Source organism: Neoactinobaculum massilliense (assembly GCF_900604955.1).
Classification (GTDB): Bacteria; Actinomycetota; Actinomycetes; order Actinomycetales; family Actinomycetaceae; genus Neoactinobaculum; species Neoactinobaculum massilliense.
Map to the genome: position 1 here is coordinate 115,343 of NZ_UWPE01000002.1, position 57,671 is coordinate 173,013.

Annotated in this window: 48 protein-coding genes, 3 tRNA genes and 1 pseudogene (1 of these 52 cut by a window edge); 26 read left to right on the plus strand and 26 right to left on the minus strand. The window is 61.9% G+C overall.

Features of this window, described 5'->3' with window-relative positions:
• Positions 1-497: 497 nt before the first annotated feature.
• Together EIH27_RS06855 and mtnN are read left to right on the plus strand one after the other, a co-directional pair.
• Positions 498-953: pseudogene (locus tag EIH27_RS06855) on the plus strand (S-ribosylhomocysteine lyase); the annotation flags it as partial.
• 159 nt (positions 954-1,112) lie between these two features.
• Positions 1,113-2,549: a 5'-methylthioadenosine/S-adenosylhomocysteine nucleosidase gene (mtnN, locus tag EIH27_RS06860; protein ID WP_124040259.1), complete on the plus strand. Its 1,437-nt coding sequence runs from the start codon at positions 1,113-1,115 to the stop codon at positions 2,547-2,549.
• 229 nt (positions 2,550-2,778) lie between these two features.
• Here mtnN and EIH27_RS06865 read toward each other — a convergent pair whose 3' ends face one another.
• A complete protein-coding gene (locus EIH27_RS06865; protein ID WP_124040260.1) occupies positions 2,779-5,172 on the minus strand; it encodes a S9 family peptidase in 2,394 nt (797 codons plus the stop codon).
• 345 nt (positions 5,173-5,517) lie between these two features.
• Positions 5,518-6,465, minus strand: a complete 948-nt coding sequence (locus EIH27_RS06870) for a ribonuclease H family protein (RefSeq protein WP_124040261.1) — start codon at positions 6,463-6,465, stop codon at positions 5,518-5,520.
• Positions 6,466-6,719: 254 nt separating this feature from the next.
• On the opposite strand from EIH27_RS06870, the gene EIH27_RS06875 reads away from it, so the two are divergent.
• Entirely contained in the window at positions 6,720-8,465 is a 1,746-nt protein-coding gene (locus EIH27_RS06875; protein WP_164461636.1) for an HNH endonuclease signature motif containing protein, read from the plus strand.
• Between the two features lie 178 nt (positions 8,466-8,643).
• On the opposite strand, the gene EIH27_RS06880 is transcribed toward EIH27_RS06875, so the two are convergent.
• The 4 genes from EIH27_RS06880 to EIH27_RS06895 all read right to left on the minus strand — a co-directional run bounded on the left by EIH27_RS06880 (position 8,644) and on the right by EIH27_RS06895 (position 12,658).
• Positions 8,644-10,482, minus strand: a complete 1,839-nt coding sequence (locus EIH27_RS06880; RefSeq protein ID WP_124040263.1) for an ABC transporter ATP-binding protein — start codon at positions 10,480-10,482, stop codon at positions 8,644-8,646.
• Positions 10,479-11,066, minus strand: coding sequence for an ATP-binding cassette domain-containing protein (locus EIH27_RS06885; RefSeq protein WP_206424912.1), 588 nt, complete (start codon positions 11,064-11,066; stop codon positions 10,479-10,481). Before EIH27_RS06885 ends, EIH27_RS06880 begins: the two co-directional genes overlap by 4 nt.
• Positions 11,056-12,429: an ABC transporter transmembrane domain-containing protein gene (locus EIH27_RS06890; protein WP_124040265.1), complete on the minus strand. Its 1,374-nt coding sequence runs from the start codon at positions 12,427-12,429 to the stop codon at positions 11,056-11,058. The genes EIH27_RS06885 and EIH27_RS06890 overlap by 11 nt, the downstream gene beginning before the upstream one ends.
• Positions 12,430-12,568: 139 nt before the next feature.
• Positions 12,569-12,658: transfer RNA gene (locus EIH27_RS06895), tRNA-Leu, on the minus strand.
• A 248-nt stretch (positions 12,659-12,906) separates the two neighbouring features.
• Here EIH27_RS06895 and EIH27_RS06900 point away from each other — a divergent pair.
• Genes EIH27_RS06900 through pknB form a run of 6 tightly spaced genes read left to right on the plus strand, consistent with a single transcriptional unit; the run spans position 12,907 to position 20,493 of the window.
• Positions 12,907-13,602 carry an FhaA domain-containing protein gene (locus tag EIH27_RS06900; protein ID WP_124040266.1) on the plus strand — a complete coding sequence of 232 codons (696 nt, stop codon included), beginning with the start codon at positions 12,907-12,909 and terminating at the stop codon, positions 13,600-13,602.
• Positions 13,599-14,243 carry an FHA domain-containing protein FhaB/FipA gene (locus EIH27_RS06905; RefSeq protein WP_241153017.1) on the plus strand — a complete coding sequence of 215 codons (645 nt, stop codon included), beginning with the start codon at positions 13,599-13,601 and terminating at the stop codon, positions 14,241-14,243. The genes EIH27_RS06900 and EIH27_RS06905 overlap by 4 nt, the downstream gene beginning before the upstream one ends.
• Positions 14,240-15,622 (plus strand): PP2C family protein-serine/threonine phosphatase, encoded by a 1,383-nt coding sequence (locus EIH27_RS06910; RefSeq protein ID WP_124040267.1) that lies wholly within the window; start codon positions 14,240-14,242, stop codon positions 15,620-15,622. Before EIH27_RS06905 ends, EIH27_RS06910 begins: the two co-directional genes overlap by 4 nt.
• Complete coding sequence (locus tag EIH27_RS06915; RefSeq protein ID WP_241153018.1) at positions 15,619-17,133, plus strand: FtsW/RodA/SpoVE family cell cycle protein; 1,515 nt, start codon at positions 15,619-15,621, stop codon at positions 17,131-17,133. The genes EIH27_RS06910 and EIH27_RS06915 overlap by 4 nt, the downstream gene beginning before the upstream one ends.
• Positions 17,130-18,590 carry a peptidoglycan D,D-transpeptidase FtsI family protein gene (locus EIH27_RS06920; protein WP_124040268.1) on the plus strand — a complete coding sequence of 487 codons (1,461 nt, stop codon included), beginning with the start codon at positions 17,130-17,132 and terminating at the stop codon, positions 18,588-18,590. Before EIH27_RS06915 ends, EIH27_RS06920 begins: the two co-directional genes overlap by 4 nt.
• A gap of 28 nt (positions 18,591-18,618) precedes the next feature.
• Complete coding sequence (gene pknB, locus EIH27_RS06925; protein ID WP_124040269.1) at positions 18,619-20,493, plus strand: Stk1 family PASTA domain-containing Ser/Thr kinase; 1,875 nt, start codon at positions 18,619-18,621, stop codon at positions 20,491-20,493.
• Positions 20,494-20,651: 158 nt separating this feature from the next.
• On the opposite strand, the gene EIH27_RS07855 is transcribed toward pknB, so the two are convergent.
• Positions 20,652-20,828 carry a hypothetical protein gene (locus EIH27_RS07855; RefSeq protein WP_164461637.1) on the minus strand — a complete coding sequence of 59 codons (177 nt, stop codon included), beginning with the start codon at positions 20,826-20,828 and terminating at the stop codon, positions 20,652-20,654.
• A gap of 398 nt (positions 20,829-21,226) precedes the next feature.
• A complete protein-coding gene (locus tag EIH27_RS06930; protein ID WP_124040270.1) occupies positions 21,227-22,075 on the minus strand; it encodes a class E sortase in 849 nt (282 codons plus the stop codon).
• 234 nt (positions 22,076-22,309) lie between these two features.
• Between EIH27_RS06930 and EIH27_RS06935 the strand changes: the two genes are divergently transcribed.
• Positions 22,310-22,711 carry a cell division protein CrgA gene (locus tag EIH27_RS06935; RefSeq protein WP_124040271.1) on the plus strand — a complete coding sequence of 134 codons (402 nt, stop codon included), beginning with the start codon at positions 22,310-22,312 and terminating at the stop codon, positions 22,709-22,711.
• A complete protein-coding gene (locus EIH27_RS06940) occupies positions 22,712-23,836 on the plus strand; it encodes a 6-phosphofructokinase (protein ID WP_124040272.1) in 1,125 nt (374 codons plus the stop codon).
• Between the two features lie 118 nt (positions 23,837-23,954).
• Here the strand turns inward: EIH27_RS06940 and EIH27_RS06945 are convergent, their stop codons facing one another.
• Together EIH27_RS06945 and EIH27_RS06950 are read right to left on the minus strand one after the other, a co-directional pair.
• Positions 23,955-24,656 (minus strand): rhomboid family intramembrane serine protease, encoded by a 702-nt coding sequence (locus tag EIH27_RS06945; protein ID WP_124040273.1) that lies wholly within the window; start codon positions 24,654-24,656, stop codon positions 23,955-23,957.
• 5 nt (positions 24,657-24,661) lie between these two features.
• Positions 24,662-25,183: a peptidylprolyl isomerase gene (locus tag EIH27_RS06950; protein WP_124040274.1), complete on the minus strand. Its 522-nt coding sequence runs from the start codon at positions 25,181-25,183 to the stop codon at positions 24,662-24,664.
• Between the two features lie 279 nt (positions 25,184-25,462).
• Between EIH27_RS06950 and EIH27_RS06955 the strand changes: the two genes are divergently transcribed.
• Together EIH27_RS06955 and EIH27_RS06960 are read left to right on the plus strand one after the other, a co-directional pair.
• Positions 25,463-26,413, plus strand: a complete 951-nt coding sequence (locus tag EIH27_RS06955; RefSeq protein ID WP_124040275.1) for a hypothetical protein — start codon at positions 25,463-25,465, stop codon at positions 26,411-26,413.
• Positions 26,376-26,990 (plus strand): methylated-DNA--[protein]-cysteine S-methyltransferase, encoded by a 615-nt coding sequence (locus tag EIH27_RS06960; protein WP_164461638.1) that lies wholly within the window; start codon positions 26,376-26,378, stop codon positions 26,988-26,990. Before EIH27_RS06955 ends, EIH27_RS06960 begins: the two co-directional genes overlap by 38 nt.
• Before the next feature lie 70 nt (positions 26,991-27,060).
• Here EIH27_RS06960 and EIH27_RS06965 read toward each other — a convergent pair whose 3' ends face one another.
• Both EIH27_RS06965 and EIH27_RS06970 read right to left on the minus strand, forming a co-directional pair.
• Positions 27,061-28,131 (minus strand): LLM class flavin-dependent oxidoreductase, encoded by a 1,071-nt coding sequence (locus EIH27_RS06965; protein WP_124040277.1) that lies wholly within the window; start codon positions 28,129-28,131, stop codon positions 27,061-27,063.
• A gap of 365 nt (positions 28,132-28,496) precedes the next feature.
• Positions 28,497-29,093, minus strand: coding sequence for a VIT1/CCC1 transporter family protein (locus EIH27_RS06970; RefSeq protein ID WP_124040278.1), 597 nt, complete (start codon positions 29,091-29,093; stop codon positions 28,497-28,499).
• A gap of 283 nt (positions 29,094-29,376) precedes the next feature.
• On the opposite strand from EIH27_RS06970, the gene EIH27_RS06975 reads away from it, so the two are divergent.
• On the plus strand, positions 29,377-30,051 hold the full coding sequence (locus EIH27_RS06975) for an NADPH-dependent F420 reductase (RefSeq protein ID WP_124040279.1): 675 nt from the start codon (positions 29,377-29,379) through the stop codon (positions 30,049-30,051).
• Here the strand turns inward: EIH27_RS06975 and EIH27_RS06980 are convergent.
• Positions 30,048-30,803 (minus strand): hypothetical protein, encoded by a 756-nt coding sequence (locus EIH27_RS06980; RefSeq protein ID WP_124040280.1) that lies wholly within the window; start codon positions 30,801-30,803, stop codon positions 30,048-30,050. The genes EIH27_RS06975 and EIH27_RS06980 overlap by 4 nt on opposite strands.
• 208 nt (positions 30,804-31,011) lie before the next feature.
• Between EIH27_RS06980 and EIH27_RS06985 the strand changes: the two genes are divergently transcribed.
• Complete coding sequence (locus EIH27_RS06985; protein ID WP_124040281.1) at positions 31,012-32,226, plus strand: amidohydrolase; 1,215 nt, start codon at positions 31,012-31,014, stop codon at positions 32,224-32,226.
• Positions 32,227-32,258: 32 nt separating this feature from the next.
• On the opposite strand, the gene EIH27_RS06990 is transcribed toward EIH27_RS06985, so the two are convergent.
• Positions 32,259-32,786 carry a YbhB/YbcL family Raf kinase inhibitor-like protein gene (locus EIH27_RS06990; RefSeq protein ID WP_124040282.1) on the minus strand — a complete coding sequence of 176 codons (528 nt, stop codon included), beginning with the start codon at positions 32,784-32,786 and terminating at the stop codon, positions 32,259-32,261.
• Positions 32,787-32,870: 84 nt separating this feature from the next.
• On the opposite strand from EIH27_RS06990, the gene EIH27_RS06995 reads away from it, so the two are divergent.
• Both EIH27_RS06995 and EIH27_RS07000 read left to right on the plus strand, forming a co-directional pair.
• The gene (locus tag EIH27_RS06995) at positions 32,871-33,806 is read left to right on the plus strand and encodes a VOC family protein (protein ID WP_124040283.1); all 936 of its coding nucleotides are present in this window, start codon (positions 32,871-32,873) and stop codon (positions 33,804-33,806) included.
• A 29-nt stretch (positions 33,807-33,835) separates the two neighbouring features.
• Complete coding sequence (locus tag EIH27_RS07000) at positions 33,836-34,240, plus strand: arsenate-mycothiol transferase ArsC (RefSeq protein WP_241153019.1); 405 nt, start codon at positions 33,836-33,838, stop codon at positions 34,238-34,240.
• Between the two features lie 28 nt (positions 34,241-34,268).
• Here the strand turns inward: EIH27_RS07000 and EIH27_RS07005 are convergent, their stop codons facing one another.
• From EIH27_RS07005 to EIH27_RS07015, 3 genes are all read right to left on the minus strand, one after another.
• Complete coding sequence (locus tag EIH27_RS07005; protein ID WP_124040424.1) at positions 34,269-35,669, minus strand: class II fumarate hydratase; 1,401 nt, start codon at positions 35,667-35,669, stop codon at positions 34,269-34,271.
• Positions 35,670-35,814: 145 nt separating this feature from the next.
• Positions 35,815-35,887 (minus strand) — tRNA-Ala (locus EIH27_RS07010).
• A gap of 156 nt (positions 35,888-36,043) precedes the next feature.
• Positions 36,044-36,117 (minus strand) — tRNA-Ile (locus EIH27_RS07015).
• A gap of 241 nt (positions 36,118-36,358) precedes the next feature.
• On the opposite strand from EIH27_RS07015, the gene EIH27_RS07020 reads away from it, so the two are divergent.
• Complete coding sequence (locus EIH27_RS07020; RefSeq protein WP_124040284.1) at positions 36,359-37,267, plus strand: 3-hydroxyacyl-CoA dehydrogenase family protein; 909 nt, start codon at positions 36,359-36,361, stop codon at positions 37,265-37,267.
• 109 nt (positions 37,268-37,376) lie between these two features.
• Here EIH27_RS07020 and EIH27_RS07025 read toward each other — a convergent pair whose 3' ends face one another.
• The 7 genes from EIH27_RS07025 to dnaA all read right to left on the minus strand — a co-directional run bounded on the left by EIH27_RS07025 (position 37,377) and on the right by dnaA (position 48,933).
• Positions 37,377-37,826, minus strand: a complete 450-nt coding sequence (locus EIH27_RS07025) for a DUF3566 domain-containing protein (RefSeq protein ID WP_241153020.1) — start codon at positions 37,824-37,826, stop codon at positions 37,377-37,379.
• A 180-nt stretch (positions 37,827-38,006) separates the two neighbouring features.
• Positions 38,007-40,625: a DNA gyrase subunit A gene (gyrA, locus tag EIH27_RS07030; RefSeq protein WP_124040285.1), complete on the minus strand. Its 2,619-nt coding sequence runs from the start codon at positions 40,623-40,625 to the stop codon at positions 38,007-38,009.
• 158 nt (positions 40,626-40,783) lie between these two features.
• Entirely contained in the window at positions 40,784-42,811 is a 2,028-nt protein-coding gene (gene gyrB / locus EIH27_RS07035; RefSeq protein ID WP_124040426.1) for a DNA topoisomerase (ATP-hydrolyzing) subunit B, read from the minus strand.
• A 309-nt stretch (positions 42,812-43,120) separates the two neighbouring features.
• Positions 43,121-43,723 (minus strand): DciA family protein, encoded by a 603-nt coding sequence (locus EIH27_RS07040; protein ID WP_124040286.1) that lies wholly within the window; start codon positions 43,721-43,723, stop codon positions 43,121-43,123.
• Positions 43,716-45,008, minus strand: a complete 1,293-nt coding sequence (gene recF, locus EIH27_RS07045; RefSeq protein WP_124040287.1) for a DNA replication/repair protein RecF — start codon at positions 45,006-45,008, stop codon at positions 43,716-43,718. Before recF ends, EIH27_RS07040 begins: the two co-directional genes overlap by 8 nt.
• Positions 45,009-45,010: 2 nt before the next feature.
• Positions 45,011-46,141, minus strand: coding sequence for a DNA polymerase III subunit beta (dnaN, locus tag EIH27_RS07050; protein ID WP_124040288.1), 1,131 nt, complete (start codon positions 46,139-46,141; stop codon positions 45,011-45,013).
• Between the two features lie 791 nt (positions 46,142-46,932).
• Positions 46,933-48,933: a chromosomal replication initiator protein DnaA gene (gene dnaA, locus EIH27_RS07055; RefSeq protein WP_124040289.1), complete on the minus strand. Its 2,001-nt coding sequence runs from the start codon at positions 48,931-48,933 to the stop codon at positions 46,933-46,935.
• Between the two features lie 429 nt (positions 48,934-49,362).
• Here dnaA and rpmH point away from each other — a divergent pair, with 429 nt between their 5' ends.
• The 8 genes from rpmH to EIH27_RS07095 all read left to right on the plus strand — a co-directional run bounded on the left by rpmH (position 49,363) and on the right by EIH27_RS07095 (position 55,730).
• Positions 49,363-49,500, plus strand: coding sequence for a 50S ribosomal protein L34 (gene rpmH / locus EIH27_RS07060; protein WP_124040290.1), 138 nt, complete (start codon positions 49,363-49,365; stop codon positions 49,498-49,500).
• Positions 49,500-50,000 (plus strand): ribonuclease P protein component, encoded by a 501-nt coding sequence (rnpA, locus tag EIH27_RS07065; RefSeq protein WP_124040291.1) that lies wholly within the window; start codon positions 49,500-49,502, stop codon positions 49,998-50,000. The genes rpmH and rnpA overlap by 1 nt, the downstream gene beginning before the upstream one ends.
• Entirely contained in the window at positions 50,001-50,315 is a 315-nt protein-coding gene (yidD, locus tag EIH27_RS07070; RefSeq protein ID WP_124040292.1) for a membrane protein insertion efficiency factor YidD, read from the plus strand.
• Between the two features lie 3 nt (positions 50,316-50,318).
• Positions 50,319-51,449 carry a membrane protein insertase YidC gene (yidC, locus tag EIH27_RS07075; RefSeq protein ID WP_124040293.1) on the plus strand — a complete coding sequence of 377 codons (1,131 nt, stop codon included), beginning with the start codon at positions 50,319-50,321 and terminating at the stop codon, positions 51,447-51,449.
• A 12-nt stretch (positions 51,450-51,461) separates the two neighbouring features.
• Entirely contained in the window at positions 51,462-52,094 is a 633-nt protein-coding gene (locus EIH27_RS07080) for a Jag family protein (protein ID WP_241153021.1), read from the plus strand.
• 6 nt (positions 52,095-52,100) lie between these two features.
• A complete protein-coding gene (gene rsmG / locus EIH27_RS07085; RefSeq protein ID WP_241153022.1) occupies positions 52,101-52,733 on the plus strand; it encodes a 16S rRNA (guanine(527)-N(7))-methyltransferase RsmG in 633 nt (210 codons plus the stop codon).
• A gap of 638 nt (positions 52,734-53,371) precedes the next feature.
• Positions 53,372-54,289 carry a ParA family protein gene (locus tag EIH27_RS07090; RefSeq protein ID WP_124040429.1) on the plus strand — a complete coding sequence of 306 codons (918 nt, stop codon included), beginning with the start codon at positions 53,372-53,374 and terminating at the stop codon, positions 54,287-54,289.
• Positions 54,290-54,293: 4 nt separating this feature from the next.
• Positions 54,294-55,730, plus strand: a complete 1,437-nt coding sequence (locus EIH27_RS07095; protein WP_124040294.1) for a ParB/RepB/Spo0J family partition protein — start codon at positions 54,294-54,296, stop codon at positions 55,728-55,730.
• Positions 55,731-55,944: 214 nt separating this feature from the next.
• Here EIH27_RS07095 and EIH27_RS07100 read toward each other — a convergent pair whose 3' ends face one another.
• Together EIH27_RS07100 and EIH27_RS07105 are read right to left on the minus strand one after the other, a co-directional pair.
• Positions 55,945-56,919 carry a D-alanine--D-alanine ligase family protein gene (locus EIH27_RS07100; RefSeq protein WP_124040295.1) on the minus strand — a complete coding sequence of 325 codons (975 nt, stop codon included), beginning with the start codon at positions 56,917-56,919 and terminating at the stop codon, positions 55,945-55,947.
• A 247-nt stretch (positions 56,920-57,166) separates the two neighbouring features.
• Positions 57,167-57,671, minus strand: partial view of an aminotransferase-like domain-containing protein gene (locus tag EIH27_RS07105; RefSeq protein WP_124040296.1) — the end only. 785 nt of this gene lie beyond the right edge of the window; only the last 505 of its 1,290 coding nucleotides appear in the window; the start codon falls outside the window, past its right edge; the stop codon is at positions 57,167-57,169.

A 57,671-nucleotide genomic window follows, 5' to 3' on the forward strand; every position in this document is an offset into this window, starting at 1 on the left:
TGCGCACGGAACTCTATTCCCTCATCGGAGCCTTCTCCCACACACAAAGCACGACGTGAAACCACGCGTATAAAACACGTACGAAACCCCCGCATATAAAAAGGGTGGCCAGGGATCCACGCTTCCCTGGCCACCCACCGCCTTGCGACCACCCGAAGGAAGACCGCAAGGCGGCTATAGGAGGCAATCCATCACTCGGCGGGCCGGGTCCACGCTCCCAGTTAGCCCCGCTGACAACAGATATATAACCCGATCCTCCTGTGTAATCCACGGCTGTACCCTTGGAATACCGTGGGAATTGATTGCGGTCTGGTACCACCAATCTGTCCCATATTCGCCCAGCATGACGCCCTGTTGTAGCATTCATGCCAGGTATATCGTGCGCGAGCATACGGCGTCGCACCCGCACGCCGGCCCGTCCGGTGCGTGGGGCGGCGCCGGTTGCGAATCGTAACCCCGGGGTTATGACGCGAACGACATCGTTGAAAAGGATAAAAATGGCACGAATGAACGTGGAATCGTTCAATCTTGACCACCGTAAAGTGGTAGCTCCTTACGTTCGTATTGCAGACGTCAAGCATCTGCCCCACGGGGACACGCTCACCAAATATGACGTCCGTTTCACCCAGCCGAACCAGGCTCACCTGGACATGGCTGCCGTGCATTCGATCGAGCATTCGTTTGCCGAGCATGCGCGCAATCACTCGGACGCAGTAGTTGATTTTTCACCTATAGGCTGCCAGACCGGCTTCTACCTCATCCTCGCCGAGGAGCCAAACCCCGAGAGCACGATGGAGCTTGTCGAGCAGACGTTCCGCGACATTCTGGCCGAAACCGAGGTGCCCGCCGCTAATGAAATCCAGTGCGGCTGGGGTGCGCACCACTCGCTCGAGGGCGCACAAGCCGCGGTGCGGGAGATGCTCGCACATCGCGCGGAGTGGGCGCAGGTTATGCGCGACGACGCCGAGGTCGGCTCAAGCACCGGTCACGTGAGTATGAAAGCCCGGGGTAACGTCGAAGGTGACACGGCCGTCGGAACTCGCCAGGCCACGAACAACGGCGAGGCGACGCCGTCCAACGCAAGCCCCGATACGAACGGAAGCGAGGAGTAGATGGCGCGCCTGAAGATCGCCGCCGTTGTCATTGCCGCAATGCCGGAGGAGGCCGCACCGGTGGTGGCCGAACTTGAGCGCGTCTCCGGCGCTACAGCCGAACTTTTCGACGCACCCGTTCCGGCCGCCTGGACCATTACTCCGAGGGGTACGGGCGTCGGGACCACGGGCGTCGACACCGCTGTAATCGGGGCCGCTGGCATCCGGACCACGGCCACCCGGACCGCGGATGCCACCGCCACACCCTCTACCGCCCTCCTTCCCGGCACCATCCTTGTGATGCAGACCGGGATCGGACTGGCGGGAACGGCGGCGGCCCTCGGATGGCTGTTCGCGCGTACAAAACCGCGCTTCGTCATTTCCGCGGGCACCACGGGCGGGCTGGCGAAAGGCATGACGGTCGGCACCCTCGTGGCCGGTACCAGCTACGCATACGGAGCGGCAGATGCGACCGCGTTTGGCTACGTGCGCGGACAAATTCCGGGCCGGCCCGCCTCATTCCCCGGTTCGGAGGCATTGCTCGCCGCACTGCCCAAGGATGTTCAGCAGGGCCAGATGCTTTCAGGAGACTCGTTCGTCACCGCGAAGAACGTGGGTGACATGCGCACGGCCTTCCCGGATGCCCTGTCCACGGATATGGAATCCACCGCCGCCGCGCAGGCCGCATGGCAGTTTGGCATCCCGTTTATCTCGCTACGCTCGGCCTCGGATCTGTGCGGCCCCGAAGCCGGCCAGGATTTCCACATGGATGCCGCTCGCGCCGCCGAACTCTCCGCCCGCGCCGTGGTGGAAACCATCATTAACTGCCACAGTGGCGCCACACCAGGGAAATCCCCTCGTTTCGACGACGCCGCGTTGCGCGCCTCCCTGCTCTACGTATTCGGTGAGGTGAAGAACGTTGAGGGGGACCCCGAGGCAGTGCCCGAAGAGTTAACACATGCGGTTCGCGCCCAGTGCCGCGGTTTGGATGTGGCTCACGAGGCCACCATCTTGCGACGGGTGGCTGGGGCCCTGGCTGCCATCACTGCGGATTCAACCGTTACGCTCACCGCCAAGCAGTATGATTCCACCCGCGCCCGCCTGGTGGGAGCACGCGGATTGGCGTCCGGGCGCGGAAAACTGGCCTGGCCGCCCACCTCGCAAACTATCATTAAGCGCTCCGGCGGCTACTGGAATGACGCCCTCACCTCAATCGGTCTCTCCGTGAAGAGTGGCCGCAAACGAGGTGGGCTGCGCTTCGACGCCGCGGATTATGTCAACGCGGTGCGTGCCTACGTGCGCGCGGCGAACCGGGCGGGGCGGACGGCGTCGTTCAACGGGTACCAGAGTTGGGCGCACCAACCCGAAAACCGGGGCGTGTTCCCTAGCGGCGCGGCTGTACGGCAGAACTTCGGTTCCTGGAGCGGAGCACTTTCCGCCGTACGCGACGGAGAATAGGAGGCGTGGCCGGGTCTTATCTCCCCGACCGGAGCTTCCCTCCATACGCGACGGGGAATAGGCGCGGGCTAGCGCCCGGACTATTGGTTCGGGCGCCCGGCCAGCCCGTTGGACAAGCGCCCCGGTCAACCCGCGCTAACCCGCCAGGCCGGGGATCCGAGCAGTGACCAAACCGGCACCTCACGCCAGACCCCGCTAGGTCGGACACCCAACCTGCCCGCCAGTCGCATTAAATCCGCTCTGTGGCACCAATCTGATCGAGCAGCCAGCCGAGCTCATAGGCACGCTGGTTCCATGCGTCCGTGCGGCCCGTCTTCCCGAAGTGCCCCGCGACCATCTGGATACGTTCAAGAATGGGACGGTCCGAACCGTTGGTGACCGTGGCGCGCAGAAGCTGAACCCATTTGGTGGGCTCCACATAAAACACGCGCACATCATTGAGAGAGGTGGTGGCCAGAATCGCCGGGTACTCCACCGGGCGAATATTTTCCGTGGGCGAATAGCTCTTCATGTAGCGGTACACCTCCTCGGATTCAATCGGATTGCCCCATTCCTCCCATTCGCCGGCAGTGAGGGGAAGGCTCGGGTTAAGGATAGTGGTGAGCGCATCCACGAACGGCACGCCTGCCAGAATCGCGCGGAATGTTTCCGGCGCCAGGTTTGCCACGGCACCCATGAGTAGACCGCCGGCGGATCGCCCCTCGGCCGCCAGCCGATCCGGCGCCACCCACCCGTTGTCGATGAGCCAGTGGGCGCTGTCCACAAAATCGGTGAACGTGTGCTTCTTGTCCAGCAGCTTGCCGCCCTCGTACCAGGCGCGGCCCAGTTCGCCGCCGCCGCGTACGTGCGTCCACCCAATGACCACGCCGCGATCCAGGAGAGCAATACGCTGCGGACTGAAAAACGGATCATTGGACACGCCGTAGGAGCCGTAGCCATAGATGTAACCGGGATTCGTCCCGTCAGGTTGGACCTCACGACGCCGTACCACCGTCATCGGTACCTTCGTACCGTCCTGCGCGGTCACCCACACCGCATCCTGCACATACGCGCTCGGATCATAATCGGGCACCTCGGTCCGCTTGATAAGCACGGACGTACCGGCCGAGGTGGCCCCATCCGCCGTCGTGGCCGCCGCGGCCGGTGCGTATGAATAATAGGTACGCGGAGTGAGTAGCGACGTGTACACGTAGGTGATCTCTGCCGTATCCCAGGTTTCATTGGGTGCCAGCGACGTGGCACCGCCAGCGGGCGTGTCGATAGCCACCGGCACCTGCCATTTATCGACATTATTGATAGTGGGAGAGCCTGCGTTATCTCGCACGGAACCGCCACTTGATTCGGCCTGGTCCCGCACCATAACGCGCAACTGCGTTTCCCCGCCCGAACGCATGGATATCACCGCGAAATGGCGGAACGCATCCACCCCATCCACATGTTCGCCGGCGGCGGGCACGAAAATGCTCACCCACTCCGCCGGATCAGAGGGTGCGACGGGTGCCGTGGACACCTCGAAATCCGCGTGCGCGGCATTGTGCGTAATAAGCAGCTGGTCCCCGGCCGGTTCTACCTGATATTCCAGCTTCGCCCGGCGGGGCGTCACCACGAAACGCTGCGCCGGATCCTCGGTGGATACAAGCATCACCTCGGTGGATGTACTGGACTCCGAGGTAATAACCACCCAGCGCCCGTCGCGGGAGGCTGCGTGCCATAACTCGAATTTTTCATCATTCTCCTGGAAAATCAGCTCATCCTCCGCCGAGCCAATCCGGTGCAACCACACCTGCCAGGTGCGCCAGGCATCATCCACACGCGTATAGAAAACGCCGGTGGAATCCGCCGTCCATGCAAGCCCATATCCGAGATTAGTGACCGAATCATCAATCACCTCGCCGGACTCAATGTCAAAAATACGCAGGGTGAAGTGCTCGTTGCCGGAAAAGTCCACACCCAGCGCTCCCAACTTTCCATCCGGCGACGGTGCAAAGCCGGAAAGTAGGAGAAATTCCTCGCCCTCCGCGAGCGCGTTTGCGTCATACACCAGCTGCTCGGCCGGTCCCCCGCGTTCCGCGGCACCGCCGGCCGATTTCCTACCCTGCGCCGCGCTCGCCGCGCCGCCAGTAGCAGTGCCTGCGTCAGATGACGCCGATGCTTCATCGGGAACCTTGAGATTCGCGCCAGCAGTACCATCCAGGGCGGCGTCGTCCGACGCCGGTATCGGGTACACCGTGGGGCGCACACCCCGGTCCGGAATGCGATAAACGGCAGGATACTGCTGGCCCGCACGCGTGCGGGAGACATACCACCACGCACCTCTACGAACAGGCACCGAGACATCCGTGAGCTTGGTGTGCGCAGCGAACTCTGCGGCGAGAGCAGCGCGAACGCCGGCAAGATGCGCCGTCTGCTGGTCGGTGAATGCGTTTTCCGCGTGGAGTAGTTGCTGCACGTCCGGGCTGTTCTTGTCCCGCAGCCACTCGTAGTTATCTATGTACGTATCCCCGTGGAATACGCGTTCGGTGGGTACACGCTTCGCCACCGGTGCCGTGAGAGGCGCGGCTTCGGTGAACTGGGTGGCCGCGGCGGACCGGCGCGTACCGGCGGGCTGGGATTCATCCTTCATTGCTGTTACCTCTTTACTCGCAGGTGCAGTGGCTTAGAGCCACCCTTGCCGGGCGGCCATTAACCACACTGGCCACACATCCGGGCTTTTAAGCTTGACGCTACCAGCACGGTCCACCTCAATCCTTGAGCAGCCACGGGCTGAACACCCACGTACTCGCGCCCGCGCCACACTGACGGTCGTGGCGGTTCGAGTTGGCGGTCACCTCACCACGTACTCGCGCCTCCGCGGCGCTGACCAATCGGCATAGTGCCCCGCTATTACGCCGCTCAAGTGCGCACGCCCACGCGTCACGTACGCACCCTGCTGCCGGCACCGTAACGACGTCGTACAGCACGGCCTGCCCTATCGGTGCTGCTCCGTCTGCTTCACGGCCATCGAGTCCACCAGTTCATTCGCCTCATCTCCTGCATGTCCCTTGACCCACACCACGTCCGTGCGGCCCGTGCGTGCCTCATACAGCTCGAGGAGCCGCGCCACCAGCTCGCGGTTCGCCACGGGCTTACCATCCGCCTTCTTCCATCCTTTCTTCCGCCAGCCACGCGCCCATTTGGTCATCACGTTGATCACGTACCGCGAATCCGCCCGGATCAGCAGATCCGAGGCGGGCCCCACGTGCTCCAGCCCCTTCACCATCGCCGTGAGCTCCATGATGTTGTTCGTGGTTCTGCGTGCGCCGCCGGAGTCCCGTTGTCCCGTTAATTGTTCTACCCACGCCCAACCGCCGGGCCCGGGATTACCGGAGCAGGAGCCGTCCGTTGCCAGCACCGCGTCATATCCCTTTGGGGGATTCCCGACGACGCCGGTGGCCGCACCTTTCTGCGCTGCTCGCGTCGAACCGTACTGCGCCCGCCCCTCCTGCACCGCACTTTTCGGTACCGCACCGGCCCGCGCAGCATTGACCCGCGCAGCACCGACCGAATTGTTTTCACCGTAAGTGAACACCCGTGGTTCCACGGCGGCGTCGAACCCATAGGCGCGCGCGACACCCGGATCAACATACTTTTCTGGCCCTTCTACCCCCTCAAGCTCAAGCAGTTCCTGCTGCGCCTCAGCCACGCTGTCCCCCCGATCGCTCTGAGCGGAATTAAGTAGTGGACCGACAAGCGCCGCGACATCCGGGTGCCAGAGCGTGCCACCCTCCCTCGTATCCGCCCCAAGATCATGTGTAACAGCAAGCGGCGCAGGCCCCGACCCCTGCGCAATACCCTGCGCCTCTAGCGCGCGCAGCAACGCGGACGTGTTTGTCCCAAGTTGCGCGGCGAGGTCTGCGGTAGTTAGCCAATCTGTCATGCGGACAGCCTATCGAGAAGGTCCGACACCACTTCGGCACTGGCCGGCCGGGTTCAACGTCGATTATGCCGGAAGCGAACGTAAAGGGGATGTTGCGGCGGCGGAACAGCGTGGCACCCCGCTTAAAACCGCGGCATTTCGCCGGATTATTCGGTGCTACCGAGACCTGTGCGGTGCTGGCACAAAAACAGCGAACTTCGAAGGGATTTCGTGTCGGAGGCCGCTGCTGGAATGGGAACAAGAAAGGAGGGGTAATGAGTGTTCAGGCAGAAGTGATCCGAGATGCAGCGGCCACGCCACTTCAGGCCGTACATGCCGTGCGTGATGCTGCTATCGCGCCCACCGCGAGAGCCATATTGCGCACTGTCATCGGTAAGGCGGAGGCAGCACTGCGCGAAGCATTCACCATCAACTTCTCCTTATTGTCGGTGGCGGACCTACAGCAGCTGGTACGATCTACCGCGCTTACTCGGGACCGTCTTGAGGCGCTAGCGGCAGGAGCCCTGGCGGAACTATCCCGAAGGCGTCAGGAAGCACAGTCACGGGCGGACGCCGGTAAGCGTCCCGACCCTGCGGTAAAAGGGCCCGCGCGTTCACCGCAAGAAGTATTAGTCGGCGCCGGTCAATCCACGCGGGAAGCAAGGGCAGCCGTGCGACGCGCCGTGCAGGTGACGGATACACTTCCACTTTTTGCCGCCGCGTGGCGTGCTGGCGAAATCTCGCAAGCATATGTGGACGTCATGCGGCGCCTAATATGCACTCATCCCGAGGTTTGTGACCGCCTTGAGGCCGGTGCCGAGGCTGAGCTCCTGGCATTCGCACACCAGGCGGACTCCGTGGACCAGTTCAGTAAACGCGTGCGGTGGTGGCTCATTAAATACTTCCCGCGGCACATGGAGCAGCAGATACAGCGCGAGATCACTCGTGAAAACATTAATCTTTTCCCTCTCTCAGAGCAGGCGGGATGGAAGATTTCCGGCACACTATCTGCACTCCACGGGCATATTCTCAATGTCGCTTTGGACCACACGATGGGGCGCAAAGCTGCCGAGGATCATCGCCGCATTAATGAACGTCGAGCGGAAGCACTCATGAAGTTGGCGGAGGATCGTGCCGGCACCACCACGAATGGGCGTCCCCGCATTGGCACACAAATTCTTGTGACCGTACCGGTGACGGCGCTGGCGCAGGCAGAGCACCTAGCAGGCTCGGGATGCCTAGTGGACGCTACGGATCAGAGCGCCGAAGCAAGAAATGGGACAGGTGCAGGCGATCACCACTGCTCCGGTCCTATGCGCGCCGAGGGGGTTAAGGAGACCGAGAGAGCCAAGGGCATCGGGAAAGCCAGGGGCGCCGAGAGAGTCACGGGCGCCGAGAACGTTGCTGGAGCTAGCCGTCATGCCACCAATTGTTCGGTGGTAGGCACGGGACTTGGCCGGCAGGGCGCCTGTATGGCCGAGGTGAAGCGAGATCGTGACGTGCTTCAAGGTGCGCTTGGGAAAATGGGCGCAGACGGAAAAGCAAGAGACATGCTCGGCGAGATGACCGGACTGATCCGCGGCGGCCCGCCCGCCGATGTCATGGCGGGCATCACGCCCGCTACTCTCTCCGATGGCACTGCGTTATCACCCATGCAGTTCCGAAAACTGCTCTGCGAATCAACGCTGGCCCGAGTGGTGCTGTCTGCCAAAGGAGAAGTGCTGGATGTTGGCCGCCGTGCCCGGCTCTTCACTCCCGCGCAGGTGCGTGGGGTTGTAGCTCGGGACCGCACCTGCCGATACCCGGGATGCACGGAGTCCGTTGAACACTGCGAAGTTCACCATGCGATTCAATGGGAGAAAGGGGGCCGCACAGATATCGACAACGCCATGCTGCTCTGCTGGCACCACCATGCCTACGTCCATGCGCAACGGATCACCATTGCGCATCACCAGGGCGGATTCATGTTCACGCTCCCGAACGGCAAGGAGGTGGGATATAAGCTCAATCAGCGGGAATGACGGAGGCCGGGCAGAGGCGGAACGCCGCGGTTAACCCGGACCCATGGATTCCTCATCAGTACGGAGTTCGACCACCCGAATACCTCCGGGCCGTAGTTCGGCCACCCGAATACCTCCGGGCCGGCATCACGCGCAATAACTCCGAGCCGGCAAGGCGTAACCCGGGCCGATAACGTGTTCACGAACGCTGCCAGGTTTCCCAGAGCGACGCATACTGCCCGCCACGGGTGACCAATTCGTCGTGCGAACCCAGTTCCACCACGCGGCCGTTTTCCATGACCGCCACGCGGTCGGCGTCGTGCGCCGTGTACAACCGGTGCGCAATCGCGATCACCGTGCGCCCGCGCAATACTCGCGCCATTGCGCGCTCCGTGGACCGTGCCGCCGTCGGGTCAAGGAGGGACGTGGCCTCATCGAGCACCAGCACCTGCGGATCCAACAGCACAATTCGCGCCAGCGCCAACTGCTGCGCCTGCGCCGGGGTCAGAATCCTGGCGCCGCTTCCCAGCTGCTCGTCAAGCGCCACCTCAAGTTCCACCGTGCGCAGCGCTTCCCGCATCTCCACCTCAGTGGCAGCCTCGTTAGCCAACCGGAGGTTATCCGCCACGGTTCCCACGAACACGTGATGCTCCTGCGTTACTAGCGCCACCTCACGATGCAGCACGCTCTCCGGGATCTTCGATACATCCGCCCCACCAATCTGAACCCAGCCGGCACTGGGCGGATTAATACCGGCAATGAGCCGGCCCAAAGTGGATTTCCCCGCCCCAGAAGGTCCCACGATTGCCAGCGTCTCGCCGGGGCGAATATCAAGTGTCACGTGGTGCAGCACCTCATCGGATGCTTCCAGTTCGGGACCCGCAACCTCCGCGCCGGGCGCAGCGAAATCCTGCTCAGACGCGGCAGAATCCGGTGCGGGCTCACCCATAGCCTCCGGTCCAGCACCACCGCGCAGGTCATTCCGTTCCGCCACCTCGTACGTGAAGCACACGTCCCGGATTTCCAAGTTCTGACCCGCGGGCATCTCATCCCGCTCCGGTCCCCGGTCCGCGTTGTCCACCCCGAAGATACGAGCCAGCGACGCCCCCGCAAACTGCGCCTCGTCCATGAGCCACGAAATTCCCTGCAGCGGCCCCGCAATCTGCAGACAGTACATCACCACCGTTGTTGTGGCGCCCAGTGACACCGCGCCCGTACCGGTCAGATATCCGCCCCACAGCAGCGCAATCACCACCGGCGAATACACCGTGGCCAGCACGCCCCAGTTGAAACCGATCCGCAGGAACGACGTATATACCTCGGAATTCACGGTCTCTGCCACCAGTGTGTCCAGCCGAGACAGCCGGGTCCTCCCCAGCGACAGGGCATCCACCGTCGTGGCCTGCTCTACCGTCTCGGATACCACGCCATCCACGGAGGCGCCGATCGCTGAATTTGCCAGGTACGACGGCGTCGCCCGCCGCAAATACCACCGCAGCACCAGCGGGAGCGGCACCGCCACCACCAGGATCACCACGCCCACCTGAGGTGAGGTGACAATCGCGGCTGTCAGCGTCACCACCACCGTCGTCACGGCCACGATAAACCGTGAAAGCCCATCCTCCACGAAGTACCGGACGCGATCGACGTCGTTCGTGGTGCGTCCGAGCAGATCCCCGGTACCGGCCGCCTCCACCGTTTCCAGCGGGAGATGCGTCACCGAGTGAATAACTCCGTTACGCAACTGCGTAAAGACCTTCTGCCCGAAAATCTGTGCCCGGTAGGACGCCACATATGTGAGCGCCACCTGCACACCGGCCACCGCCAGCACCGTGATAATGGTGGACACAATAAATCGCACGGTAGTACCGGCGCTCACCGCGTTGATAGCGCGCCCGATCATCATTGGCGCGATCACACCCGCGATCGCCGCGGCCAACTGGAACACCAGCAGCCATACGAATTCGCTCCCGTGATCCTGAAAAATCCCGAGCAGCCGTCGAATAACGGTGCGAGTAGACGCAACGGGCAGTCTCATTCGTTTACTCCCTCCGCGGGCGACGCCGATCGGTGCGGTGCTGCGGTGTCACGCGGCCCCGTGGTTTCCGCATCAATAGTCCGCACACCGGATTGGTCCGCATCCCCCACGGCCCGTGCCACAACAGCGCGATAGGCGCCATTGTTCAGCAGATCAACATGTCGCCCGGCCGCCACGGCGCGCCCATTTTCTACGAACACCACCGTGTCCGCCCGATCCAGCACCAAGGGAGACGTGGTAACCACAACGGTGGTGCGCCCCGTCCGGAACCTCGCCAGGTTGTCGGCAATGCGAGCCTCGGTGTGGGAATCCACCGCGGAGGTGGGCTCCACCAGGATTTCCACCGGCGCATTATGAGCGAGCGTCCTTGCAAGCACCACCCGCTGCCGCTGCCCGCCGGACAGGTTGCGGCCGCGCTCCGAGAGCTGCCCGGAAAGCCCACCGAGCGATTCCACGGCGTCGTGCGCATCCGCGGCATGTAGCGCATCTAATAGTCGCGGGTCATCCGTATGGTCATGTGCATCGGCGGGCTCGGCGAAAGCAGCACGCGTATCACCCTCATAGTTCACGATGTCATCGATCATCTGATAGATGGACCGCGGCGGAATATCTGGCGCCTCGGCGCCCAGCATGTTGGACCGCAAAGAGCCGGTAAACACCTCGGCTACGGGACCGGAGTAGAGAATCCCGCGCCGGCGCTTCGGCGCGCGCATCATCAATACGCACCCGGGCCTCATCGATCCGCGCCAGCCGCCGCGCAATATCGCCGGATGCGGCCGGATCCGCGGACACGATTGCCGTCAAACGCCCCGGTTCCACGGCGAGTCCGGAGGTTTCGTCCACCAGCGTGACGCTGGACCAGTCGGGGACGGGTGCAGTGCCGGCGTCGGAAATAAGGGGAGTGGTAGCCAGTGATTTCACGATTCGGCCCGCGGACACTCGCGCGTTCGTCCACGTGCGGATAGTTTGCGAAATGATCTGAATCGGCGTGGCGAGGTAGCCGGTGAGCGCCCAGAATCCCACGAGCTCACCGGGCGTAATGGCACCGCGATAGGCGAACCAAATGCCCGCGGAGGCGACGATCGCCGCGAACAGAAGCGGACCACCGCTCACCACCGTGCCGAGCAGAGCAATTGGGCGGGCGGCGCGGAACCCGGCGGCTTGGAGGCGCTCAGACTGCGCCCGGTAGCGTCCGTTGTAATAATCCTCGCCGCCAATACCGCGCAGCACACGCAGGCCCACAGCCGTGTCCGTGGCAACGGTGGTTAATTTGCCGCGCTCCTCCCGCACCTCGGCGGTGGCACGGGTGAGCGGGCCGGCCACCAGCGTAATGGCCGCCAGCACAATGGGCAGCGCCACGGCCACGAAAATACCCAGCGCCACGGACGCCCGGAACATGAGTACCAGCATCACGGCGGTGGCAATCACGGCGCCCAGCAGATGCGGCACAAATTGGGCGAATACTCCCAGTCGGTCCGCATCCCACGTGAGTGCGGACACCACGTCGCCGGATTGCATAGAAAGGTTGGTACGGCGCGGAAAAATGGTGCGCGCAGAGCGGCGCATAGGCCCGAAGGACGCATTACGCCACAGCCCTGTTTCCAGCAAATCCATGGCCTGCATCAGCAGGATCACCGCAATGGAACCCACCATGATGCCAAGCGGCCCCCACAGCGCCGCTGTCACCCCGTGCTCCAACCCCGCATCGACGGCAAGGCCGAGCCCCCACATGAGGGTGACGCCGGCGGACCATCGCAGTCCCGACATCACCGTCAAGCCAAGCATCAGCCCCCACTGCCGCCACGTCACCTCACGCAGAAGCGCGTGCGGATTCGTGGAGAAGGTAGGTGGAACCGAGTGCGGAGGCCGCAGGAAATACGGCAGCGATTCCGGAGCCGGCGTGTGGGCTACGGGTACGGGGCGCCTACGGCGGGAATGACGCATCATTACTCCTCGAGAGAAACGCGCCGGCCTCGGGGCGTGAAACGGCCGCAGCGCTTACACGCCGTCACATTAACATGTGAAAATGGCCCGGGTTTTGAGATTTTAAGGATTGGACCGGAACGGGGATGCCGGGGAAATATCGTGGTGCTCGAGGGGGGACTTGAACCCCCATGCCCGTTTTAAAGGCACACGGACCTGAACCGTGCGCGTCTACCAATTCCGCCACTCGAGCTAACCCGGAGATGCTATCGCGCTGCGGGCCGCAAAGTCCACCGCCCAAACATGCGATGCTGCACACATCCACTAGCCATACCGGGGCCATACCAGAGCCATACCGGCCCAAGTCCGCACGATCCGCCCCACTCTTCCGCGCCTCCCCGCATTCCCGGGTAGTATCGCGGGGAGTAGGGGCGCGCCTCACGCGCGCCCGCCGAGCGGCACGTGTAGCCGTCCGGGTCATAGCACGCGGAAAGGATAACGATGGGCGCTTTCGACCGGTTCGAAAAGGGCGTTAACAACGCCGTTGCCGGAGCCTTTCGCGCCTTCCATTCCCGCCTCAAGCCGGTGGAAATCACTTCCGCACTTAAAAAGGCGGTGGATCGCGACGCCGTCGAACTGGACCGGGATCGCACAATCGCAACAAATATCTACACGGTGAAGCTCAGTCCCGAGGATACGGACCTGCTGGAAAGCTGGGGGAGGGACGCGTTTACGGCCGAGCTCGCCGCCACCCTCACCACCTACGCCACGGAGCAGGGTTACGTGTTCGTCGGGCCGGTGGAAATTAACTTCGCCTCGGATGAGGCGCTACGTGCAGGTAACGTGACCGTCACATCCACCACCCGTAAGGGTCCGGTGGCGCCCGCCACCACCGCGGAGCCCACCACCGCCCATCCCATGATCCAGGTGGACAAGGATCACTACATTCTTACCGGCGCCTCGACGGTGATAGGCCGCGGATCTGATTGCGACATCACGGTGGAGGATTCCGGCATTTCCCGTCATCACCTGCGTCTGGATGTGACACCCAACGGCGTCATCCTCACGGATCTGGGCTCCACCAATGGTACGTTCGTGGAGGGTCACCGCGTTTCGGCCGCCACCCTGGTGGACGGCAACACCATCACGGCCGGACGCACACGAATTTTGTTCTGGACGGGTGAGGAGCGCGCGTGAACCTTCTCTACGTCATTCTCCGCTTCGGCTTCCTGCTCCTCCTGTGGGTATTCGTGGCCGGCGTGGTGCTTACGGTCCGCCGGGACACCCGCGGGCCCATCGTAAAGGAGCGTCGCGTACGCCGGAGGCGGGATGCCGGGTACGACGACGTCGCCAGCAGTCCGATGCCGTTCGACCAGGGCGCACCCGCTACACCGGTGGCGTCCCCACCGGCCCCGAGCGTGCCCGCCACGCCCGCCCCGGCGCCGGTCTCAGTTCGACGTCGCTCCGCGTTCCAGGCAAGCGACGCACCCGGCAAACCGCTCAGCAACGGCCACCGCTCCGGCGCACACGCCGAAAACGCCCCGCGGCCGGCCCTGCTGCGCGTCATCACCGGCGAGGATGCCGGTAAGCAGATCACGCTGAGCGGCAACCCCGTGGTGATAGGCCGCTCCGCCGATTGCACACTGGTGCTGGCCGATTCGTATGCATCCGCGCGGCACGCCCGCGTGTTCCAAGGAAGCGACGGCCAGTGGTGGGTGGATGATCTCGATTCCACCAATGGCACGTTTATGAATGGCCGCCCAATTGAGGTAGCCACGCCGCTTCGCCCCGGCGATCAACTGGTTGTTGGGGATACCGCAATCGAGCTGGTGCCGTGATTAGTTTCGAGTTTGCCGCCGCCTCGGATGTGGGATTGGTCCGGGCGAACAACGAGGATTCCGGCTTCGCCTCCACCCACCTGCTGGTATTAGCGGACGGAATGGGCGGCGCGGCCGCCGGCGACGTCGCCTCAGCGATCTCCGTTGCTCACCTGCGCAGTCTCGACGCCGAGATTCCCGCCGCGGACATGTTGCCTCGACTGCGCGCCACGGTGGCAGATGCGCAGCAGGACATGCTTGCGCGCGTTGCGGCGCAGCCGCGCATGGCGGGAATGGGCACCACCACGATCGCGCTACTGCGTTCCGGTAGCGATCTGGCACTGGTGCATATCGGGGATTCCCGGGCCTATCGGCTGCGGGATAACAAACTTGAACAGATGACGAAGGACCACACGCTGGTCCAGTACCTGGTTGATCACGGAAAAATTACCGCTGAGCAGGCGAAAACGCATCCGCGGCGCAATGTCATTATGCGCGCGCTCGGGGATAATGAAGGCGCCACAAAACTAGACGAGAGCCGGCTTGATGCTCGCGTGGGTGACCGCTGGATTCTTTGTTCGGACGGCCTTTCCGGCGTGGTGCGGTCACAGACCATCGCGCAGGCCTTGCGCACCATCCCGGATTTGAATGAGCTGGCCGAGCACCTCATCGGCCTGGCGCTGGCTGCCGGCGCACCCGACAACGTGACCGTGGTGCTCGGTGAAGTGGTGGATCGGCCTGATCCGGTGACGCGTCCATCCATCACCGTCGGCAGCGCCGCCGAGGAATTGCGTGGCGCACCCGCCGGTAGCACAACGGCCGTACTGCCCGCCGTATCAATGCCGGATGCCTACGGCACGGCGGAAACATCGGCGGACGCCGACGCGGAAGCAGATCGGACACCCGCCGCCCGATCTCGCGCCACCCAGTCCCACGCCACCCAGCCTGTCGCCGAGTCTCTCAGCCCCCGCCGGCGCCGTTTTGCCTGGATTTTCGCCATTGCCACCATGCTTGTAGCCCTCGGCGTGCTGGGAGGCGCCGCCTACTCGTGGTCCCAATCGCGCTATTACATCACCGAGGATGCGGGCGAGGTGACTATTTATCAGGGCATTCCGCAAACTGTTGGCGCCTGGAGCTTCTCTCACGTGGCCGAACGCACCGGCCTGGCCGTGGATACGCTCACGCCGGTTGCTCGCGAGCGCCTACAAACCCCGGTGGTGCGCGGATCATTGGAGAGCGCGCAGGACTTCGTGGAAAGCCTACGCACCACGCAGGTGGAACCGTCTCCCACCGCAAGCCCGGATGCGTCCTCTCCGGCTACCACGGTCTCTCCGGCCACCACAGCTAGCCCGTCAGTCACTCCCACGCCCACCACAACGCCGCGGGGAGGAACCAAGTGATCGCCAACGTAACCCCGCGCCTGCGTGTGGACGCACCCGCCCCCGACGTCGTCGGAAACGAAACCCGCTCCCGCAAATCGATCCGGCGCTCCACCCGCGGCCGCGGCTGGGCGCAATTACTACTGACCATTGTGGCGGCGGCGATTGGGCTCGGCGCCTACGCACTGGTGTGGGAGGGCCTCGGCAACCCCGGCCTTCCCTCGAATTTCATGCCGCTCAGCGTAGCCGCCGGAATCATTGCGGTGGCGCTGCACATCACGCTGCGCATTATCGTGCCCGCGGCGGATCCGATTCTGCTCCCGGCCGCGGTGGCCCTTAACGGCCTCGGCCTGGCCATTATTTACCGGGTGGATCAGGCGAATGGCACAGCAAACGTGCGTTCCCAGTTCATTCTCACCGGTGCGGCCCTCGTGTTTTTTGTGCTGACCGTGGTGCTGCTGCGCAATCCTCGCCGGCTCGCCCGCTACCCGTGGACGTTCCTGGCGCTTGGGATTGTGCTGCTACTGCTGCCACTCTCCCCGTTTGGTGCCGAGATCAACGGTTCGCGCCTCTGGATCCGGCTGGCCGGCTTCTCCTTCCAGCCGGCCGAGGTCGCCAAAATCTGCTTCGCCATCTTCTTCGCCGCCTATCTCACCGCGGAACGTGACAACCTGGCTCTCGCCGGCCCAAAAGTACTGGGCCTGCGACTACCGAAACCGCGCCACTTTCTCCCCGTCCTCTTGGCCTGGGGCGTGTGCATGGCCGTGCTGGTGCTGGAGAAGGATTTCGGCACCGCACTGCTGTTCTTCGGCCTGTTCGTGGTAATGCTGTATGTGGCCACGCACCGGGTGTCCTGGCTGATTATTGGTGGTCTACTCACCGCGGCGGGGATCGCTTTTATTGGCGCCACCGTGCCGCACATCCGGGCGCGCGTAAAAATCTGGTTGGACCCGTTCAGCGGCGAGCTCTACAACGCCCGCGGCGGCTCCTACCAGCTGGTGCAGGGTTTGTTTGGTATGGGCCACGGCGGGTTGCTGGGGACCGGCTTGGGGAAGGGCCATCCGGAGCTCGTGTACGCCGCCCAGTCCGACTTCGTCATCGCCACCATCGGCGAGGAACTGGGGCTGGTGGGGCTCCTGGCGGTTATGTGCATGTACCTCCTCATGGTGACGCGCGGCCTCAACATCGCGCTGAAATCACGCAATAACTTCACGAAGCTGCTGGCCGCCGGTTTGGCGTTCATTATTGGGCTACAGTGCTTCATCGTGGTGGGCGGGGTAACGCGCGTGATCCCCCTGACCGGCCTCGCACTTCCCTTCCTGGCGCACGGCGGTTCAGCGCTGCTCACCAACTGGATTGTGGTGGCCGTTCTACTGCGCATTTCGGACACGATGGGCACCCCGTCACCGCGCGTTTCTCTTCCCACGGATGCGGAGCTCGCCGCCCTTTCGCACGACGACGCCGCGGCCGCCGGTCTGGGCGCCTCCAGCTCCGCGCAGGATCGGCTAGAAACCCAGGTGGTCAAGCTATGAACAGACCAATTCGGCAGGTGATCGCCCTCGTGGTGGTCATGTTCCTCGTGCTCATGACGGCGGCCACCTACATTCAGTTCTTCCAGGCCAAGAGCCTCAATGCGGATTCGCGAAACGTTCGCACCCTCTACGATTCCTACAACGTGCAACGTGGGCAAATCATCGTCGGCGGAAAAGCAATCGCATCCTCGACTGCTATCGACGATCTCTACAAGTATCAGCGTTCGTATTCGAACGGGGCGCTCTACTCCAATCTCACGGGCTATATGTCCGTCACCCAGAATGCACTCACCGGACTTGAAAAGGCCGCGAATGGCACACTGTCCGGGCAATCCGATTCGCTGGCCGGGCAGCGTTTTTCTGAACTGTTCACCGGGAAGGCGCCGGCGGGCGGTTCCGTGGAACTCACCATTGACCCCGTACTCCAGGAGGCCGCGGCGAAGGCACTAGGTAATCAGCGAGGCGCCGTCGTGGTCCTAGACCCCAGTACCAACGCGATTAAAGCGCAGGTGTCCACGCCCGGATTTGATCCGAACCAGCTTGCTACCCATTCGCGCAAGGACGCGGATGCCGCCTACACTGCTCTCAATACGGATGCCACCGAACCGCTCGTCGACCGGGCGACGGGCGGTGATCAGCATGCGCCGGGCTCCTCGTTCAAACTGGTGACGGCGGCCGCCATGCTGGAGAACAACCCGCAACTCACGGCAGATTCGCTGGTGGATGCACCGCTGTCCTATACGCCGGCCGGCACCACTCACCAGATCTGGAATCCGGGGCGCGCGGCGTGCGGCAATGGTTCCGGAAAGGTGACGCTGCAGCAGGCTTTCGTGCAGTCCTGCAACACCACGTTTGCCATTGGCGGCGTGAATGTGGGGGCGGACGCCATGATCAAGCAGGCGGAGAAATTCGGTTTCAACCAGTCCTTCACCACGCCGCTGGCCGTCTCCGCCTCGCGCTTCCCGCAGCCGGAGGATACGGCGGCGCTGGCCATGGATTCCTTCGGGCAGCGGGATGTGCGCGTCACCCCCATGCAGATGGCCATGGTGGGCGCGGCGATCGCGAATAAGGGCAAGCTCATGAAGCCGTACCTGGTGGCGAAGGAGCTGAATTCGGACCTGGAAACCGTGTCCACCACCACGCCCACCCTCATGAGTACGCCAATCAGCGAGCGTACGGCCGCTGAAATGAACAAGATGATGGTGGCGGAGGTGGCCGAGGGTACCGGCTACCGCGCACAGATTCCAGGCGTCACGGTGGCCGGGAAAACGGGCACCGCGGAGATTAATTCCACCACGCCTCCGGATGTATGGTTCGTGGGTTACGCACCGGCCGAAAGTCCGAAGTATGTGGTGGCCGTCATGGTGGAAAACACCGGAAACTACGGGTGGGGCGGCGACGGCGGTAGTGTTGCTGCGCCCATCGCAAAGCAGGTACTGGAAAGCAAGCTGGGCTAGGCTCAGCAGGTAACGAGAGGAGTTGGCCGTGGATATCCCCCGCGTACTCGGCAACCGCTACGAGGTAGGCGATCTGATCGGCCGAGGCGGCATGGCCGAGGTCCACCTGGGCTATGACACGCGCCTCTCCCGTACGGTGGCTATCAAGATTCTGCGCTCGGACATGGCACAGGATGCCACGTTCCTGGCGCGGTTCCGGCGTGAGGCACAGAGCGCGGCCGCTCTCAATCACCCCTCGATCGTGTCCGTGTATGACACGGCCGAGGAAACCGTGTACTCCTCCACCGGTGAGGAGGTGCCGCTCCCGTACATTGTTATGGAGTACGTGAAGGGCCGTACGGTGGCATCCCTGCTAGAAAACGGGGATCCGGTGCCCATTGCGGAAGCCGTCCAGATTGTGGTGGGCGTGCTCAACGCACTGGAGTATTCGCATCGCGAAGGCATCATTCACCGCGACATTAAGCCGGGCAACATCATGCTCACCATGGACGGCAAGGTGAAGGTGATGGACTTCGGCATCGCTCGCGCGGTGGCCGATTCCGCCGCCACGGTCACGCAGACAAATTCCGTGGTGGGCACGGCTCAGTATCTTTCCCCGGAGCAGGCGCGCGGTGAAGTGGTGGACGCGCGCTCGGACCTCTACTCCACCGGCGCCGTCCTCTACGAACTTCTTACCGGCCGGCCGCCCTTCATTGGTGATTCCGCCGTGGCCGTGGCGTATCAGCATGTCTCCACGGCACCCACACCGGCCTCCGCGATTGCCTCGGACATTCCCGATTCGATTGACCGTGTGGTCATGAAATCGCTGGCCAAGCACCGCGAGGATCGCTATCAGAACGCGGCCGAATTCCGCACGGATCTGCTGGCCGCGGCCCGCGGTGAGGGAGTGGAAGCGCCGGCGGTCACCACCTGGACGCCGGCTGCCGCCTTCGCGGCCACGCAGGTACAGACCATGCCGGGAACCGGGACGGGCACTGCCGTCCCGGCCGGGAATGGCACCGGAACCGGAACGATGAGTGCTACGGGCACTCAACCGGGCACCGAGGATGCCAGTACCGGCGGGCGCACGAAGCGCAGTAGGAAGCGGCGCTGGTTGCTGACACTCGCGATTATCCTGATCGTTGCGGCTATTGCCGGAATCGTGTGGATGGCTACCTCCGGTGGCTTCGAGGGTCCCACCCCGAGCCCGTCGGTCACCTCCAGCGAGCCGGCCACCGCCACCGTGCCCACGCTGACCAATATGAGCGAATCTCAGGCGCGCACGGCGGTGGAGAACGCGGGACTTATCTTTGCGCGGGGGACGGATATCTCCTCCAATACGGTGGAGAAGGGGCTTGCGGTGTCCTCTAACCCCGCCTTTGGTACCGAGGTGCAGCCGGGCTCCACGGTGCGGGTGAGTTTCTCCTCGGGGCCGGAGTCCGTGCAGGTTCCGGATCTCACCGGCATGACCACGGCGCAGGCCTCCCAGGCACTTCAGAACGTGGGCCTGATCATCGGGTCGGTCACGAATGTGGATGATCCATCCCAGGATAAGGACCGCATTGTTACCCAGACCCCCGAGGCGGACAGCACGGTGGATCCGGGGTCCTCGGTGAATGTGCAGATTGCCTCCGGCCTGGTGGTGGTTCCGGACCTTGGCGGTATGACGGAGTCCGAGGCATCCCAGGCACTGTCCGATGCCGGACTGCTGATGGGAGCCATCTCCGATAAAACCACGACCAATAAGGCACAGGACGGCACGGTGGTGCCCGGTTCCCAGTCCGCGTCCGCGAATTCCTCCGTGGTTCGTAAGACGGTCGTTACGTTCGATATCTACCGGTATCAGGCCAGCAGCACGCCGGAGCCCTCCGGTAGCACTGCAGCTACGTCGACGCCGACGGCCACCGCGTCCGCAACGCGCTAAACCGGTGCCGGCCGGCACCGGTTTAGCGCGAATGGCCGGCTGTACTGACTTTGCATGAACGGGCAGGTTATAACGGCCCAGCGCGAATGGCCGGTACAACCGGTTCAACGAGACCGGCCGGCTATACCCGGCCCACGGATAAGCCCGTTCTCCCGCGTTTACCGAAGCATGACGAGCGCCGCGGAGCGCACGGTGGTGTCCACCTTGAAATAGGAGGCTATCCACGGGAACACCCACTGGAAGCACACGGCCACTACCACGGTAATGAGCACGATGGCCTCAATCACTTTGAGCCACGTGGGACCGGGCAGGTGCCGCCAAATCGCTGCATACATTCTTCCTCCTCATTTGCTCTTCTGTCGGGTACGGTGCGCGGCGTACCCGGTATGGGTATTCATAACATTCCGGCAATCTGTATCCGGCTACTCGCGTTCTAGCAATCCCTATCTCGCCACTCGCGGTACAGCCATCCGTATCCGGCTACTCGTACCCGATTATCCGGGTCCCGGTATCCTCCAGTCATCCGGGCTCGGGCCAACTGCCAGTTGGTCCTCTCCACTCGTCGGCCCAGGCCACCGGCCCAGGTGGTCTAGCCTAGGTGGCCGGCCCAGGCCAACCAACCTCGGCCGCCAGTCCGCGTTAGTGACCCCAGACCACCGCACGGGTCAGCAGCCCAGATCAGCAACCCCAGGCCACCAACCAAGCCGCCAACCGTCAATCACCGCCCCGAGCCCTAGTTTGCACTCATCCCGGCAATCTCCTCTGGAATACCCGTTGCCGGATCCACCCAGTGGTCCAGTTTCGCGTACGTAATCCAGCGGAGGTTAGACACGAAAGGCGGGTGACACGTGGTCATGGTGAGCATGCGATCCGTTGCCGTGGCACCGGGATTGAGCGGGTTCGGATCGAGCACACGCACCGCGGTAGGCTCCACAATCTCGTGCGACACCACGTGGTACACCAGGAACGCCTTGGGCGTCTGCACCACGATGGCATCTCCGGACTGCATTTTATCGATGTCCCGCAGCGCGGCCCCATACGTTTGCCGATGCGCGGTGATCGCATAATTCCCTACTTCACCGGCAAACTGTGTGCCCTCATAATGACCAAATGAACCGGTATCAAGAATTTCCTCCAGGCCCGTCCCGTACTTGATGGTGTGCACAGCATTGCGGCCAAATGACGGAATGTACACCAGGCCCTCAAGCGCGCCGACACTGTCCACATGGTCCGGTGCCGGTGGCGCATCTGTCCGCGGCGTACCGATTTTCTGAGACTGGCCCCATTCTCCCTGGGCCTGCTCCACCTGCTGGCCCTGGTCCGAGTTTGCCAGAACATCCGTCCACCATAGAGACCACACAATGTAGAGCAGTACCAGCACGCCGGCTGTAATGAGCAGTTCGCCGATTACGCCCAACGTCCGGATGAAGAGGGAGGGCTTTCGTTTTGATTCTGGGACGACGCCGGCACCACCAGCCCGACCACGCGGCATAGCGGCGGCATTACGCCCCGTGCCGGTCCCCGTTCCCATATCGTTCATGGCCAGGTGCCGACCATGAGCGGGCTCCAAATTTCTGTGCATGCATATCCTTCCGGCCCTTGCGAGTCCGTCCCAAGCGTATCCGGATGGCATCGTTCATGCGCCATACCCACCAGGGCTGTGGGAAACCGGCACATCTCGCGATCAGTGGACCGGACCCGCGTGCCACGCGAGCATACCGTCGTCGTGCCACCGAACCCTGTGATCCCACGCCGGGGTGCACGCAACCACGCACGCAAGCCGATAGGCTTAGCAAAGTACAAAGGAAGGTGAGGCATGGCAGATACCAGCACGAATGCCCCGGAAAACCAGGAACCGGACGAGATCCTTGCTGAGGATCATCCGGAACTCACGGAGCGTCGCAAAAAGTCCGCACGGAAGCGCAAGCCCAAGGCGTCCGCCAGCGCCACGCGTCGGCCGGGTACGAAGGCAGATCAGGCCGCCCAGAAGGAGCTCAAGGTTCACGCGGGTAAGCCGAAGAAGCCGGCGGGTCAGCAGCGCTCGCCCCGGTGGTGGGCCCCCACCATGGTGACACTCATGATTCTTGGCCTGCTCATCGTGGTGGTGTACTACCTCTTTGGTGGCGGCTACCCGATCCCCGCAATTGGTAATTGGAATCTGGGCATTGGCTTCGGAATCATGATTATTGGTTTCCTCATGACTATGGGATGGAAATAAATGTCCAAGAGGCGCATCGGCATCCTTACGGCCGGCGGGGATTCGCCGGGGCTCAACGCCGCAATCCGCGGATTCGGCAAAACCGCTATCAATATGCACGGTATGGAGCTGGTGGGCTTTCTCCACGGCATCACGGGGTTGGTTAATAACAATACCGTGGACCTCACGAATGACACACTCGCCGGCATTCTCACGCAGGGCGGCACCATCCTGGGCACATCTCGGGATAAGGTGCACAAGTTCCCGGTGGACGGGAAGCTCGTGGACATGCGTGAGCAAATCGCCAAGAACCTCGAAAAGGACAAAATTGAGGCGCTGGTGATGATCGGCGGCGGCGGTACGGCAAAGAACGCCAAGCGGCTTGCGGACGCGGGTATACCTGTCATTCATCTGCCGAAAACCATTGATAATGACGTGGCGCAAACGGACACTAGTTTTGGTTTCTCCACCGCCATGGGCATTGCCACGGAAGCTATTGATCGGCTTCATTCCACGGCGCATTCGCACCACCGCATCATCGTGGTGGAACTCATGGGGCACCGTGCCGGTTGGCTAACGCTCGGCGCCGGTATTGCCGGTGGGGCGGACATCATTCTTATTCCTGAGATCCCCTACTCGATTGATTCCGTGGCCGCCTCTATTCGACGTCGAGCAGCCTCCGGCCGCCCGTTCTCCGTGGTGGCTATTGCGGAGGGCGCGCATGACGTTGCCGTAGCCAAGCGGCTACGCAATGCCGATGAGCTCATCAAGCTCGCCAATTCCCCGGATTCCAAGGCGGCGGCGAAGGAAAACCGGCGTCGTATCGAAACGAATGAGCGCGATTCCAGTTTCCGGGTGGCCGACGCATTGGAGGCCGCAACGGGCCTGGAGGCACGCGTGACCGTGCTGGGTTACGTGCAGCGGGGCGGCATTCCGGATGCGGGGGACCGGCTATTGGGTACGCTGCTGGGTGGTGCCGGCGCGGATTTGCTGGCGGAAAAGAAGTATGGCATCACGGTGGCCTCACAGAATGGCCACGCGGTACCTGTACCGCTAGCGAAGGTAGCGGGCTATGACAAGCTGGTGCCGCTCAATCACCCCTGGGTGAAGGCTGCTCGCAACGTGGGTACGGGGCTCGGGGACTAACGACGTCGCACCGGGACTCACGGTCGTGGGCCCGTGCGGCACCGCCCCTCCGAAGTTATCCACAGGGGTTTTCCCCAACTGTGGAGAATTACATCGGTGTAATTCCCGGCCGATCTGCTCAGCCGACCTCCCCGATTGTCTGGTACTCCCAGATGCCCGCCGTCACCAATAGCACCGCAATCACCAGGTAGGCCGCGCCGTCGGCAAAAGCCTTGACCCTGGGATGCCGGAATCGCCGTGCCGTAACCGCCATGGCAATGCATCCCACCAGCAGTCCGCCCACATGGGACTGCCAGGAAATATTAGATCCCGGGAGGAAGCCCAGCAGCAGGTTGAGCACAATCACCACGAGTAGCGAGGTGTACTTCCCACCAAATTTCCGCACCAGGATAAAGAGCGCACCGAATAGCCCAAATACGGCTCCAGACGCACCCACCACGCCGGTCACCCAGCTCTGCGCCAGTGGGCTGGCCACCAATAGCACAAACACGTTACCGCCCGCGGCGGAGAACAGATAAATGACCGCGAATCGCCAGCGCCCAATCATCCGCTCCAGATTTTCACCCACTAACCACAGCGCGTACATGTTAAACGCGATGTGCCAGAACCCGCCGTGGAGGAACGCCGAGCTGAGAAAACGATAGGGCTGGAGGCTGCCAATCACCGGCGCAAAAATCATGGTGCTCTGTACGCCGGATGACAGTAACTGCGCCACGTACACCAGCACATTGATCGCAATTAGCACAATGGTGACCCAGGGCCGCCATGCACTGCGCCCCAGAGCCGATTTCCGCCACGCGATCCTGTTGCTGATGTTCATGCGCCCTATTCCTCTACGGCAATGGATTCAATGATGACCGGCTCCAGCGGCCGATCACTGCGATCCGTGCGTACGGCCGCAATCTTGTCCACTACCTGCTTGGAAGCATCGTCCTGAACCTCACCGAAAATGGTGTGCTTACCATCCAGCCAGGGAGTGGGTACCACCGTGATGAAGAACTGCGACCCGTTCGTGCCGTGGCCGAAGCGGCGCCCGGCATTTGCCATCGCCAAAATGTAGGGATGGTCAAAGCTGCGCGCGGGATCAATTTCGTCGTCGAACGCGTATCCGGGACCACCCGTACCGTTACCGATCGGGCACCCACCCTGGATCATAAAATCTCCGATAACACGGTGGAAAATAGTGCCGTTGTACAGCGGATCCGTGGACTTCTCACCGGTCAGCGGGTTCGTCCACTCACGTGTGCCGGATGCTAGGGCCGCGAAATTCTTCACCGTTTCCGGCGCGGAGTCGGGGAATAGCTCCAGGGCAATATCGCCCATACTGGTATGAATCGTTGCTTGCATGGTGCCATCTTTCCACAGTCCCACGACATTCCGCCCGTGAACGCCGCTCCCGTCTCATTCGCCGTGCAAGTCATCATTCCTCCGCCGACGTCGTCCGCTCCCGTCCTAGACCTGCCGCCCCACCGAATCTTCTGGCACGCCGTGGATAACCGCGCGTGTTCTCAAAATCCGCGCGATTTTCTTCGCGCCGCGCGGACATTCTGCGTCACAATTCGTGGAAGAATGGGCGATAAGTGAGTGGCGGGGCCGCATGGCGCCGTTGTACCAAAGGAGGTTCGGATGTCTCGCACAAAAGTTTCGCGCAGGGCGGCAGAAAAGCAGGTGAACCGCCTGGTCAAGGCTCTCAAGCGCGTGGTTGAGGTTGAGGCTGCGCAGGCAAAACTGGGTAAGGATCATGGACTGCGTGCCCGGAAGCTGGAACGGCGCGAGAATCAGGCGGTGTCCGCCCTTCGTAGTGCGGCCACGGATACCAAGGATCAGCTCGCCGTGCTGGCGGCTCAGGGCCGCGACGCCGTTGCGCCTGCTGCCGCGAGGGTGGCGGATACCGTGAAGCCGTACGTGGAAAATGCGAAGGATGCCGTACGGCCCTACGTGGAGGATGCCGCAGCGCTGGCCAAGCCATATCTAGATGATGCGGCAACTCGCGCCAAGCCGTATCTGAAGAACGCGAAGGATGCCGTGAGCGGTGCTACAGATTTCCTCAAGCCGTACGTAGAGGACGCAAAGGATACGGTCAAGGATGTAGCAGAGCGCGCGGAAGCAGAGTATCTGCCTCGCGCCAAGCGCGCCCTCAAGTCCGCGCGCCAGGTGGCCACGGAACATGGTGAAGAAGCCGTCAAGAAAGGACAGGAAGTGGTAGCTAAGGGTCAAGAAGTGGCGCTCGAGGGCCTCACCGTAGCAAGCTCCGCGAAGAAGGCCGCCGCACAGGCAGCGAAGTCCGCCAAGGCCGCCACCAAGGAGGCGGCCAAAGCCGCGAAGAAGGCAGCAGCGCCCAAGCCGAAGCATCGTTTCGGCAAAGTAATCGGTGTCAGCCTGGCACTTGGTGGCGTGGCCGCAGCGGCTTATTTCCTCTGGAAGCGCGCCCAGCCCACCGAGGATCCGTGGGCGGATTCCTTCTGGGAGGATGTCGATATCCCCGCTGAGGAAGGAGCCGAGGAAGCGGAAAGTGACAGCGAGCGGCAGCAGGGCGCCCATGCGGCAGGTGCGGGTGAAGCAAACGCCGCGCACTAGCCAGGCGGCCCCCACGGGCCCGTTCGGTTTCCGCGATATCACCAGTCCCGTGGGGCCGCTTCGGCTTATCGCCACGCCGCGCGGCCTCGCTGAGATTGTGTATCTCACGCAGCCGGAAACGGATACAACCGCGGGAACACTGCACCGCTGCGATGCCGAGCTAGTGGGACCCGTACAGCCTGAGGATGCCTACGCGGGTCACGATGGCCTGCGCATTCGCGATGTCCTCGCTCAAGCCGAGACGGAGCTTGGCACCTATTTCGCGGGCCAGCTTAAGCGTTTCTCGGTGCCACTCGACCCGGTACTATCCTCCGGTTTCTATTTGGAGGCGCGGCGGGCGATGTGCCAGATTCCCTACGGCCACGTGGCCAGCTACGGAGAAGTGGCGGCCATGGCCGGCCGGCCGCGGGCGGCGCGGGCCGTGGGTACCGCCTGCGCCCACAACCCGATCCCCATCATCGTGCCGTGTCACCGCGTGGTGCCGGCCTCCGGTGGCATGGGAAGTTACGGCGGCGGTGAGTGGGTGAAAGCATTGCTCCTCACGCTTGAGGGCGTTGCGCCCGACCAGCTGTCCTAGCTCTCCACATAATGTGAGGAGCCGCCACGCAGTGTGGCTGGGCCGGTCCGTCTCCGCGCCGTCCACGCCGCTATGCGGTTGCCGCCGGGAAGTCCGGATCCGCCACATAGTCCCTGATCAGGGGCGCCACCTTCGTCCCGAACAGCTCGATCGACGCCATCTGCTTAGCGTGCGAGAGCCGTCCCATGGACTGTTTAAGGTCAAACCGGGTGGCGCCCAGTGCCTTCATATTCCCGGCAATTCGCCGCGCCACCGTCTCGGGTGAACCCACCATCATGGCGCCGTGGGCAACCTCCTGCTCGTACGCCTCACGGGTAGGCGGGCGCCAGCCGCGCTCCTTGCCCAGACGTGCGTTGGATTCCACGTAGTGCGCGAAATACTCCGTGGCCGCTTCGGCGTCGTTCTCAGCGATATAGCCGGGCGAATGGAAGCCGATCTCCGGCTCACCCGGATTGCCGAGCTGTTTCCACGCCTTGCGGTAGAGGTCCACGAACGGACGGAACCGAACCGGCGGCCCACCGATAATGGCCAGCATGAGCGGGAGGCGATACTTGGCCGCGCGAATCACCGATTCGGGACTGCCACCCACGGCCACCCAGGTTTTCAGCGTGCCATGCTCAATGGGCGGATATATGCGGGTTTCCTTGATGCGCTGAGTGAATTTGGTCCCCGGCCAGGTAACCGGCTTTTTTCCCGCTTTGAGTAGCTCCACGAGCATGGCGAGCTTTTCATTGAATAGCTGCTCGTAGTCCTGCAGCGAATATCCAAACAGCGGGAAGGATTCGATAAACGAACCGCGTCCCACAATAATTTCGGCACGCCCACCGGAGATCGCATCTACTTCGGAGAAACGCTCGAATACACGTACGGGATCATCCGAGCTCAGCACTGTTACCGCCGAGCTCAGGTGTACGTGCGAGGTACGCGCCGCAATGGCACCCAGCACCACCTCCGGTGCGGAGACGGCGAAATCGTCGCGATGGTGTTCGCCCAGGTTGAACGTGTCCAAACCCACCTGATCGGTGAGCACGCCTTCGTCCACGACGTCGCGCACCGTCTGCGCGTACGGAGTGGTACCGCCCCGTCCGTCCTCCGTGACGTCGCCGAATGTATCGATACCAATGCTAATCGGCTGGCTCATACGCTTTCCCTTCTCTACGACGGCGTCCGGTCCGGTATTGCCCGCGGTCACGCGCTACGGGGCCACCCTCTGGGCTGCCTCGCGGCCACGCACCACGTACGACGCCGTCTGGTCGCGAAACCTTCCAGGCACCACGGGTACGCGGCTATTGAGCAAACCTGATACGGCTAGCCGTCAGTATTTGAATTTTCCACTAGTTTCAATTCGGGATTCGTAAGAGTTATTCCCGGGCGGTATGTGGAGGCTAGCGCCGACATGCGGGGACCGAGACACCGACGCGTGTTGCTCCCGACCAACGTGCGGAGACCAGCGCAGGGTAGTGAGCAGTTGCCAGTATGTGGCGGTTTCCCCGGGACGCCCGGAAGCTAGGCCACCACCTGACCAAACAGCATGCCCACCAGGAACGTGAGTGCTAGGCCCAGCGTGCCGCCCACCACCATGCGGATAGTGGCACGGCCCGCCTTTGAATCGCCAATGTGCGCGGAAATAAATCCTGTGGCCGCCAGCGCAAAGATAGTGGCACCAAAGGAGATCACCAACCGCCACCCGATGGGCGGCAACGTCACGGCCAGCATCGGGATAATGCCGCCCGTCAGGAAGGAGAAGAAGGAGGAGATGGCCGCACCCACCGGTGAGACAAGGTCCCGGGGCGAAGCGTCCAGTTCGTTACGCCGAATTGCTTCCATTTCCGCGTCCCGCTGGGAAGATACGGATACGAATTCACCCAGCGCCATCGACACCGCACCACCCACCAGCGCCGCTAGGCCGGCCATAGCCGTCGCCCGGGGAGATGCACTGCCGCCCACCATGCCAATCACCACGGCCGCCACACTCACGATGCCATCATTGGCGCCGAGTACACCCGCACGAAGCCGGTTCATCTTCTCGCTGGCCGATACCTTGCCCTCGTCTACTTCGGCTGTATCCGCCGTTTCATCAAGCACCTCATAGGACTCTGCCATGCATACTCTCCTTGCCGCGCCCTCGGTCGCGGGATTTCACCGCGTGCGGCGCATGCCGCCCGCCCCACCGAGTATTGCCGCTCGTCTGACCCCGCACTAGGAAGGTCACCCTTACTTTGGGAGCACAGCAACGCCTCACTAGCAGCCTGGATCGCCGCCTCAAGGCACCCCTACTTTGGGGACACAGCAGCCGGCCACCTGAACGCATACGGTGACTGCGACCGCGAACAGGCGATAGCCACGGCCCTGGAATATCGCCATCCGCCCCACCGTTAAGACGCACATGACACTCAGCGTGACTGCCGGGACCGCGGAAACGTCAGCGTCGTCCCGAAACTCAAAACCGACGGTGGGACTGATCGGCGTCGGAAAACTAGGAACAGCGGTGGGCCGGCTCCTCGAAGCCGCCGGTTATCCGCTCCTCGCCTGGTCTCGCTCAGATTCGGCGGAGCGAAATCTGGCGCTCTCCGTTATGCTCCCCACGGCTCAGATGGCAAGCCGAGAGGAGATTCTTCGCGCGGACTACCTGATTCTGGCCGTGCCCGGGCCGGCCGCCATGAACCTGGACCTGAGCGGCTATGACGGCGTGATTATTGACGCAACAAACGCGTGGGAGCCCACCGATGGTGATTCGCCCGCGGGCGTTAATACCCGCGCTTTCGCGCAGGCAAATCCGGATCTGCGCGTGGTGAAGACGTTCAATCACACCGCCTACACGGAGCTAACGGCGGACGCCCGGCCCGCGCACGTGCCCGGCCGGCGAGCCCTCGGTGTGGCGGGAGATAACGAGGCAGCGCGGCACGCGGTTGCGAGGATTGTGGACGACGCCGGTTTCGATCCGGTAGAGATGACGCTCCCGCAGGGACACATTCTGGAGCCCGACGGGCCGGTATTCGGTAATCGTTTCGAGCGCGCGGACCTCCAGGCGCTGGTGGACGCTAGTACCGCGCGAGGCTAGCGCAGCGCGTCCGGCACCTGGCCAACGGCGCGGCACAGCTCGGCCCACCACCAGAGATATCCACCAATCATGGTGAGCACGGCCAGCGACGAAATCCACCCGTAGGTAGCCGGCAGGGCGCCGGGGAAGTCAGCAAAGAAGGGTGCAAAGCCGGCGTAAACGAGGAAGCCGAGGGTGGCGAGCGTATAGCTCACCGGCATCCATACGGACGTCCGCCGCTTCCCCAGCGTTCCTAACTGCGTGGTGATCGTGGCGGCCAGCAGGAAAATCCACAGCACGGGCACGGTAATAAATAGTCGCAGCCACGCGGTGCCGGCTGTCACGGGTGTAGCGGCGAGCCTCACCACCATGACGAGGAAGGGATTCGCCATGAGCAGAACCCACGCCCAGTGCCGTACCCGCGACGCGACGACACCGCCCCACCCGGTTTCTTTCGTGGCAGCGGAGGAGAAAGTTCTGGAAAATCCTGCGCGGGAACGAAAATCCTCTGAACGGTATCCGGTGGGTTCCCGGTTCGCGGGATAGAAACCCTCGGTAGATGCGGGCTTTTCCATACGTACGTGGAATGGCGCATCCTCCGAATGCGTAGCGTCGGCTGGATTCCGCCCGCCGTTATTCCCAGCATCATTCTGAAACGTACCGGGGCCGCTAGCAGCAATAATGTCCGCATCACTCACGTCTGCGCAGCGATCATCTGCACCGGGATCCACGCCCTGTGGTCCGCCACCGTAAAACTGCCCCGAATAACTCATGCACCTAATATTCCAAAACCAGTCCCCCTGAGCGTCATCTTTTTCTCACGGCGCACCGCCCTGCCCCGGACACGCCGGCCGGCTGCGCCTCGACGTCGTTGTGCCCGAACCGCCGCTTACTCCCAAGCCACAAAATGTGTGGGAGCCAAGCATTACCCTGAACCTACAAGGCAGCCTGAATGGGCCGTGCCGGCAGAAAGGGGAGAAGATGACAAACGCGATTCTGGCGGACCTGGACGCCACCCGGAGCGCCCGTGAGGAGCTCTACAAGTGGTTCCACCAGCATGCTGAAATCTCCATGCAGGAGGATGAGACACGCGCTCGTATCCACGAGGAGCTGGAGAAGATCGGCTTCGACGTGCAGGAGATCGGCGGCGGCGTAGTAGGCACGTTCCACAACGGTGAGGGTGCCACGGTCATGGCGCGCGCTGATTTTGATGGCCTGCCGGTTCAGGACCAGTCGGGCAAGGACTACGGTGTCCCTGAGCGCACCGTAGTGAACAAGGAAACGGGCGAAACCGTGCATACCATGCACGCCTGCGGCCACGATTTCCACATCACCTCGCTGCTATCCACGGCGGCGGCACTGGTGGCGCACAAGGATGCCTGGTCAGGCACGTTCATCGCGCTGTTCCAGCCGGGAGAGGAGCTGGCGCTCGGCGCGCAGTCCATGGTGGATGACGGCCTGGTGGACAAGGTGGAGAAGCCGGACGTAGTGCTGGTGCAGCACGTCATGTCCATTCCGGCGGGCGCCGTGGAGCTCAAGGCTGGTCCCACGCTCTCCAGTTCCTTCTCCGTAGAGGTCACGCTACCCGGCGCCGGTACGCACGGGTCCATGCCGGAAAAGGGTATCGATCCAGTGGTGCTCGCCTCCAACGTGGTGATGCAGCTGCAGACCATCGTCTCCCGCCGCACGGCTATTTCGGAGCCGGCACTGCTCACGGTGGGTGCTATTCATGCGGGCTCGGTGGCTAACACCATTTCCGATCACGCCACCCTGCTCATTAACACGCGCTCCTACTCGGAGGCCGAATCCAAGCTGCTGCGTACAGAGATTGAGCGCATTACGCGGGCCGCCTGCCAGGGTGCGGGTTCGCCCTCGGAGCCTACGTTCCGCTACTACGCGAACTACCCCCTCACGGTGAATGACGCCGATGCCACCGCCAAGGTCGCTGCATCCTTCCGCGAATTCTACGGGGACAAGTTCATCGATCTCGATAAGCCGCAGTCCGCCTCCGAGGACTTCTCCATTATTCCGAACGCGTTCGGGGTGCCGTACGTGTACTGGATGTGGGGTGGCTTCGAGGATCTCAGCACGGCCTATGGCAACCACTCGCCGTTCTTCGCACCGGACCTCCAGCCCACACTGGACACCGGGCTGCAGAACATCATTGTGGCTGCTTCCAACTGGCTGCAGAAGTAAGGTGCGTGAGAGCTAGCCGGGGTAACGCCCGGCTAGCTCTCGGCCGTGCCCATGATCCAGCCGCGAGCCAGGGAGTGGAAGGTGAGGTTGAAGCCCACCGAGGCCAGCGAGGCGTCGCGTGCCACGCCGAGTGACCGTGCACCCACGGCGTGTACGGCAATGTAATAGCGGTGCTGGTGGTCCCCGGCCGGCGGATTGGCGCCGGTGAACGCCACCGTGCCGCCATCATTGCGGAGCATGAATGCGCCCTCGGGGAGCGTGCCGCCCGCCGAGCCTGCGCCCGCCGGCAGTTCTGTCACGTCCGCCGGAATGTCCACGAGCATCCAGTGCCAGAACCCGGAGGCCGTGGGCGCATCCGGATCAAACATGGATACAGCGTAGGAGCGGGTGCCCTCCGGGCCGGCTTCCCATGCCAAATGTGGGGAAATACTTCCGCCCTGTGCGGTCTGGGCAGCGCCGAGGGGCTGACCGTCCGCAACGTCGTCGGACCATACCTCCAGGTGCGGCAACTGCGGCAGAATTTCATAGGGATTCGGGCCGTACTCACGTTCAAGATTCATGACTCCAGCCAACCACGGTGCGTCGCCGCGCACCACCCGAATGTATCGGGGCGGGCGGCGTCGTTCATCTACTAGCCTGGCGTCATGAGTACGGAAGAGGGCGCGTACCAGGCGCCGGAACAGATGATTATCCCGAACGTATGGCTCAACGGCACCGCGGACGAGGCCGCCCAGTTCTACACCGAGGCGCTTCCCTACACGGAAGTTACGGGGAAGGTGCGCTACCCGGAGGAGGGGCTGCCGGAGTTCCAGCGCCAGTTTGCCGGCACCACCATGACGGTGGACCTCAGCGTGGATGATTGCGCGCTCATGCTCATTAACGGCGACAATTCGCTGAGCCTCACGCCTGCCATCTCCTTCATGCTCAATTTCGACGTGCTTGAATGGGGCACCCCCGAGCGCGTGGAGCAGGAGATTCGCAAGTCCTGGGCCAAGCTCACCGAAGGCGGAACGGTTCGCATGGAACTCGGCTCCTACCCGTTCGCGCGGCTCTACGGCTGGGTGGAGGATCGATTCGGCGTGAACTGGCAACTGAATTTTCTTGATCCCGACGGCGAGGCACGGCCGTTCCTGGTGCCCCAGCTTATGTTTACGGGCGCACAGCCACGGGCGGACAAGGCCGTCAAGTACTACATCAAGGTGTTTAAGAAGGCACTGGCGCACCGGCTTGCCACGTACCGCGGGGTAGTACAGAAGAATCCCGGCGTGAAGGGCGCACTGGCCTACACGGATTTCGTGCTGGGCTCCCAGTGGTTGGCCGCACTTGACGGCGGAGATGCGCATGATTTCGGATTCTCCGGCGGCGTGTCACTCCTAGTACAGGCACACGGGCAGGAAGAAATCGACGCGCTATGGGACGGGCTCTCCGCCGTACCCGAAGCCGAACAGTGCGGCTGGTGCCAGGATAAGTACGGCCTCACCTGGCAGATTGTTCCGGACAACATGGGGGAGCTCATGGCTCGGCCGGGCGCCTACGAGCACATGATGCAGATGAAGAAGCTGGTGATCGCGGACTTCTAGGCGGGTCGGTCCGGGGTAGGGTGCGCAGCGTGAGTACTTCCGTCACCCCGCCCATTTCCATCATGTTTGCCTGCCGCCAGAACGCCGGCCGCTCTCAGTTGGCAGCGGCCATCGCGCGGTCACTGGCCACCCCCGGCATCACCGTGCGCTCCGCGGGCACCGAACCCGCGGCGTCGCTCCATCCGGCTGTGCTGCAGGTTCTCACCGAACGCGGCCTGACGCCCGATCATGAACCCCGCCTGCTGGCGCCGGAGGACGTGGAGGCTTCGGATTGGGTCATCACCATGGGCTGCGGAGAAACCTGCCCGATCTATCCCGGCAAACACTATGAAGACTGGGATGTGCCCGATCCGGCCGGTCAGCCCGTGGCGCGAGTACGCGAGATTGCCGCAATCATTGAGGAGCGCGTCCGCGATCTGCTCACTCGGATATAAGTCCGGCCTCTCGCGCCCAACCGGGCCGCTACTCGCCCACCATGCGGTGCACGTCCAGCACCCGGTCCAGCTCGGCCTCGCTGAGCACGGCCCCGGACCCACCCGTTCCCGTCAATCCCAGCGCCACCGCGGCTTCCCGGACCGTGACGCCCCGGGTCAGGGCGTACTTGGCGACGCGCGCGGCGGCGTCGTACCCAATCACTTTGCTGAGCGGGGTGACGATAGCGCTGGAGGAGGCCGCGTAACGCTGGCACACCTCCGTGTTCGCGGTTATCCCAGCCACGCAGCGTTCGGCCAGCAGCGCGCATACCCGTCCCAGAATGGTGATGGACTCCAGCAGGTTCGCGGCCATGACGGGCAGCATCACCAGGAGATCGAAATTGCCCTGAGCGCCGGCGAAGGCGATGGTGGTGTCGTTACCAATCACCTGTGCGGCCACCTGCACCGCCGCCTCTGGGAGCACGGGATTAACTTTCCCGGGCATAATGGAGGAGCCCGGCTGAAGGTCCGGCAGATTTATTTCGTGAAGGCCGGCGCGGGGGCCGGAGCCCATCCAGCGCAGGTCATTGGCAATTTTCACCAGAGAAACGGCCACCGTGCGCAGCGCGCCCGAGAGCTCCACCAGCGCATCCTGCGCACCCTGGGCCTCAAAATGGTTCCTTGCCTCCCGCAGCGGCAACCCGGTGGCCGCGGCAATGAGTTCGATGGTGCGCGCAGCAAAGCCGGCCGGCGCATTGAGCCCGGTACCCACGGCTGTCCCGCCCAGCGGCAGCTCGGCCAGGCGCGGTAGCGCGACCTCGACCCGCTCAATCCCATGACGCATTTGCGCCGCGTGCCCGGAGAATTCCTGGCCGAGCGTGATGGGCGTGGCATCCATGAGATGGGTGCGCCCGGCCGTCACCACGCCGCGTAGCTCGGTCGCTTTTGCCTCCAACGCGTCCGCCAGCCGCTTCAGTCCGGGCATGAGCACATCCTGCACGGCCTGGTAAGCGGCGATATGGATGGAACTGGGGAACACATCATTGGAGGACTGTGAGGCGTTCACATGATCATTCGGATGGATGGGGAGGCCGGAAGCGCGCGCCGCAATCCGCGCAATGACCTCATTCATGTTCATGTTCGACGACGTTCCCGATCCCGTCTGGAACACGTCCACCGGGAATTCGGCGTCATGCCGGCCGGCGATCACTTCCTCGGCCGCCGCCACAATCGCCGCCGACTGCGCCTCGCTCAGCACGCCTAATTCTCGATTTGCGATCGCCGCGGCCCGCTTGATCTGGGCGAGCGCTACGATATGGCTGGGTGCCAACCGTTTCCCCGAAATGGGGAAGTTTTCTATCGCGCGCTGCGTCTGGGCTCCCCATAGTGCGGCCGCGGGCACGCGCACGTCCCCCATCGTGTCATGCTCAATGCGAAATTCTTCAGCCATATGTGCCACGCACCCACGCTACCCCGGGCGCGTTCCGTTGTACGACGACGTCGTTCCAGTAGGAGTAGCTCACGAAACTTTGAGGTTGGTCCGACGAAACCAGATGCAGAGATATCACGCCGGCCGTTCAAGCAGCGAAACACTGTGGAGCTAGCGGGATTCGAACCCGCGACCCCCTGCTTGCAAAGCAGGTGCGCTACCAGCTGCGCTATAGCCCCCTACGCGGGATCCGGGACCTGATGCCACGCCGCCAGATCCTGCGTATGCAGCTGGACGGAGAAAATCACCAGGTAAATCGCAATACCGGCGGCGCCAAGGAGCATCAACTTCTTCATGCTCTTGCCTCCACCCATACTCGATCACCCCACGAAGAGTGGGCCTAGATGGACTCGAACCATCGACCTCTGTCTTATCAGGACAGCGCTCTAACCAACTGAGCTATAGGCCCGCGGACTCAGATACTTTATCCCAATGGCTGCTGCTTTGCCACTCCACTAAAGCGCGACTCGACTCACATTTCCGCCGTCCGCGCCGGACCCCGCCCCACTCGCGCACCAACCCCTGCCCGCACCGGACCCTGCTCGCACGTCAGGCTGGCACGCCGCACGCGCACCGGACCCGCCACACGCCCCACCGCATGCCACATCCCGCGCGCATGCCCTCCGCCACACAGGAGTAGCATGTGTCACATGACAGTATCCAATGTTGCAAGTGTTGGTTTTGGTGTAATCGGGCAGTCCTGGGCTCGACTGTTCCTGACGCATGGTCTGCATGTGACCGTATTTGATCCTCGCCCTGATCTGGCGGATGTTGTCGCGGCCACGGAGAAGGCGGCGGGCGTGCCCGCGGGCACGATCACTATCGCTCCCACCGCAGAGGCCGCCGCCAAGGACGCGGACTGGGTGCAGGAGGCGGGTCCGGAGAACGTGGATTGGAAGCGCGAGACGTTCGCCGCCATGCTCGGCGCGGCCCCGTCCACGGCCATCATCGCCACGTCGTCGTCTGCTATTCCAGCCACTCTGATTGCGAAGAATCTGGACGACGCCGGAGCGGCTCGCGTACTGGTCGGCCATCCGTTTAATCCGCCGCACGTCATGCCGCTGGTTGAGGTGGTGCCGGGGGAGCGCACCTCCGAGGAGGCCACGAACGCGGCACTAGAGTTCTACCGCGCCGTTGGGAAGAGCCCCATCCGTATTAATAAGGAAATCCCGGGCTTTGTGGGTAACCGGCTCCAGATTGCGATCATTCGCGAGGCAGTATCCCTGGTGCAGGCCGGCGTGATCACCGCCGAGGATCTCGACACCCTGGTAGAAACATCCATTGGTACGCGCTGGGCCGCCGTGGGTCCGTTCAAGGCATTCCATCTGGGCGGTGGGCCGCAGGGCCTCGCCCACCTGGTGGAGCATGTGCTGCGCAACCTTGATGAGATGGCCACGCCGCTTCCCTATGATTTCAGCGCCGAGGCAATGAAGCCGCTGCTTGATTCTGTCAACGACGCCTACGGCCTCCCGCCGAAGCCAGAAATCGCTGAGTTCCGTGACGCCGTCCAGGAGGCCACGCTCACGGCACGCGCCGAGGCAGCCAAGAAACTGAAGTAGTAACCACATACTGATTGGGGGTGCGTGCAGACGCGCCCCCAATTTGTACCGGCTCACCGGAATATTTACTTGATGCCGGCCCAGCAGGATCGCCAAGGCCGGCATCGTACTACTCGTCTGTGACGGTAATGTGCACGCCACCCACCAGGGAGGCAAACAGGTTGTAGATGAGGGCACCAAGCGCGGTGAGTGCGGTGAGTAGGACCACGTCAACAATGGCCACGATCACAGAGAAACTCACCCAGCGGCCGAACTGCAGATACTGACCCGCCTGAAGTAGTTGCGCGTTATTGAGTGTCTCTAGCAGATCATTAATGGACGAGAACACGTGCATCCCATCCAGCACCAGCCACACCAGGATGGTGGCGATGATAAACATGAGCCCGAACGCCACGGACAGTAGGAACCCAAGCTTAAGCGCGGAGAGCGGATCAATCTTGGAGATAGTCATCCGAACGCGCCGAATGCCCACGGCCCGCTTCTGAGGCGGCTGCGGCACGCGCGTTTCGGGGCGGCGCGGCCCACTGGTGGCCCGCATGGGCGCAACGTCTTCGCTCATTGTGTGTCCTTTCCGGTCAGACCGTTTAAGCCTATCGCGCAGAACGCTCTCCGGCCGCCCGCCACACGTGATCACACAGCCATTCTTCAGTGGCGACGACGCCGTCCGCCCCGCCCGCTTCGCTTCTCGCGGCAACGGAAAGCCTCAGTCGGGCGCCCATCCCGAGCGCCCGGCACCCGGCTACTCCGCGCTGTTTGCCTCCGCATCCGCGGCACTGTCGGCTTCAGCGGTGCCCGCCTCGGCATTCTCCACGCTGGCTTCCGCGGTGCCCGCTGCGTCAACCTCGGCTTCTGCACCGGCCTCCGCATCCGCCTCGGCCTCGATGGCCGCCTCCGTATTAACGGCCACGTCCACGATGTAATCGCCGTCGGCCGGGCGTACAAAGGTGACACCCTGCGTATTACGCCCGGTGGTGTTCACTTCGGCCACGTTGGTGCGCATCACCTTGCCGGAATTCATCACCACCATGATTTCCTGATCGCCCTCGGTGACCAGCGCACTCACCAGCTTGCCGCGCTCCTCGGTCAACTTGGCAACCTTGATGCCCAGTCCGCCGCGGCCCTGCCGGCGATACTCCGCCTCCGGCGTGCGCTTGGCGAAACCATGCTCGGTCACCACAAACACGTCTGTCCCGGGCTTCACCACGTCCATGGACAGCAGGCAATCATCCCCACGGAACTTCATGCCCGTCACCCCGGAGGTGGCGCGCCCGGTGGGACGCAACGCGTCGTCGTCGGCGGTGAAGCGGAGTGACATGCCGTCCCGGCTTACCAACAGGAGATCGTCCTCAGCGTTGACCAGCCGGGCGGACACCACTTCATCCGTGGTGCCATCCGGAAGTTCGCGCAGCTTGATGGCAATGAGGCCTCCCGAGCGCGGCGAGTCAAAGTCGGCCAGCCGCGTCTTCTTTACCAGACCGCTCTTTGTGGCAAGTACCAGGTAATCGGCGTCGTTGTAGGAGGAGATGGAGATGTGGCCGGTGGGGCGCTCACCCGGTTGGAAGACCATAAAGTTCGCCACGTGCTGACCCTTGGACTCGCGCGAACCCTCGGGGATCTCGTAGCCCTTGGAACGATAGACGCGCCCCTGATTGGTGAATACCAGCTGCCAATCATGGGTGGAGGCGATCACCAGCTGGTCGATCGCATCATCCGCGCGCAGCGAGGCACCCTTGATGCCCTTTCCGCCGCGGTGCTGCGAACGATATTCGGATACCTTCGTGCGCTTGATGAACCCGGACGTGGTGATGGTGATAACCACGTTTTCCTCCGGGATAAGATCCTCCACGCTCATCTCACCGTCATAGGGGAGGATCTGCGTCCGGCGCTCATCCCCGTACTTATCGGTGATCTCCTGGAGTTCGTCGGCGATGATGCCGCGCTGGCGGTCCTCCGAGCCCAGAATGGCCCGATAATCATCGGTGAGCGCCTTCTTTTCGTTGTACTCATCGGTGATTTTCTGCCGTTCCAGGGCTGCCAGGCGGCGCAGCTGCATCTCCAGAATGGCATTGGCCTGGTCCTCGTCAATATCCAGCAGCGCCATGAGGCCGGTGCGCGCCACATCCACCGTCGCGGAGGCGCGGATGAGAGCAATGACCTCCTCCATCGCGTCCAGCGCCTTGAGATAGCCCTCGAGAATGTGCATGCGCCGGAGTGCTTCGGCCAGCCGGTAGTTGGTGCGCCGCCGAATCACGTTCATCTGGTGATCCACCCAGTGCCGCACAAAGCCGTCCAGCGAGAGCGTGCGCGGTACGCCGTCCACCAGCGCCAGCATGTTGGCCGGGAAGTTGTTCTGAAGTTGCGTGTGCTTGTAGAGGTTGTTGAGGACCACCTTGGGCACAGCGTCCTTTTTGAGGACGACGACGATGCGCTGCCCGGCCCGCCCCGAGGTTTCGTCACGAATATCCGCGATACCGGAGAGGCGGCCGTCCTTGACGCCCTCCACCATGCGGTCGAGGAGCCGGTCCGGGTTGACCTGGTAGGGGAGATCCCCAATCACCAGGCAGGTGCGCCCATTAATCTCATCCACTTCCACGTTGGCGCGCTGCACAATGGATCCATGCCCGGTCCGGTACATGTCCTCAATGCCCTTGGTACCCAGGATGGTGGCACCGGAGGGGAAATCCGGCCCCTTAATGCGAAGCATGAGTTCGCCCAGTAGTTCTTCACGGGACGCATCGGGATGCTTGAGGTACCACTGCACGCCGTCATTGACCTCACGCAGGTTGTGCGTGGGAATACGCGTGGCCATACCCACCGCGATGCCCTCGGAACCGTTGACCAGGAGATTGGGGAAACGCGCGGGGAGCACCGTGGGCTCCTGGAGGGAGCCGTCATAGTTCGGCTCGAAGTCCACCGTGTCCTCTTTAATGTCCCGCACCATTTCCATGGCGAGCGGGGCCATGCGGGCCTCCGTGTATCGGGGTGCCGCCGGCCCGAGATCTCCGGGGGTGCCGAAGTTGCCCTGCCCGGCCACCAGCGGATACCGCATGTTCCACGGCTGCGCCAGGCGCGCCATTGTGTCATAGATGGCGGCGTCGCCGTGTGGGTGATAGTGCCCCATCACGTCGCCCACGATCTTGGCGGATTTGGAGAAGGAGTTATCCGGGCGGTACCCGCCGTCATACATTGCGTAGATGACGCGGCGGTGCACCGGCTTCAAGCCATCACGCACGTCGGGGAGGGCACGCCCCACAATCACCGACATTGCGTAGTCCAGGTAGGACGTCTCCATCTCGCGCTGGAGATCTACCTCCGTAATTTCGCCGCCGTTATAAACCTCGGCGTCCTGTTCTGCCATTCTTCCTCAATCCCTCGCGTCCCACGGTTGGGGCCGCCGGCCCCGTTCCTCGTCTCGTTCCAGCTCACCGAAGCATCCGGCTATTCGAAGCCCGGGAGTGCCACCCGGAGTTCGGCCCGCCAGCAGGGCTCGCCGCTTCGGCGTCGTCCCTCGCGTCCTTAAATGTCCAAGAACCGTACGTCATGTGCGTTGCGCTGGATGAAACCACGCCGAGCATCGACGTCCTCACCCATGAGCACGGAGAACGTTTCATCCGTGGCCGCAGCTTCGCCGATAGACACCTGCTTGAGCGTGCGATTATCCGGATTCATCGTGGTGTCCCACAGCTCCTCCGGGTTCATCTCACCCAGGCCCTTGTAGCGCTGGATGCGCTGCGTTTCCTCCTTCGGCAGGCGCCATCCCTTTTCTTTGCCCTCCGCTAGCACCTCATCACGCTCACGGTCCGAGAACACGTAGGAGTGCGGCGCGTTCGTCCACTTGATGCGGTAGAGCGGCGGCATGGCCAGGTATACGTGGCCGGCCTCAATGAGCGGACGCATGTAGCGGTAGACCAGCGTGAGCAGCAGCGTGGAAATGTGGGCGCCGTCCACGTCCGCATCCGCCATGAAGATGATCTTGTAGTAGCGCAGCTTGGCCATATCGAATTCGTCGCCAATGCCGGTGCCAAACGCGGTGATCAGGCCCTGAATGGTGTCCGAGGAGAGCGCCCGGTCCAGCCGCGCCTTCTCCACGTTGAGGATCTTGCCGCGAATCGGCATGATCGCCTGGTGCATGGGATCGCGTCCGTTCACCGCGGAGCCGCCGGCGGAATCACCCTCCACGATGAATACTTCGCATTCCTCCGGATTATTGGAGGTGCAGTCCTTCAGCTTTCCCGGCATGGACGCGGATTCCAGTACCGTCTTGCGGCGGGTGGCCTCACGCGCCTTGCGGGCGGCGTTGCGGGCGGCGAATGCCTGGTCGGCTTTGCGAATGATTGCCTTCGCGTCATTCGGGTGCGCGTCCATCCAGTCCGTCAGGTAGGCGTACATCTGCTGCTGCACGAAGGTGCGCGCCTCCGTGTTACCCAGCTTCGTCTTGGTCTGGCCCTCGAACTGCGGGTTGCCCAGCTTCACGGAGATGACGGCGGTGAGCCCCTCGCGAATATCCTCACCGCTCAGGTTCGGATCCTTATCGCGAATCAGATTGTGATCACGTGCGTACTTGTTGACCACGGACGTGAGGGCAGAGCGGAAGCCCTCCTCATGGGTACCGCCCTCCGTGGTGTTGATGGTGTTGGCGAAGGTGTAGATGGATTCCGTATAGGACTCCGTCCACTGCATCGCCACCTCCACCTCGATCTGCTTTTCGGCATCCTCCGCCTCGAAGTAGATGACGTCATCGTTGACCGTGTCCGAGCGCTTGGTGGTGTTGAGGAACTTGACGTAGTCCAGCAGACCGCCGGAATACACGTAGCTGATTTCCGGCCCGTTTTCGACGACGCCGTCACCGGTCACCTCGTCGCCTTCCGGGGTGGCACCCTCGCGTTCGTCACGGAGGGTAATCCGGAGGTTCTTGTTGAGGAAGGCCATCTGGTGGAAGCGCTTGCGCAGTGTTTCAAAATCGTAGTGGGTGGTTTCGAAGATATTCGGGTTAGCCCAGAACGTTTGCGTGGTGCCGGTTTCCGTGGTGGCCTCGCCACGTTCGAGCGGCCCCACGGGCACGCCATTTTCGAAAGCAATGCGCCACACGTAGCCGTCGCGCCGTACTTCCGTTTCCATGCGGGTGGACAGTGCGTTCACCACGGACACGCCGACGCCGTGGAGGCCACCCGATACCGCGTAGCCGCCCTGCCCGAACTTTCCGCCGGCATGCAGCACCGTCATCACTACCTCGACGGCCGGGCGATGCTCGGTGGGATGCTCATCCACGGGGATGCCACGGCCGTTATCGGTGACCGTCACACCACCATCCCGGCGTAGCGTCACTTCAATGTGCGTGGCGAAACCGGCCAGCGCCTCATCAACCGAGTTGTCCACTACCTCGTAGACCAGGTGGTGGAGGCCGCGTTCACCGGTGGAGCCGATGTACATGCCCGGGCGTTTACGGACGGCTTCCAAGCCCTCCAGCACGGTGATATTTGAGGCGTCGTACTCCTGATCCTTCGCCACCCGGCCTACCTGGCGCTCGCCCGGGTGATCGGCCATAACCACGTGCTCATCGGCCGCGGGGCCTCCCGTCACCGTGGCATCCGCACTGGATACTGCGTCCGGCTGCCCGGAGGCCTCCGGCGTATTTTTGGCCGCATTGATATTCTCAGAATCCGACACGCTCAAGTACTCCTCATTCCACGGCCCGCCCGAATGCTTCGCTAGTTGCCCGCTAGAGCCGCGATGGACTTCAGTGGTAGGTACCTACCACAAACTAACCATCATTCATTCTAGCGCAAAATGGCTACATTTTCAGCTAGATACCGCCATTTCCCGGGCCCTCATGATATGAGAATTATCGCCGCGTTACCCGTAGGTATCTCGCGGACCGCGGCTGGGCACAGAAAACAGCCCGTGCTTCCACGAGCGTTGATCGGGTCCCTTCACCACAATCTGCTGCACCGTATCCTCGCCCACTTCTTCGCGCAGTCGCCCCTCCAGGGTGGCCAGCAGCGCCTCGATCTGCACCTTCCACGAGGTAGAGGAGGTACGCAGGGTGAGCACGTGGTCCGCAAAGGATTCCACCCTGCAGTTTCTGGCCACGTTCGGCCCCACAATCTCCGGCCAGCGCGCACTCACGCTCGCCATGTCTAGGTTCTGCCCCCACCCACGGTCACGCACCACCCGCTCCAGCAGCATCCGCAGCGGATGAGGATCCCGGCTGGAAGGGCGCGGCCCGGAACCAACGTCACCCCACCCCGGACCGGGGGATACGACGTCGTCGCCCAGAGGTTCCGCATCCGCGCGTTCCTGCTCCAAGCGCCGTACGGCTTCGCCGGCCGAGGGGCGCCGCGTGCGAATATCGCCACGCCGGAACGCCGCTTCACGCTGCATGTCGAGAAGACGAAGCGGCAGAATGTCACCGTTCTTGCGCGCTGCCTCAAGGCGCGCCTGCTCGATTTTACTCATTGCGCGCGTCCTCATTACCCAGCGGCGTCACCGTGCCGGAGCGCACCAGGAAGCGATCTCCGCTGAGTTCGGCGGGCAGATCATCGCCAACAGCCTGGGTGACCAGCACCTGGTCGGCCTCGCGCACCAGGTGGGCAAGGCGCTGGCGCCGGCGCGCGTCCAGCTCGGCGAACACATCATCAAGAATGAGAATGGGCTCGCTGCCACCCGCCCACTGTCCGGAGGCATCCGTGCGTAGTAGCTGCCAGGAGGCCAGCCGCAATGCGAGCGCGAAACTCCACGATTCGCCGTGGGAGGCGTAGCCCTTCGCGGGCAGGCTGCCGAGCGCAAGCCGCAGTTCATCGCGGTGGGGACCCACCAGGTTGACGCCGCGCGTCACCTCGTCTTCACGCCGCTCGGTGAGCAGGTTGGCAATGCGCTGTTCGCAGGCAGCGGCATCTTCAAGTTCACGCTCGTGTGCGGCAATGAGCGCCACCGGACCGGCCTGAGAATCCGAGTCCGAGGCAGCGAGATGTGCGGCGTCGTCATCCCAATCGGGATCACCGGCGATCGCCTCCGGAGCCGGTAGCGTAAATGCCCCCCGATCGGTATTCGCCGCGTAGTCAATGCGCGCGCGGGCGCTATTGCCACTCACCAGCGCGTAATAGTGCCGTACAAAGGGGCGCAGGCCGGCCACAATGCGCGAACGAGCCGACACAATCTGACCCCCCAGGTGCGCAAGCTGCTGATCCCACACCTCCAGTGCCGCAAAATCTAGCCGCGCCCCGCGCCGCCGTGCCTTCTGCATGGACTTAAGGAGGGCGCCCCGCTGGCGCAGCACGCGGTCATACTCGGATTTGACACCGGCCAGACGGGGACGCAACTGCACCATGATCCCGTCCAGGAAGGCGCGCCTCCCCGCGGGATCCCCGCGTACCAGGTCCAGATCCTCCGGGGAAAAGAGCACCGTACGCACGATCCCCAGAATTTCCGCTGGCCGCGCGTGCCCGCGGTTGATACGGGCACGATTGGCACGCCCGGCGAAAATCTCCACCTCCACGGTGGTGGCAGACCCTCCCGTAACCACGCGAGCCTGCACCACCGCCGCCTGAGCTCCCTGGCGAATTAACGCCGAATCGCTGGAGACGCGGTGCGAACCCAACGTTGCCAGGTAATCCACGGCCTCCACGATGTTTGTTTTGCCCTGCCCGTTTTCACCGATAAACGTGGTGATACCGGGATGAAGCTGGAGAATTTCGCGGTGGTAATTGCGAAAATCAGTGAGCGCCAGGTTGGAAACGTACATCCTTATGCGTAGGTGCGAATGGGCATAAGGAGGAGCCGGAACGCCTGCGAATCCTCGCCTTCCTCCTCGCTTTGTCCAGTGATGATGGCCGGCTTTGTGGGGTGGGTGAAGGAGAGACGCACGTAGTCTGAGGTGAGCGCGCCAAAACCTGTTTTCAAAAAGTCCGGATTGAACGCCATGGTGATGGGCTCCCCGGTGAGGTGGGCCTGCAGAGCCTCCGACGTCTGCGCGTTCTCGTCATGACCCGCGGTCAGTACCAGGCTCTCATCCTCAAGCGATAGCCGCACGGCGGAGTTACGCTCCACCACCAGGCTGGCGCGCTTGAGGGCATCAAGCACATCGTGTCGGTTCATGACGGCATAGCCGGTGCTTTCCTTGGGGAATAGACCGCGCACCTGCGGGTAGTCCCCGTCAATAAGCCGCGCCACGCTGGTACGCCCGGCCGCCTCAAAACCAATGAGGCCGGTACGCCCGCCGGAATCGATCGTCATGCGCACATCCCCCACGGATCCCAGTCCCTTAGAAATATCCGCAAGGCGTCCGGCGTGCACTAGAACGCGCGCCTTGAAGTCTGGCTGCTCCGGCTTCCACGTCAGGTCCACCACCGCGAGGCGGTAGCGGTCCGTGGCCATGAGTGAAATGTGCTCGCCCTCAATCTCCATGCACACGGACACCAGCAGCGGCAGCGTGTCGTCACGCGATGCGGCTGTCACCACCTGAGAAACAGCCTGCTTCCATTCGGCGCCATCCACGATGCCGGATACGCCGCCCAATTCCGGCTGGTCCGGATAGTCAGCCAACTCCATGGACTGCATGGACATGCGGGATGTACCGCAGGTGAGTTCCAGCTTCGGACCGTTCGTGGTGAGGTCCACCGGTTTGTTGGGGAGCGCGCTGACAAAACTGGCAAGTAGGTGGCCGTTCACCAGGATTTCTCCCGGTTCATCGACGGCTGCCTCGATGGAGGCCGTCGATGACATTTCCGGATCATATGCGCCCAGGGTCACTGCGCCGTCACTGGTCGCCTGCAATTTCATGCCCGCCAGGATTGGCAGAGCTGGACGCGGCGGGATGGTGTGCGCAGTCCAGTTCACCGCATCCGCGAAAACATCATGTTCAATCCGCAGCTTCACAGCCTTCGGCCTCCCTCGTAATGACAACTGCCCTCACTTTACGCGAGAGCCTCGCTTACCGCTGCTGGCTGTGAAGTGTTCGGTCATTTCGCCACCTGTGCACCGAGTTCTACGTGCGTTTTTGTAATTACGTTGCGTGTAATTACAAAGCTTGTCATTCAGTGTGAGCGCGGTGGCCCGGTTCGACGTCGGCGTCCGCGAGCAGTGCAGGTGCCGCCCGGACGTCATTGGTTGAGTAGTTATGTAGTAGTGGTAGTAGGTGCTGTGGACCCTGTGGATTCTTGTTCTAATCGGCTCCGGCAAGCCAAGAAGTCCTGTGGATGAACCTGTGGATGGAGCCGTGGATGATTTTCGCCTTCTGTGCATGAAACATTTTGCTCTTTTGGTGATCCACCGCGGAAAACTGACTGTCCGCAAGATTTCGATAATCTTCCACAGGCAATCCACCGTCCCTGTGGATAACTTTTCAGGGTGGAGACGCCGGCTCTGAGCAGCACATTCGGTTCGGTCTTTGCGGGCTTCGCGCCGGACAATTTGCCACCGGACAACTTGCCGGTGATGGCTCCTCAGCGGAGAAGCTTCTAGAGACGGTCTTTCGACTGCGCGTGGCGGGTTACCGGGTATGTTCCCCGTGTGTTATCAGCACTCTAAGCTACGGGGCACTGCGTATGCCCAGAAAAAATGGGATGCCCGGTACGAAACACGCGGGATGTCCAGTATGGGACAGGACATATGAGCCGCTACATACTACGGGACGCTACGGCATCGTGCGGGGCAATTTCTTCGAGCAACTATGCCGTCTGCTGCGTGGCGGCCTGCTTGATGCGGACGGAGAGCTCGGACACCTGGTTATAGGTGGTCTGCTTCTCGGCCATCTGCTTGTCGATCTTGCGGTACGCATGCATCACGGTGGTGTGATCGCGGCCCCCGAATATCTCGCCGATCTTGGGGAGAGAAAGGCTGGTCATCTCGCGGCACAGGTACATGGCAATCTGGCGCGCGGTGACGATTGAGCGGGAACGATCCGGCCCCGTAATTTCATCAAGGGATACCTGGAAGTACGTGGCCGTTTGCGTCATGATGACGGACGGCGTGATTTCTACGCTATCCGGATTGGCGATGAGGTCCTTGAGCACCATTTTTGCCAGGGTGAGTGACACCGGTTCCTTGGTGAGATCCGCGAAGGCCGTGACGCGGCGGAGTGCTCCCTCCATTTCGCGTACATTCGTGGTCATATTGGATGCGATGAACTCCATGACGTCACGCGGCACGGTGATGCGATCGGCCGCGGCCTTCTTACCGAGAATCGCGATGCGCGTTTCAAGGTTTGGCCGGTCAATGGCGGCTACTACGCCGGAACTGAACCGCGAGAGCATGCGCTCCTCAAAGCCGTTGAGCAGATTCGGCGCCACATCACTGGTAATCACAATCTGCTTGTTCGCCATGGTGAGCGTATTGAATGTATGGAAGAACTCCTGCACGGTGGATTCGCGGCTGCCGATGAACTGGATATCGTCGATAAGGAGAACGTCCACGTTGCGGAACGTTTTCTTAAACTCCAGCCGGGTGTCATCACGCAGCGAGTTAATGAATAGAGTGGTGAACTCATCCGCGGATATATAGCGCACTTTTCTATTGGGATACAGCGAAAGCGTGTAGTTGCCGATGGCGTGCATGAGGTGTGTTTTCCCCATGCCGGAATCCGAATAAAGAAAGAGCGGGTTGTACGTGGTGCCGGGAGATTCGGCCACGGCCAGCGCGGTGGCACTGGCGAAACGATTGGACTCGCCCACCACGAAATTATCAAAGGTGTACTTCGCGTTTAACCCGGCGGCCTTTGAGCGCTCGAGGAACTCGGCGTCGTTCTGGTTACCGAACGAGGAATCCTTCATCTCCGTGTACCCCGCCGGCTGCGCTACCGCAACCAGACCTTGCTGGGGTTGCTGAGCGGGAGGCTGCTGGGGTGCGCGCTGTTCCCTCATGCGCTGGTCAATTTGTTCCGCGACCCGCTGCGCCACGGGCTGTTCGGTCTGCGGCGCTGATTGATCGGACTGATAGTCACGTGAGGCTGGCTTCGCTGTCTGTATTCGCTGCGGGGTATCGCCGTTTTCGTACGACGCCGCCTCGCCCCGCTGTTCGCGGCTGCGGCGGTAGTGGTTATCCGCCGCAGTAAAAGCGACGTCCTGTGGCTGAGTAGAGCGCTGCGAACCGTCAGGAGCTTTTCGGTGAGCAAAGTGCGCGGCGGCCGCGGCTCTATAACTGCCGGGGCGCGGGGCATCCGTGGAGCCGGAACCATCGGATACGGAGTATTCGGCATCCGATGGTTCTGCGTATGAACTCTTATCTGAAGAAAGATCGGTAGCGGATGAGGAGATATCAGCTGCCGCGGAATCAGACGGATAATCTACATAGCTTTGCTGTGGGTGAGGTGTCTGTTCCTGCCGGTGGAGCTCGCTGTAGCGATCATCAAAGCTTGAGGTCCCTCGCGCCGGGGCAGGGTCGTCATGATCCTCTGATGGTTGATCGTTAACGGAGGGGTCAACCGATATAGAAATAGTGACCTGACGCCCCAGGATCGCCGAGAGCATATCTGTCATTTGCTGCGTGAGATGAGTCTCCACCCACGTCTTCACGAAATCAGAACCGACAGCTACCAGGAAGGTGCCATCCACGGTAGCAATCGGGTACACCATGCGGGCAAATGCCGTCTGTGAATCCGAGAGCGCATGATCCATGCGCAGCAGCTCAAGCGCGGCATTCCACGCATCGCGTGCCGGATTCATCGCTCCCATTCACCCTCCTGTGGACAACTCGTAGGCGGTTGGGGAAAGCGTGTGGATTCGCGCATTCATGCCCGCGGGTATAAAAAAGATGTACCTATCGTAGGGGATTCATGCGTAGCGCGGGAGTGAGTTATCCACAGCTTTGTGCACAACTGTGGAAATTACAGGCATGTTATTAACAGGCTGATTATGGCTAATTTGCTGCCATTCCTCCGGTGTGGCGCAACTGTCCACATCTGTGCATTTCTTCAGCGTGACCCTAGCTTGTGTCCTTCGTCACTAACCAGCGGCGAGCGAGAGGCGTGATATGAGGCTCAGAAGGGCGGGAACGCATTGACCTGTTGCGGGTTTCTCACCTAGAGTTCTGTGGTCAATGCGTGGGCACCCCTCACGCCGTCAGGAGGCGATGAGCCTCATCCAACTTTCGGGAGGCACACCGTGGTCAAGCGGACTTTCCAGCCGAACAATCGGCGTCGTGCCAAGGTGCACGGTTTTCGTAAGCGTATGAGCACGCGCGCTGGACGCGCTGTGCTCGCGGCCCGGCGCCGCAAGGGGCGCGCGAAGCTCTCCGCGTAGTGCTTTCCGCGCCAAACAGGATGCGCTCCGGTGAGGAGTTTCGCGCTGCCCTTCGGGGTGCGCGAGGCAAGTCGGGGCGCATGCTGGTAGCTATTGCCAGTACAACCGATCCGCATCCTGTGCGGGTCGGTTTCCGTGTTTCTAAGGCTGTAGGAAACTCCGTGGTGCGTCATCGCGTCTACCGGCAGCTACGCCATCTGGTGCGCGCCCGGCTGGACGCATTTAAGCCCGGGGAGCTGGTGGTGGTACGCGCATTTCCGCGTGCCGCTGGATCCACCTCGGCCGAACTTGAAGCGGACCTTGATACCGCTATCCGAAGCGCACGTAAGAAGGCAATGCGGCGTAGCGATCGATACGCGGATAACCCGAACCGGAACGTAAGCGGGGCTGCGGGGCGTGGCGGCGTCGAACAGAAACCAGCCGGTGACGGTGTCAAAGGCCACGCGGATGAAAACGGCGTCGAACAAAGCGAACGCCGTCGGAGTAACGGGAAGGCGTGAATGAGCGCGCTCACCGCGTTTCCGGAGCTTCTCATTCGCGGCTACCAGAAATATCTCTCACCGGGGCTGCCGCCGCGATGTCGCTATGCGCCCACGTGCTCCCAATACGCGCTCGAGGCCTTGCGGGTGCACGGGCTATTTAAAGGTACAATTTTGGCAGCTTGGCGGTTGCTTCGGTGTAATCCGTTCTCTCGGGGCGGCGTGGATCGGGTACCGGCACGCGGCCAGTGGCCTACGAAGCCCTTAGATCTTGACGGGCTCATGGAACTGTACAAAGAAGAAGACGCCCAGCATCACGGGCGAGCTACGGAGTAAGTGTTGGATACAATCCTTTACCCCATTATGTGGGTGATCGCGTGGATTATGTACGGCATCCACGAGGGCCTGGTGGCACTGGGTATGGACAGCGGTGCCGGGCCGGCGTGGGTTTTCGCCATCCTCGGCCTCACCGTGGTGGTGCGTCTATGCATTCTTCCGCTGTACAACAAGCAGATTAAGGCTTCGCGCAATATGCAGGCGCTGCAGCCCGAAATGATGAAAATTCAGCGGAAATACAAGGGCAAGCGGGATCAGATCTCCATGCAGCGTCAGCAGGAAGAACTGCAGGCGCTCTACAAGAAGCATGATGCCTCCCCGTTCGCGTCCTGCCTTCCGTTGATTATTCAGATGCCGGTGCTGTTTGCGCTCTATCGTGTGCTCATTGCGTTCCCCAGCCTGGCCACTGGATCGTGGAGCAGGGACACGCTTGGGCCTATCACCAAGCAGATCGCGCAGCACTTTGAAAACTCCACGGTGTTTGGCGCGCCGCTTTCGGCGTCGTTCACTTCAGCGCCTCACCTGCCCGGATACTCAGCCACAACTATTCGCGTGGTGGCCGGCGTGCTGGTGCTCATCATGATCTTTACGATGTACTGGACGCAGCGCCAGCTCATGAAGAAGAACATGCCGGAAATTGACCCGAGCGAGGGTAAGAATCCGGCGCAGCAGATGCAAAAGGTCATGCTGTACGGCTTCCCACTGCTCTACCTATTCTCCGGCGTGGCCTTCCCGATCGGTGTGCTCGTGTACTGGTGCGCCGGCAACCTTTGGAACATGGGGCAGCAGTCCTGGTTTATCCGTAATAATCCCACGCCGGGCTCGAAGGCGTACAAGGAGCGCGAGGCGCGGCTGGCTGCGAAGCGGAAGCGCGCGGGACTCACCGAGGAAGAAGCGCAGGAGCTTGACGAGCGCGAGGCGCAGGGCGGCCAGCGCTACCAGCCGATGGGCAAGGAGCGGGCCAAGAAGGCCGGCATTGAGCAGCCGGCGGCGGAGCCGGCCAATGATGAGCCGGTGCGTGGTAAGGACGGACTCACGGATGAGGAGCGTGCCCGGAAGCGCTACGAGCGCCGCCAGGCCGAGCGTGCCCGCCGCAAGCAGAATAAGAACAAGAAGAACCGAAAGCACAACTAGCTAGCTGGAGAAATGATGGCAGAAGATGAGAAGGCGACCCTCGAACACGAGGGCGATATTGCCGCGGATTACCTGGAGGGACTGCTGGATATCGCGGACCTCGATGGGGACATCGAAATCTCCGTGGAGGGTGGCCGGCCCACGGTAGGTGTTGTGGTGGACGGCGAGCCGAGCGAGGCACTCCATCGGCTCATCGGCAAGGGAGGAAGCACCCTCAACTCTCTTCAGGATCTCACCCGCCTTGCTGTGCAGCAGCAGACGGGCGAGCGCTCCCGCGTGATGGTGGATATTGCCGGCTATCGCGAGCAGCGCCGCAAGGAGATTCGCGAGCTGGCCGAGCGTGCCATCGAAGAGGTACGTGCTACCGGCGACGAGATTGAGCTGGAAGCTATGAATCCGTTTGAGCGCAAGGTAGTGCACGACGCCGCAGCCGAAGCCGGGCTTCTCTCCGATTCCGAGGGGATGGGCCGGAAGCGTCACGTGGTGATTAAGCCCGCTGATGATTTCGATGCGGATGATGGCTACGAGGATGACGTTGATGAAGACTCCGCCGATCGTGCCGACGCGGAGTTTGAAGAGGCGGAACTGGGCGACGTGGACGGCGCCGATTACGATGATGCGGCCGACGACTCGGACGGTGAGTAGGCACCGGTGAGCGTGGAGCGACCGCCGGAGGGCGGAGCCGAACACTGGGGCGAGGAGGCATGGCAGCGTCTCCTCACGTTCGGCCGGATGCTGGAGGAACAGGGTAATGAGCGCGGGCTTATCGGTCCGCGCGAGCTGGAGCGCCTGTGGTCTCGGCACATTTTGAATTCTGCGGCGCCCATTGAATGGATCCCGCGGGATGCCAAGGTGGGGGATGTTGGGTCCGGGGCAGGCTTTCCCGGCGTGGTGATCGCTATTCTTCGGCCCGACGCCGAGGTGACCCTCATCGAGTCCATGGAGCGGCGTACCGAGTGGTTGCGTGAGGTTCGGAAAGAACTCAAACTAAAGAATCTTAAAATTCGGCAAACGCGCGCCGAGGACCTGCGCGGACATTTTCTTGCGGATGTCGTGACTGCGCGTGCAGTGGCGAATCTTAAGAAGCTGCTCCCGTGGGTGATGCCATTACTGCGGCCCGGTGGATCACTACTCGCGTTGAAGGGTAAACGGGCTGGTGAAGAAATCGACGCTGCTGGAAATCAGCTGCGCGCATATAAGGCTGCCTGGGCCGATGTTTATCCTGTGATGCCGTTTGGTACCGATGAAGAAACCTTCGTGGTGGAGGTTCGCAAGCTCGGATAGTTCACCTGGTTGCTCCCCGGGGTGGCGTGATCTGTGTGGGTGCCGCTCGTGTGGTTAGCGGGATGCTTCTCGTGTGTCGGCACTATTTCGCGCTGGCTCAGCTTTGTGGAGTATGTTGACCACGCGGTAGGTCGGTAGCCTGGTGCTTGGTAGCCTGGTGCTTGCGCGCCGAGGTGGCGTGGTCATTGGGCTTAATCTGGCGGCTTGCTCATTGTGGCGGTGTGATTACTGAACGCCTGACGGTGCAGGGCGTTTTCCGGGCGGTTCCTGAGTGGTTCGAAGCGAGGCAATCTGAAATGTTTCACGTGAAACAAAGAGGGGAATGTTTCACGTGAAACATTGAGCAGGTGGGGCGGTGCTGGCGGGTTGTAATGATTCGGCGGCAACTCTTCGAGGTCGAAATTTGTGTTGCTGTGTAGCTGGTGAGCGGTGTGGCTGATGAGCGAGTTTGAGTGTGCTATCACTTCGATAGTTCCGACCGCTCAATACCTCACGTTAAACAGGGTGGCTAGTGGGCGGTTGTTGATGTGTCCACAGGAAAAATTTGGGTGAGACTTTCCCCAGGACAATTATGTGTGGGCTGTGGCCGGTAGGATCGGAACGGTCGAGAGGGGGCGTGGAGCATGGATCCTCGCAAAATGAAGTCAAAGGATATGGAATCCACTTCGCGGTGGGATCGGCTTGGGGGCGCAGATAGTCCGCTAGCGAACGAACTTGCGCAAGACTTTGCACTACGTGACGAGGTGGAAGCCAAAGGTTTCGCACGCCCGAAGCAAACTCGTATCATCGCGGTCGCTAACCAGAAGGGTGGGGTTGGTAAGACCAGTACCGCAGTAAATCTTGCGGCGGCGCTTGCTCAGAACGGTATGTCCGTGCTCCTTGTTGATGCGGATCCACAGGCGAATGCGACCACGGCCTTAGGTGGGGCAGGTGATCGTGGCACGCTGTATGAAGTGCTTATGAAGCGCCGGCGCATGCGTGACGTTCTCGTGTTCAATGAGAAGATTCCGAACCTTGGTCTAGTTCCTTCGAGTATTAGCCTCTCCACGTCTGAACTTGAGTTATCGGCGCAGGATGATGGACGGATGCAGCTGCGCAACGCGTTGACTACGTATTTGAGTGATAGGCGTGCGCATGGCGAGGCGGTGGATTTCGTATTCATTGATTGCCCGCCGAGTATGTCGCTGCTTTCGATTAGCGCACTGGTGGCGGCTCAGGAGGTACTTATTCCGGTACAGGCGGAGTACTACGCTCTAGAAGGATTGAGCCAGTTACTCGCGACCATTGAGAGCGCGCGACAGATGGCAAATCCCGATCTGCGAGTGTCCACCATCATTCTCACCATGGTGGCAAAGAATACGAATCTCTCGGCAGAAGTGGCGCAAAACGTACGGCAGTACTTCCCGAATGAAACGCTTGAGACGGAGATCCCGCGATCGGTTCGGATTGCGGAAGCGCCATCGTATGGCGAAACGGTGATGACCTATGCGCCACGCTCGAGTGGGGCCATTGCATACCTTGCGGCAGCGCGTGAACTTTCGGAACGATCGGAGTAGTTGTATGGCACAGAAGAAGCGGCGGGGACTCGGTAGTGGTCTTGGGGCGCTTATCCCGGAATCGCAGCGGGAAAGTACGGATAGTCCGATTGATGTGTTCTTTGGTGGTGCACGTTCGAAGAAGCCGAGTAAGAAGCGTGCTGGGTCGGTAGCTGAGCGAAAGACTACGACGCAGCGTGGTGTGGATTTGTTTGGCAACGATGAGGGTAGCTTCGTTGACGCAGATAAAGATCCGTCCCGTACGGGTTCTGGGCGGTCAAATATGGGGGAGCGGACAGTCAATAGTCCGAGCGTGGACCCCGGGCAGAGTGCCACAACTACACCTGCCAAAGACGATGATGAAGCCATTGATCGTACTCAGGTAGAAGAAACGAATGTTTCACGTGAAACATCTGAGGATGGTTCGGGGCTTTCTGCTGAAACCGTTGAATCTATCGACGGCGAAGAGGCGATCGAATCTAGTGTTCGTGCTGTTTCGGCACCAGATAGGTTCAAGGACGAACAACTCTCCGGGGAAAAGGGTTCGCTAGGCAGTCGCAACGTCAATGTTTCACGTGAAACATTGACGGAGGGTGATCTAGTACCGGTACCGGGCGCAACATTTGCAGAGATTCCGCTCGACGCCATTATTCCTAATCGAGTGCAGCCTAGAAGCGTGTTCGATGAGGATGAGTTGGATGAGCTAGCTCAATCGCTTCGAGAAGTAGGCGTGCTGCAGCCTATTGTCGTACGGCCCCTGGCTGAGCCTGACTCAGCTCATCCAGATGCGCGATACGAACTCATTATGGGTGAACGACGGTGGCGGGCAGCGCGTCGCGCCGAGCTGGAGACGATCCCGGCGATTGTTCGACACACAGAACAGACCGATATGTTGCGCGACGCTTTGCTCGAGAATCTCCATCGTGCGCAACTCAATCCGCTAGAAGAAGCCGCTGCTTACCAGCAACTGCTTGAAGACTTTGATTGCACACAGGATGAACTCGCGAAGAAGATTGCGCGATCTCGTCCTCAGATTGCAAATACACTTCGGTTGCTGAAATTGCCGCCCCTGGTTCAACGGCGGGTAGCTGCGGGTGTGTTGACCGCGGGGCATGCACGTGCCTTACTAGGTTTGACTGATCCGGCCGCTATGGAACGGTTAGCGCAACGGATTGTGGCTGAAGGTCTGTCTGTGCGACAAACCGAAGAAATTGTGGCACTGGATGGCGAAGCAATCGCGCATCACACACGGCGACGCCGCACGAAGCGATATGGCGCCGAACTGGGAGAGCTTTCTGGCCGGCTGGGTGAGCGGCTCAATACCAAAGTGACGGTCAGTATGGGAATGCGCAAGGGATCCATCAAGGTGGACTTTGCGAACATTGAGGATCTCAATCGTATCCTCGACGTATTGGTACCTGGAGAATCGGTAATCACGAATTCAACGGAAGACCCTGAGTAACGGTAGTTCGTTCCTGTGTGGATCGAACGCTTTAAGAGGCATGCGAATGCGGTGACTGTTGGTTCAATAACCTGGTCTACTCGACGCTTCCTAGTAGCAGCCGAATCTCGAAGTTGTTATATCAGCGCGACACTACAGAGGAAAGGCGCCGGCGGACGAAAATACAATCGTCCACCGGCGCCCGGGGTGGTGCCGCACTATTCCTTTAGTCTGATTAGTCCTCAACTTCTTGGATATGCACATATGCGCCGTGAACAATTGAGGCGTAAATATCGCGTGTCTCAAGTCCGTGCTCGTGGGCGTAGTCCGATGCGGCCAAGGGGAGCAGTGACGTTTCGGTCATGCCCGGCGCGATATTGATGTCAATGAGCACGGGGCCACGCTCGCCAAGGATGTAATCAATTCGCGCCAAGTCTCTCAATCCGAGTGCGCGGAATGCAGCAGTTGCGGAATCGCGCAGTGCCTCCTGCTCTGTTTCCGTGAGGTCGGCCGGAATATAGTACTCGGCACGCCCGGGTTGGTAACGAGCCTCGTAGTCATAGAGCCCTTCCGAAACTTGGATTTCAACGGGAGGAAGCACAACAAGCTCACCGTCGATCTCCACCAGGCTGACAGCGATCTCTCGTCCGCTCACGAACTCTTCAAGATGTGCCTCAGGATAGTAGGCGAAGCAATCCACCATGGCTCGCGGAAGATCAGCGACTGAATCTACCGCCGTGACGCCGAGTGAGGAACCGCCGACCGCTGGTTTCGTGACCAGTGGTAAGCCGAAGTTCTCTTCAATGAGGCTAAGCATTCCGGTAACGCCCACTTCTCTAAAGAGCGCCTCCGGAATCGAGAGGGACCGCGGTACCTGGATGTTGCGATCGCGGAGGAGAGATTGGGCTACCGTCTTATTAGATGCCAAACGTGCAGCGATCGTTGTGGATCCGATGTACGGAATACCGGAGAGTTCGAGGAGGGACTGAATGGCTCCATCTTCACCGGTGACGCCATGGACTAGGGGCCACGCGAGGGTTGGTGACATCGAATTGAGACGAGCCAGCAGGTTGCCGTCTACGTCTAATACTTTGGTTTGAAATCCTGCTTCGCGAAAATCGGATGCCACCCGGCGAGCGGAACGCAGCGAGACGGAACGCTCGTGGGTGAATCCTCCTGCCAAGATGGCAACGGTAATTGGGGTAGTCATGACAATCCTTTGGGTAAACGACAGTGTGTTTGCTTGGCTAGTGGCTAGTGGCTAGTGGCTAGTGGCTAGTGGGTTGAAGTGCGATGCGTGTTTCACGTGAAACATTCGAGGTCGCCCGGTGAATACTTCGGTGATGAGCATGGCAAGACTGTCAGCGCATATCGTGCGCCGCTAACTTAATAAAGCTATACGAACCCAGTTCGTCAGCCCCACTATCTAATTCGCGAGCCTCGATGCGCATCTCTGATCAATCTCGCGGGGCATCATTTGCGGATATATCCCGCTGTTCATGATCCGTGCCAAACAGCTCGGCCAACTCCGCTTCCGCCGAAACGACTTCACCGAGCCGGCGAACCCCCTCGATGATCTGTTCCTCGGTGGGGTAGCAGAAGGAGAGCCGCATATGATCGCCTCCTTGACCATCCGCGTAGAACGCGGTGCCAGACACGTAGGCCACCAGGTGTGTCACAGCCCGGGGAAGCATGGCGTGTGCATCAAGTCCTCCGGGAAGTTTCACCCAGGTGTAGAATCCGCCTGTCGGCGTATTCCACTGGCACATGGGAAGGTACTTGGAGAGGGCATTCTGCATGGCCTCGCCGCGGCTCCGATACATCGTGCGGTAGGAACTGATCTGTCCATACCAGTCGTAGGTGCGTAGGTATTCGGCAATGGCCAACTGTCCGAACTTATTCGGGCAGAGAATTGCATTTTCATTAGCGAGCGTAATACGTGCGCTAACGGCCGAGGGGGCG

Bases quoted from the DNA above. Each gene is read 5' to 3' on its own strand.
- gyrB (WP_124040426.1), bottom strand. From the start codon at position 42,811: ATGGCCGATCACCCGGGCGAGCGCCAGGTAGGCCGGGTGGCGAAGGAT.
- EIH27_RS06900 (WP_124040266.1), top strand. From the start codon at position 12,907: ATGGGCGCTTTCGACCGGTTCGAAAAGGGCGTTAACAACGCCGTTGCC.
- EIH27_RS06980 (WP_124040280.1), bottom strand. From the start codon at position 30,803: ATGAGTTATTCGGGGCAGTTTTACGGTGGCGGACCACAGGGCGTGGAT.
- EIH27_RS06885 (WP_206424912.1), bottom strand. From the start codon at position 11,066: ATGATCGATGACATCGTGAACTATGAGGGTGATACGCGTGCTGCTTTC.
- EIH27_RS06970 (WP_124040278.1), bottom strand. From the start codon at position 29,093: ATGGCAGAGTCCTATGAGGTGCTTGATGAAACGGCGGATACAGCCGAA.
- EIH27_RS06995 (WP_124040283.1), top strand. From the start codon at position 32,871: ATGAGTACGGAAGAGGGCGCGTACCAGGCGCCGGAACAGATGATTATC.
- EIH27_RS06960 (WP_164461638.1), top strand. From the start codon at position 26,376: ATGCGGCAGGTGCGGGTGAAGCAAACGCCGCGCACTAGCCAGGCGGCC.
- EIH27_RS07100 (WP_124040295.1), bottom strand. From the start codon at position 56,919: ATGACTACCCCAATTACCGTTGCCATCTTGGCAGGAGGATTCACCCAC.
- mtnN (WP_124040259.1), top strand. From the start codon at position 1,113: ATGGCGCGCCTGAAGATCGCCGCCGTTGTCATTGCCGCAATGCCGGAG.
- EIH27_RS07025 (WP_241153020.1), bottom strand. From the start codon at position 37,826: ATGAGCGAAGACGTTGCGCCCATGCGGGCCACCAGTGGGCCGCGCCGC.
- EIH27_RS06865 (WP_124040260.1), bottom strand. From the start codon at position 5,172: ATGAAGGATGAATCCCAGCCCGCCGGTACGCGCCGGTCCGCCGCGGCC.
- EIH27_RS06935 (WP_124040271.1), top strand. From the start codon at position 22,310: ATGGCAGATACCAGCACGAATGCCCCGGAAAACCAGGAACCGGACGAG.
- dnaA (WP_124040289.1), bottom strand. From the start codon at position 48,933: ATGGGAGCGATGAATCCGGCACGCGATGCGTGGAATGCCGCGCTTGAG.
- EIH27_RS07855 (WP_164461637.1), bottom strand. From the start codon at position 20,828: ATGTATGCAGCGATTTGGCGGCACCTGCCCGGTCCCACGTGGCTCAAA.
- EIH27_RS06890 (WP_124040265.1), bottom strand. From the start codon at position 12,429: ATGATGCGTCATTCCCGCCGTAGGCGCCCCGTACCCGTAGCCCACACG.
- EIH27_RS06920 (WP_124040268.1), top strand. From the start codon at position 17,130: ATGAACAGACCAATTCGGCAGGTGATCGCCCTCGTGGTGGTCATGTTC.
- EIH27_RS06940 (WP_124040272.1), top strand. From the start codon at position 22,712: ATGTCCAAGAGGCGCATCGGCATCCTTACGGCCGGCGGGGATTCGCCG.
- EIH27_RS06955 (WP_124040275.1), top strand. From the start codon at position 25,463: ATGTCTCGCACAAAAGTTTCGCGCAGGGCGGCAGAAAAGCAGGTGAAC.
- EIH27_RS06945 (WP_124040273.1), bottom strand. From the start codon at position 24,656: ATGAACATCAGCAACAGGATCGCGTGGCGGAAATCGGCTCTGGGGCGC.
- EIH27_RS06870 (WP_124040261.1), bottom strand. From the start codon at position 6,465: ATGACAGATTGGCTAACTACCGCAGACCTCGCCGCGCAACTTGGGACA.
- EIH27_RS06950 (WP_124040274.1), bottom strand. From the start codon at position 25,183: ATGCAAGCAACGATTCATACCAGTATGGGCGATATTGCCCTGGAGCTA.
- yidD (WP_124040292.1), top strand. From the start codon at position 50,001: ATGAGCGCGCTCACCGCGTTTCCGGAGCTTCTCATTCGCGGCTACCAG.
- EIH27_RS07090 (WP_124040429.1), top strand. From the start codon at position 53,372: ATGAAGTCAAAGGATATGGAATCCACTTCGCGGTGGGATCGGCTTGGG.
- recF (WP_124040287.1), bottom strand. From the start codon at position 45,008: ATGTACGTTTCCAACCTGGCGCTCACTGATTTTCGCAATTACCACCGC.
- EIH27_RS06990 (WP_124040282.1), bottom strand. From the start codon at position 32,786: ATGAATCTTGAACGTGAGTACGGCCCGAATCCCTATGAAATTCTGCCG.
- EIH27_RS06880 (WP_124040263.1), bottom strand. From the start codon at position 10,482: ATGAGACTGCCCGTTGCGTCTACTCGCACCGTTATTCGACGGCTGCTC.
- EIH27_RS06965 (WP_124040277.1), bottom strand. From the start codon at position 28,131: ATGAGCCAGCCGATTAGCATTGGTATCGATACATTCGGCGACGTCACG.
- EIH27_RS07005 (WP_124040424.1), bottom strand. From the start codon at position 35,669: ATGGCTGAAGAATTTCGCATTGAGCATGACACGATGGGGGACGTGCGC.
- EIH27_RS07095 (WP_124040294.1), top strand. From the start codon at position 54,294: ATGGCACAGAAGAAGCGGCGGGGACTCGGTAGTGGTCTTGGGGCGCTT.
- EIH27_RS07040 (WP_124040286.1), bottom strand. From the start codon at position 43,723: ATGAGTAAAATCGAGCAGGCGCGCCTTGAGGCAGCGCGCAAGAACGGT.
- EIH27_RS06975 (WP_124040279.1), top strand. From the start codon at position 29,377: ATGACACTCAGCGTGACTGCCGGGACCGCGGAAACGTCAGCGTCGTCC.
- EIH27_RS07020 (WP_124040284.1), top strand. From the start codon at position 36,359: ATGACAGTATCCAATGTTGCAAGTGTTGGTTTTGGTGTAATCGGGCAG.
- EIH27_RS06875 (WP_164461636.1), top strand. From the start codon at position 6,720: ATGAGTGTTCAGGCAGAAGTGATCCGAGATGCAGCGGCCACGCCACTT.
- gyrA (WP_124040285.1), bottom strand. From the start codon at position 40,625: ATGGCAGAACAGGACGCCGAGGTTTATAACGGCGGCGAAATTACGGAG.
- EIH27_RS07080 (WP_241153021.1), top strand. From the start codon at position 51,462: ATGATGGCAGAAGATGAGAAGGCGACCCTCGAACACGAGGGCGATATT.
- EIH27_RS06930 (WP_124040270.1), bottom strand. From the start codon at position 22,075: ATGCACAGAAATTTGGAGCCCGCTCATGGTCGGCACCTGGCCATGAAC.
- EIH27_RS06985 (WP_124040281.1), top strand. From the start codon at position 31,012: ATGACAAACGCGATTCTGGCGGACCTGGACGCCACCCGGAGCGCCCGT.